The organism is Allorhizobium sp. Av2 (assembly GCF_021462805.2).
Lineage (GTDB): Bacteria > Pseudomonadota > Alphaproteobacteria > Rhizobiales > Rhizobiaceae > Allorhizobium > Allorhizobium vitis_G.
Map to the genome: position 1 here is coordinate 980,070 of NZ_CP192697.1, position 56,384 is coordinate 1,036,453.

The following is a 56,384-nucleotide window of genomic DNA, read 5'->3' on the forward strand; positions in this document are numbered from 1 at the left end:
GGTGGCGAAATTCTCGTCCATGGGGAACCACATGGCCGAGCCCAGCACCCGGTCTATAGGGTCGATGGCCGCGACGCCTTGGCCATTTGCCAGCAGAAAAGCCCAATCCTCGGTCCGGTGCGGCCAGCCGACGGCGACGGAAAGACCATGCAAGCGGTCGATGCCGACGTCGTGAATATCGGTCAACGTCAGTTCAAAGGATTCCACCTGGATCGACGTTTTCACCGTCACATTGTCTTCCTTGCATCGGGTCGGTTTGCAGCTGAGGCCGCCAATGCTTATCTAAAGCTGTCCAAGGCAATAGATTCGACTGAAACCGCATGAATTTCCAGCAGGTTTTATCGAAAAAACCGCCAAGAGCGACACTTAGCCTGATAAAAGCGCGTTACGTTCACATCCAATGCTCATTTTTGTCGCACCGACCTCGTCAATGACGCCGGATGGGACTATCCAGTTTTAGGGTAATCATGGCCTTTCTTTTCAATTCAGATCCGGCGCGTGGCGCGGTCTTCGCGCAGGCCTTCGCACGCGAGATGCCCGATTTGGATTTTCATGTTGCGCCATCGCCGGTCGAGCCTGAGGGTATCCGCTACCTGATGACCTGGGCGATGCCGGAGGAGATCGAGCGCTACACCAATCTCGAAGTGCTGTTTTGCATCGGCGCCGGTGTCGATCAGTTCGATCCCGCCCGGTTGCCCGATACCGTCAAGCTGGTGCGAATGGTCGAGGATGGAATCGTGCGGATGATGCAAGAATATATCACGCTTGCCGTGCTTTCCGTTCACCGCAAGCTGCCAGCCTATATTGGTCAGCAACAGCAAGGTGAGTGGCAGCCCCTGCCGATTACATCCCAGGCGCCTTCGCAACGGGTGACGGTGCTGGGCCTGGGCCTGCTGGGGCAGGCGGCGCTGGAGCGATTGAAGCCTTTTGGCTTTCAGCTGTCGGGTTGGAGCCGTTCGCCGCGCGAAATCGATGATGTCACCTGTCATGCCGGAATAGAGACCCTGCCAGATCTGCTGAAGCAGACGGATATTCTCGTCTGTCTTTTGCCGCTGACATCAGAGACCCGGCATTTCCTGAATGCCGACCTGTTTGCCCGCCTTCCGCGCGGCGCGTCCCTCGTTCACGCCGGGCGCGGTGCGCAACTGGATCAGGCAGCGTTGCTGGCAGCGCTCGATAGCGGCCATCTCGCCAGCGCCTTTCTCGATGTTACCGATCCGGAACCGCTGCCATCGGACCATCCGCTGTGGCGGCAGCCGAATGTGATCATCACGCCCCATATTGCCAGTGTCACCCAGCCGGAAACGGCGGCCATGGCAGTGATCGACAATATCCGTCGTCATCGATCCGGTAAACAGATGATTGGCCTTGTTGATCGCCAGCGCGGATATTAAAGATTTTCCAACTCCAACGGTGCCTGCGGCAGGACCGTTGTTTTGTTTCAACGGCAGGACGGACCTTTCGTCTCACTCTATCAAGGACTTCCTATGCATAATCTCAAAGACAAGACCTTGCTGCGTCAGCAGGGCCTGATTGGCGGCGAATGGGTTGATGCGGCATCCGCCAAGGTGATCGATGTCATCGATCCCGCCACGCAAGCGGTGATCGGCACGGTGCCGGATATGGGCAGCGATGACACAAGCGCCGCCATCAAGGCTGCGGAAAAGGCCTTCAAGCTCTGGAAGAAAAAGACCCATGCGGAGCGCGCTGGGTTGCTGGAAGCTTGGTACGGTCTGATGATCGACCATATCGAGGATCTGGCCCTGATCCTGACGATGGAACAGGGCAAGCCGCTGGATGAGGCGCGCGGCGAAATCCGCTACGGCGCCTCCTTCGTCAAGTGGTTTGCGGAAGAGGCTCGCCGCATCGGTGGCCACACCATTCCCTCGCCAACCACCGACCGCCGCATCGTTGTGCTGAAGGAGCCGGTTGGTGTCTGCGGCATCATCACGCCCTGGAATTTCCCCAATGCGATGATTACCCGCAAAGTGGCCCCAGCCTTGGCGGCGGGCTGCACTGTGGTCATCAAGCCCTCGGATTTCACGCCCTATTCCGCTCTGGCGCTGGGTGTGCTGGCCGAGCGTGCTGGTATTCCGGCTGGCGTCATCAATATCGTCACCGGCATGCCGACCGAGATCGGCAATGAAATCATGGCCAATGACGTCGTGCGCAAGATTTCCTTTACCGGCTCGACCCGGGTTGGGTCGCTGCTGATGCGCGGCGCCGCCGATACGATCAAGAAGCTCAGCCTGGAGCTTGGCGGCAATGCGCCGTTCATCGTGTTTGACGATGCCGATCTTGATCTGGCGGTCGAAGGTGCGATCCTCTGCAAATTCCGCAATGGCGGCCAGACCTGCGTCTGCGCCAACCGCATCCTGGTTCAATCAGGCGTCTACGATGCCTTTGCCGCCAAGCTGACCGCTCGCGTCAATGCCATGAAGGTTGGCCCTGGAACTGAGCAAGGCGTTTCCATTGGACCGATGATCAACGAGGCGGCGATTGGCAAGATCCGTCAGCATGTCGAGGATGCCGTTTCCAAGGGTGCGAAGATCATCACCGATGCGCACAGATTGCCGCAGGGTGCGCAGTTTACGGCGCCGGTGGTCTTGACCGGTGCGACAACCGACATGTTGCTGGCCAGCGAGGAGACTTTCGGCCCGGTCGCGCCGTTGTTCAAGTTCGAAACCGAGGAAGAAGCGCTGGAGATTGCCAATGGCACGCCATTTGGTCTGGCCGCCTATTTCTACACCGAAAGCCTGAAGCGCTCCTGGCGGGTGGCCGAGGCGCTGGAAGCGGGGATGATTGGTCTGAATACCGGGGCGATTTCCACGGAAGTGGCACCGTTTGGCGGCGTCAAGCAATCCGGCCTTGGCCGCGAGGGCGCGCAGATCGGCATTGAGGAATATCTGGAAATGAAGACCTTCCATATCGGCGGTCTGGCCTGATCTTTACCCATCATTCCGGGGCAGGGAAACCTACCCCGGAATATGAAAGGCCCGCCGGAAATAAGCGCGAAACGCCTCCATGGCCGGGCTGAAGTCCGCATTGCGCCGCCAGGCAAGGCCGACATCCATGGAGGGTACCGGGTCGGTCAGTGTGATTGTCTCGATCCGTCTGCCCTCCAGCGACCATGGCCGATGCACCATATCGGAGAGAATGGCGACGCCTTGGCCGTTGGCGACCAGCGAGCGCACGGCCTCAACCGAGGATGTCCGCAGCGTCACCTTCGGCTGGTAGGGTGTCGGGCTCCAGTATTTCAGCGTGGTATGCGACGCTTCGTCCACCGTCAGCATGATATAGTTTTCCTCTGCCACGTCCTTCAGGCCAACCGAGGGACGTGTCAGCAGCGGATGGCGGGCAGGGAGCCAAAGCCGCCGCTGCGAATTCAGCAGCGTTTCGGTGGTCAGTTCCGGGTTGAGAATGTTTGAGGTCAGCAGCACGGCGACGTCATAACGATTGGCAAGCAGGCCCTCTTCGACGCTTTCCCGGTTGAGTTCGAACAGCTGGATATTGACACCCGGAAACTGCCGTTTCAACCGCTCGATATGCAACGGCAGAAAATAACCGATCACCGTATAGCTGGCGGCGACGCTGAGCTTGCCCTGCACCTTGCCGGTGACGGGGTTGAGCGTGGTGATGTCATCAACCTTCCGCAGGATGTCATAGGCCTGGGACAGCAGCAGACGCCCGGCTTCGGTCAGGTCCATGCCATGCGGCGTACGCTCGAACAGCGGCGCACCGACAATGGTTTCAAGCTCCTTGATCGCCGTGGTCACCGCCGATTGCGAGATAGCGAGGTTGATGGCGGCCTGCGAGACCTGCCCGGATTCGGCGGTCGCCACGAAATAGCGGATCTGGCGAAGACTGAGCGACATGACACGAACTCCCATCGTAATTTCTGATAGTGCCATCTGAAAATCAGAATGATTAATCTTCTGATTGTGGAAGCCGAAATATTCACCTGCATTGTACGGTCTACAGAGCGAAAAACATTCAAACTTTTCTTTGGGTCTTCCAAGCTCAAGCCATCAATAAATCAGATAATGACTTTCTGAAAATACCATTTTTCAAATGATGATTTTCTGCCTAGCTTTTCCTGACGAAAATGATGGCAGTTAAGTTTTTTGCATAAAAATAAAGCATAGAGGTTCCCTGTGGCGCTTGAATCTGTCGATATCAATTGTGATCTGGGCGAAGCCTTTGGCCGCTGGCGGATCGGCGATACCGCCGATCAGGCTTTGATGGGGCTAATCAGTTCTGCCAATATCGCCACCGGCTTTCATGCTGGCGATCCAAACCTGATGGATGAGACCGTGCGGCTGGCGGCGGAGCATGGTGTCGGTATCGGCGCTCATCCCGGTTACGACGATCTTCAGGGGTTTGGACGGCGCAAGATCAATGGTACGCCGCGCGAATTGGTCAATGATATCGTCTACCAGGTCGGAGCGCTGAAGGAATTCGTGCGCCGCCATGGCTCCAGCCTGCAACATGTGAAGCCACACGGCGCGCTCTATATGGAAATGGCTGTTAACCCCGAACTCGCACAGCTTTTCGTGCATTATATGCGCACCGCCAACCCCAATGCCTATGTGCTGTGCATGGCGGGTTCGGCCACCGAAATCGCGGCGCGCGAGGCGGGCCAGCCGGTGGCGCGGGAATTCTACGCCGACCGTGATTACGACGAAAGCGGCTCTATCGTTTTTACCCGCGATGTCGGGCGTCCCGATCCCGCCGCCATTGCCCGCAAGGTGCTGCGCGCCTGCCTGGAAGGCAAGGTCACGGCGGTGACGGGCAAAGACATCGAAGTGCCATTCGAGACCATCTGCTTCCATTCCGACACGCTGGGCGCTTTCGATATCGTCCGCCATATGCGCGACGCGCTGGTCGCTGAAGGCATTCGCATTTCGCCTCTTTCAGACATTCTCAAGTAACCGGAGACAGCCATGAGCACCCACGAGATCAGATCGCCCCTGCCTGGCACATTCTACCGCAAGCCGTCTCCCGATGCCCCGAACTTCAAAAATGATGGAGATGCGGTGATGCAAGGCGATGTTATCGGCCTGATTGAGGTGATGAAGACCTTTCATGAAGTGCATGCGGACGCCGCTGGCAGCGGTCTTGTTTTCGTCGCGGAAGACAATGAACCGATCATGGCCGGTCAGGTGATCGCCGAGGTGCAGGCATGAGCATCTCGTCGCTGCTGGTGGCCAACAGGGGCGAGATTGCCGTTCGGATCATCCAGGCGGCCAAGGCGCTCGGCATTCGCACCGTGCAGGTTCATTCCGCCGCCGACCGGGATATGCTGGCGGTGAAACTGGCCGATCAGGCGGTGGAGATTGGCCCGCCCTCCGCCGCTAAATCCTACCTGAATATCGAGGCTGTGCTGAAAGCGGCGCTGGAAACCGGCGTCGATGCCGTGCATCCGGGCTACGGCTTCCTCTCCGAAAATGCTGCATTTGCCAAGGCCGTCACCGATGCCGGGCTGATTTTTATTGGTCCAAGCCATGAAGCGATCAGCCTGTTGGGTGACAAGGTCGAGGCCCGCAAGGCGGCGATGCAGGCCGGAGTGCCGACCGTGCCGGGATCGAATGGCCGGGTGGATGACCTGGATGCAGGGCGGGCCGTCGTCGAGACAATCGGCTTTCCTGTGATGATCAAGGCTGCTGCCGGTGGCGGTGGCCGGGGAATTCGCATTGCCGAGAGCATGGAGGATTTCGAGCGGCATTTTCCGCAGGCATCCTCCGAAGCGTTGGCTGCGTTTGGTGATGGCGGTCTTTACATCGAGAAGGTTATTACCCGTGCCCGCCATGTCGAAGTACAGATCCTCGGTGATGGGGAAAATGCCATTCACTGCTTCGAGCGTGAATGCTCGCTGCAACGCCGCCGCCAGAAGGTCTGGGAGGAAGGCCCATCGGTGCGTCTTCCTGCTGATGTGCGAAAAGCCCTGTGCGACAGCGCCGTGGCGCTGGCGCGGTCGGTTCACTATCGCGGCGCAGGCACGGTTGAATACCTCTATGACGAGCAGAGCGGTGAATTTTATTTCATCGAGGTCAATACCCGCATTCAGGTCGAGCATCCGGTGACAGAAATGATTACCGGCATCGATCTGGTGCAGGAAATGATCCGCATTGCCGGTGGCGCGTCTTTGTCGCTGCGCCAGGAGGATGTGGTGCTCTCCGGCCATGCTATCGAATGCCGGATCAATGCCGAGGACCCGGCACGTGGCTTTCTGCCCGGTCCCGGCACGGTCTCGACCCTGCTCATTCCCGAGGGTAACGGCATCCGCTTCGATACCATGCTCTATGAAGGCTACCAGGTGCCGCCGTTCTACGATTCCCTGCTCGGCAAGCTGATCGTCTGGGCGGAAACCCGTGAAGCCTGCCTGGAAAAGCTTGGCGCGGCGCTGGAGCATTTCGAGATTGGCGGTCTTGCCACCACCATTCCGCTGCACAAAAAGCTGGCGGTTGATCCCTGCGTGCGGAGCGCCGATGTCCATACCCGGTTTCTGGAGCCGTGGCTGGAAACGGCCTTTCCTGCTCCCTCCAAGGCACCCGCTTCAAAGGAGACTGTCTGATGGCAATGCGATATACATTCGGGGGTGATGAGCATCTGTTCGTGGAATGCAGCGAGGCGATGTCGCTGGAGGCCTTCTTCACCTCGCTGTCGATGACCAACGGCATTTCTCAAGCCCGGATCAAGGGCGTTACCGAGATCTGCCCGGCCAATGCCTCTTTCCAGGTCAAGTTCGATCCTGACATTATTCATCCCGATGATATTTTGAAGGAAGTCCAGGCCATCGAAGTGGCGGCGGCGAAAAGCGATCCGGTGATCGCCACGCGGATCGTTGAAATCCCGGTCTTCTACAACGATCCCTGGACCCATGAGACTCTGATGCGGTTTCGCGAACGCCATCAGGAGCCTGAGGGCACTGATCTCGACTATGCCGCCAAGATCAACAATTACTCTGGGGTCGAGGACTTTATTGCCGCCCATGCCGGTTCGCCCTGGTTTGTCTCCATGGTCGGCTTCGTGTCCGGCCTGCCTTTCATGTACCAGATGGTCGAGCAGCAGCGGCAGATCGAGGTACCGAAATATCTGCGGCCCCGCACCGATACGCCGAGGCTGACGGTCGGCCATGGTGGCTGTTTCGGCTGCATCTATTCGGTGCGCGGTGCCGGTGGCTACCAGATGTTCGGCATCACCCCGATGCCGATCTACGATCCGACCCAGACCACCTCTTACCTGCGTGACTTCATGGTGTTCTTCAAGCCGGGGGATATCGTCAAGTTCAAGCCGGTGGATAGAGACGGTTACGATCAGGCGGTGGAAGAGGTGGACAAGGGCATATTCGTACCGCCAATCCGCGAGGTGCGCTTTGATCTCTCGGAATTCCAGAAAGACATCACCGGCTACAACGCCAGGCTGGAGGGCCTTCTCCATGGTCATTAAGGTTTTGCATCAAGGGCTTGCCACCACGGTTCAGGATCTGGGCCGTCCCGGCTATTTTCACCTCGGCATTCCCCTGGGCGGGGCCATGGACCGGCTGGCGCTGAAGGCCGCCAATCTGCTCGTCGGCAATGACGAAGGGGCGGCGGGGCTGGAAGCGGTGTTCATCGGACCGAAGCTGGAATTTGCCGCCGACACCATGGTCGCTGTCACCGGAGCGGAGATGCCGATCCGCCTTGACGGTGAGGAACAGCCTGGCTGGACCGCCTTCAAGGTGCGGGCAGGTCAGGTGCTGAGTTTCGATTTCCTGAAAGCAGGGGCTCGGATCTATATCGCCGTCGCCGGTGGTATTGATGTGCCGCTGGCGCTCGGCTCACGCTCCACCTACGCCATCGGCGCGCTTGGCGGTTTTCAGGGCCGTGCTATTGCGGCTGGAGATGAATTGCCGGTGGGGCAGGCGAAGCCTGTACCGGAAGGCCGGACCATTCCGCAGGCGCTGCGCCGCCGTCCGGGCGCGCCTGCCGAACTGCGCGTGCTGCCCGGTCTCTATTGGGATCGGTTGACGGAAGAGGCGAAGGGCAATTTCTTTGAGGACGAATGGAAGGTAGCGCCGGAAGCTGACCGGATGGGCTACCGGTTTCGCGGCGGGCGCAAGCTCGATTTCGTACCCCGCACTCCGCCGTTTGGGGCAGGCTCCGATCCGTCCAATATTGTCGATAGCTGCTATCCCTATGGCTCGATCCAGGTGCCGGGTGGCACTGAGCCGATTGTCTTGCACCGCGACGCCGTTTCTGGCGGCGGCTATTTCATGGTCGGCACGGTGATATCAGCCGATATGGACCTGATCGGTCAATTGCAACCGCATACGCCGACCCGGTTCGTCAAGGTCGATATGGAGCAGGCATTGGCGGCACGCCGAGAGCGGCAGGCGATGATCCGCGACATCAGCGCCGCGTTGTCAACGGTCTAGGAGCGCAGATCATGGCAGGGTCGGCACCACACTCATTCCTGAACACGGGTCAGATAGGCCGCCGTGGCGCCGGGATCGGGAATGATCGCGACGATCTTCATTTGGGCGATGGTCCGGTTCAGGGCTGCGTCCAGATGGGTGCCATGCATGGCCGCCGCTGCCGTGGTCGCCCCACGGGCCAGCAACTCGACGATCAGCCGGAATTCGGTAATCGTCGTCAGGTCGCCGGGAAGACCCAGGCGGGCCAGAAGGCTGGTCGCGGCTGTCACCGGCAGAAGATTGTTGCGGATCAATTCCCGCAGCTTCTCATTGGGCGTGGCGAGAATGCAGATCTCTATGAAGCCTTGCTGCATCTCCACGACATCTCTGAGGCCATCCCCGGTATGATCTCTCTCCAGTTGCCGAAGCCGGTCCAGCAGGCAAAGCAGCGCCTCACTGTCGATATGGGGGGCAGCCGTCGTCAATGCCTGCGGCTCCAGCATGGCGCGCAACCCGAAATGATCCTTGATGGTCTGTGCGGTCAACGGACCGGCGATCCAATGGGAGCTTTGGTTCTTGCGCACCAGTCCCCGTTCGCTCAGCCGCGCCAGCACATCGCGCACCACCGTGCGGCTGACATTGAAATGGCTGGCAAGTTCGGTCTCGATGATCCGGTAGCGGCCAAACACCACGCATCCGGCCACATCGCGCTCGACGGTGTCGTAGATCCGCTCCCAGGAGGACCGGTTCTGCAAGGCGTCGTCGGCATGTTTGGGGACGGTCAGGCCAATGCTGCGGATATCGGTTCTCAGCGGCTCGATGCCAAACCCTGTCGGGCCGACGAGATAGCCGCGTCCCTTAAACCGATGCACCAGCCCGTCCGCCTCCAGCGCCTGCAAAGCCCGCTGTACCGGCGCACGGGACGTTTGCAGGATCTCGGCAATATGGCCTTCCAGCAGCACAAGCCCTTGAGGCAACAGGCCTTCGGCGATGTTGGAACGCAGCACCGCCTCGGCAATTTCATAGCGGCGTTGGCCGGTTTGTGTCGTCATGGCGCAGACTGTTCCCGTTGGTCTGTCTTCTCTGTAAGGCGAAAACCGCTTTCGAGACTAGAGGCATAAAAAGCAATATCCGCATGCAGCATTTAATTTTTGGATATAGTGTGCAATAGTCATTTTTTAGATCGTATTCGGATTGGTTTAAAGCGTAGGCATTCCGAAGGCGATTACAGGCATTCAATCTAAAAATCCTCGGGAAAATTGGCAGGTATTGCCGATTTTTATGGGTCCCTTTGTGCTTGTCTGTCGGAATGCGCAATGTATCGCGTTGGCGGGAACTTGATGGACTACCCTAAAAATCAACTGAATTTAAAAATCATAAAAAAGTATATTGAATACAAAAATCATCCGTGCAATGCTTCGACTGTATCGTGCCAATAGAAGCGCGGACAAGCGGAACGAATAGAAAAATGCCCGATTGCCGATTCCTGTGATGCACCTTTGCTAAAAGGTGCAAGCGCTCTTCCTGTGTTTGCGGGGAGGGTGTTCGGGTTAGGCTGGATGGGCGCAACTGGCGAGAACCGACGTGACATCCGTGCTCGAGCTACACAATCTGGTCAAGACCTATGGGGACACACGCGCCCTTGATGGCTTGAGCCTTTCGCTGCCCGACGATCATTACATCTCACTGCTTGGCCCAAGCGGGTCGGGAAAGACAACCCTGCTCAGGGTGATCGCCGGGTTTGAGCGCTGCGAGGGTGGTTCTATCCGCTTTGCCGGACAGTCCATGCAGGACGTGGCGCCGCATCGGCGTGGCATCGGCTTCGTCTTTCAGAATTTCGCGCTGTTTCCGCATCTGAGTGTGCGAGAAAACATTGCCTTCGGCCTTGCCAATCGTGAGGTAGCACCGGTGACCAATGCTGGCGAAGTGGCCGACAGGGTGCGTGACATCATCGCGCTTGTCGGCTTGCAGGGCTTGGAAGCCCGCGCGGTCACCCAGATTTCCGGTGGCCAGAAACAGCGTGTCGCGCTGGCCCGCACCCTGGTCACCGAGCCGAAAATGGTGCTGCTGGACGAACCGCTTGGCGCGCTGGACGCCAATCTGCGCGCTCGGATGCGCAATGAGTTGCGTGACATCCGCGAGCGCTGCGGCGTCACATTCCTCCATGTTACCGGCAGCGAGAGCGAGGCGCTGGCCATGGGAGACATGGTTCTGGTGCTGGATCGTGGGCGGATTGCCCAGACCGGCAGTTCAGACACGATCTATAACCGCCCCGTTTCCGCCGATGTGGCGCGTTTTCTGAATTGCTACAATCTGTTTTCCGGTTCTGTTGACGGCAACAGTTTCGTGGCTCCGGCAGGCCGCCTGCCACTTGGCGGTTTCAGGCAATCCGCTTCGACCCCCGCCTATGCCATTCGCCATGATCGGATTTCCATCCGTCCTGTTATCGCCGAGCGCGGCAGTGATGAAGTGGCAATCGAAGCGATCTTTCTGGCTGAGGAATATACCGGCTCGGCGGTCTATTCGTTTTTCTCGGCGGATGATGGCTCTGTCTTCGAAGTGGAAACCCATTTGAGCAAGGACGTCCGCCCGATCCTCGAACCGCAGACCCGCTACGCGCTGGTCTGGAACAAGGAGCACGCCCTTGTCTATGCATAATCAAGCCCTGACCGACGGCATCGCCACGAACGCAGAACCTGCCGCCAAGCCGTCGCGCATCTCCTTCTGGCTGGTGCTGCCGGGTGTCATCTGGATGCTGCTGTTCCTGGTGCTGCCGATGTTGATGATGGTCTATGTGTCCTTCTGGACGCAGACCACTTTCACCATCAAGCCGGTGTTGACGCTGCAAAGCTGGATCACCTTCTTTTCCAGCGATACGTATCTGGGCGCGCTGTGGACCACGGTCCGGATCTGGCTGCTGGTGCTGGTTGCGACCTTGGCTGTCGGCTATCCGGCGGCGCTGTTTGTTGGGTTGTTCGTCAAAAACAAGACGCTGCAAACCGTGCTTCTGGTGCTCTGCGTCATTCCGTTCTGGACCTCCTTCCTGATCCGCGTCCTCGCCTGGCGGCCAATGCTTGGCAAGGAAGGGGCGATCAACATGATCCTGATGAAGCTTGGCATCGTCAGCCATCCCATCGAAGTCCTGCTGTTTTCCGAACTGTCCGTGATCATCGGCATGACGCAGATCTATTGCGTATTCATGGTCGGCCCTATCGCCTTCATGCTGGGGCGGATCGAGCCGGCCATCATCGAGGCGGCGCAGGATCTCGGGGCCGGTTTCTGGCGGATTTTCCGCACCATCATCCTGCCGATGTCGATGCCGGGCGTGGTGGTTGGGGCGATCTTTGTCTCGGTCATGGTTCTCGGCGAATTCGCCACCTCGGCGGCACTGTCGGGCCGCAAGGTCAATCTACTCGGCAATATCATCGTCACCCAGGTCGGGTCGCTGAAATGGGCCTTTGCGGCGGTGGCGGGCGTGGTGCTGACCCTGCTGATGGGGCTGGTTGTTGCGGCGCTGCTGCGGGTCGTCGATCTCAGGAAGGAGTTGTAGGATGAATTCCGGAGCGGTCAAACTGGCACTTGGCGTCTATACCACGCTGTTTCTGGTGTTTCTCTATGGGCCTTTGGTGGTTCTCGCCATCCTGTCCTTCCAGACGGGACCGGAAGGCGGCCCGCAATTTCCGATCATCGAATGGTCGGTCTATTGGTACAAGCATCTGTTCGGCCTGACGCCGCCGTCGCGCATTGCGCCACTGCCGATCAACGATGCCCTGGTGCGATCCATGGGGCTTGCTGTGATGACGATGATCGTCTCCACCGTGCTGGGGGTGATTTCGGCGCAGGCCTTTCGCAGCCGGTTCAAAGGTTCCGGCCTGGTCTTCTACCTGATCGTGCTGGGCATGATGGTGCCGGGTGTGCTGGTCGGGCTTGGCATGGCGCTGGTTGCCAATACTCTTGGCATCGACCGGCACTGGTGGGGTACGGCCTTTGTGCTGCATGTGGTCTATACCTTTCCCTTTGCCTTCCTGGTGATGCTGGCGATCTTCAACCGCTTCGACCCAAGCGTCGAAGAGGCGGCCTGGTCGCTTGGCGTCAGCCCGATGCGGACCTTTCGCAAGATCACCTTTCCATTGATCTTTCCAGGTGTGCTGTCGGCCATGCTGTTTGCCTTCACGCTGTCTTATGACGAGTTTTCCCGCACGCTGTTTGCCTCTGGCCGTGACCTCACACTGCCGCTGGCGATCTACGGGACGTTTTCGGTGGAAGTGCATCCGAATGTCTTTGCCTTCGGCGTGCTGACCACGCTGTTTTCCTTCGCTCTGCTTGGCACGTATGCCGTGCTGATGGGGCTTTCGGTGCGCCGCGCCCGGCGCATCGCCGTGCAGGAGGATGCATGATGAACAAATCCGCTTTCCCTTCCGCCATTGTCACCGGCGCTGGTTCCGGCATTGGTCGCGCCATTGCACTTCGACTTGCAAAAGACGGGTATGGCGTGTTGGTCAACGATCTTGCCCTGGAAAGAGCGAAAGCCGTCGCCGAAGAGATCACGGCGTCTGGTGGCAAGGCCTCGGCCTATGCCGGGGACGTCTCCCACGAGACGGAAGCGGCGGCGATCTGCGCTGCCGCCGTTGTCGCCCATGGACCGGTGGCACTGCTGGTCAATAATGCCGGTATCGTCCATCAATCGCTGTTTGAACATCTTGAAGTCGCTGATTTCGACCGGATGTTTGCAGTGCATGTGCGCGGAAATTTCCTGATGACCCGCGCTGTGTTGCCACCGATGCTGGAACGGGGAGACGGTGTGATCGTTAATATCGCCTCGCAGCTTGGCCAGATCGGCGGCGTCGAACTGGTGCATTATTCCGGCGCCAAGGCGGCGATCATCGGCATGACCAAGGCCTTGGCCCGCGAAGTTTCCGCCAGAGGTGTGCGCGTCAATGCGGTCGCTCCCGGCCCGATCAATACGCCGCTGGTCATGGGTCTGTCGGAAGACTGGCGAGCCGCAAAAAAGGCGCAGCTGCCGCTTGGCCGGTTCGGTGAACCAGAGGAAGTGGCCGCCGCCGTCTCCTTTCTTGCCTCCCCGGATGCGGCCCTGTTCGTCGGCCAGACCCTGGGGCCGAATTCCGGCGATGTGATGCTTTGAACCGTGAAGGAAGAGACAGATGAGCAACCAGAACCAGCGGATCGTCATCATCACCGGAGCCGGGATTGGCATCGGCGCTGCCGCCGCCAAAGCCTTCGGCGCGCTTGGTGACCATGTCGTCGTTACCGATATTTTGGACGATGAAGGCGAGGCGGTGGCGCAGGCTATTCGCGCTGCCGGTGGCTCGGCGGAGTTTCATCATTATGACGTGCGCTCGACACCGGCAGCCGATGCGCTGGTCGCCGATATCGAGGCACGGCTTGGCCGGATCGATGTGGTGGTCGCCAATGCGGGCATTGCGCATCGCGTCCCGCTTCAAGACCTGACCGATGAAAAATGGGACTTGACCTTCGATATCGACCTCAAGGGCATTTTCCGGCTCGTGCGGGCCGCTACTCCTGGGATGCGCGCTCGCAAAAGCGGGGCGATTGTCGCGCTGTCGTCGATCATGGGCATTGCCTATGGCTGGGATGAACATGTGCATTATTCCGCCGCAAAATCCGGGGTGATCGGGCTGGTGCGCGGTCTGGCCGTCGAGCTTGCCCGTGATGGTGTGCGGGTCAATGGCATTGCGCCGGGCTATATCCGCACCGCGCAATTGCTGTCGGAGGAAAATTCGCTCGGGCCGGTGGGGGCCGAAAAAGCCGCCGAAATCATTCCCATGGGACGGCTCGGAACACCCGAGGATATTGCCGATGTCATCACCTTCCTTGCCTCCAATGCAGCTCGTTACATGACCGGTCAGGTGCTGGTCGTCGATGGTGGCCTGCTCGTTGGGCGTTACTAAAAGAAACAATCAACAACAACAAAAACCGGCAAAGCCGGATCGGGAACTCAAAAACTGGAGAACTGCCATGTCATTACTGGAATTGAACCGCAGATCACTTCTCAAACGCTCCACCGGCATGATGGCGTTGGCCATGGGGGCAGGTACGCCCTTCCTGTCGTCGCGGGCTGCCTATGCTAAGGCCACCAGCCTTGCCAGCCAGCAATTGCGCACCATCGGCCTGTCGGTGACGGTGCAGGAACGCATTCTCAATGACTTCAAGAAGGCCTCCGGTGTCGGCGGCACATCCGGCACGGCGGCAACCTTCCCGGATGCGCAGACCAAGATCTTGTCCGGCTCGAAGGATTACGATTGCTGGGAAATCATCGCCGAGCGCCTGCCTGCCATCGTCATGACCAACAATGTCGAGCCGGTGCCTGCCTCTGGCTTGAAAAACTGGGCGAATATCCGCGACACCTTCACCAAACCATCAGACAAATGGGACTTGAAGGCGCAGATCGTCGGGCAGATCTGGGCCGATGAAGGCCAGACAACGCTGAACATGGTGCCCGCCGTCTATAACTACGATTCCATCGGCTATAACCCGGATGTGGTCTCCGCCGAGGAAGCCAATAGCTGGGCGGCGATTTTCGACAAGAAGTGGAAGGGCAAGTCCGGCCTCAACACCGATCCGCTGATTGCCTTCGGTCAGGCGATCATGGCGATGAACACGCTTGGCCTGCTCAACGTCAAGAACCCTGGCAATCCGAGTGCCAAGGAAATTGACGAGGCGGCGGCCTTCCTGGTGTCGAAGAAGAAGGAAGGCCAGTTCCGGGCGCTATGGGGCGATTTCGGCGAATTGGTCAACCTGATGGCCTCAGGCGAAATGGTGGTTTGCGACGCCTGGCAGCCTGCGGTCATGGCGGTGAAGGCGCAGGGCAAGTCTTGCAAATACGCGGTGCCGAAGGAAGGCTACCGCGCCTGGGCCATCGGTCCGTCGATGATTGCAGGCACCACCAACAAGGAAGCCGTCACCGCCTATGCTAATTACTGGCTGTCGGGTGAGCCGGGCATCGCTGTGTCGGAGCAAGGGTATTACTCGCCCTCCACCAATATTAAAAGCGTCATGGCACCGGAAAAATATGCCTTCTGGTATGAGGGCAAGCCTTGGACCGGCGCGCCGGAGCGCGGCATCAAGGAAGGCGACCTGCGTGATGGCGGCTCGCTGGAAGAGCGCGCCAAGAACGTCGCTTATTGGCATCAGTGGCCGGATGAATACGACCATCTGGTGCAGAAGTGGGACGAGTTCCTGAACGCCTGACGAGACGCGGGAAGACCGGCTGGCTCCGGTCTTCCCTTTTGATACTGCACCGGAGAAAGCCGATGATTTACGACCTGGAACTGATTGATGTGGGCAAGGTCTATGACAATGGCACCACGGCTGTCAGTGCCTTCAGCCTGGCGGTGAAGAAAGGTGAGTTCATCGCTTTTCTCGGCCCATCCGGCTGCGGCAAGACCACGACGCTGAGGATGATTGCCGGGTTCGAGGGTATTTCCTCCGGCGATATGATGATCAAGGGCATGCGGATGAACGACGTGCCGCCGCAAATGCGCCCAACCGCGACGATCTTTCAGAACTACGCGCTGTTTCCCCATATGAGCGTGCGCCGCAATGTCGCTTACGGTCTTGAGGTCAAAGGCATGGCCAAGGCCGAGCGCGACCGGAAGGTAGAGCGGATCATCGCAACGCTTGGGCTTGAAGACATCGCCGAACGCAAGCCGGAAAAGCTTTCCGGCGGCCAGCGTCAGCGGGTGGCCTTGGCGCGTGGGCTGGTGATCGAGCCGGACATTCTGCTTCTGGATGAGCCGCTTGGGGCGCTTGACGCCAATTTGCGCAAGGCGATCCAGAACGAGCTGAAAATCCTGCAAAGGACGCTGGGCGTCACCTTCATTTTCGTCACCCACGCTCAATCGGAGGCGCTGGCGCTCTCCGACCGGGTGGTGGTGATGAACCAGGGCCGCGTTGAGCAGGTCAGTCCGCCGCACCAGCTCTATACCCGACCCGCCACACCGTTTGTGGCGCAATTCATTGGCCGAAATGCGATTTTCAAGGGGCATGCCCGTGCCGATGGCGCAGGCGACTTGCGGGTCGAGACCCCGGAAGGATTGCTCGCAGGCCTGGTCAATGGCCCGGTATCTGAAGGTGGCCTCGCCAATCTCGTCGTTCCCGCCGAGGCTATTCAGGTTCATCATGGAAGCGCCGAACAGCTTGATCGGGTGGCTGTGGCCCATGGTGGCAACGCGGTGCATGCCCGCATTCAACGCGCCGATGTCGTTGGTCACGTCTCGCATATCTCAGCGGTGCTGGCGGATGGTCGGTCGCTGTCTCTCGAGGCCCATGTCGACAAATATCGGCCTGATGAGTTTCCGGTCGGCTCAGATGTGTTCCTGTCGTGGAAGCCTTCGGATGCCTCCATTATCGCCGCGCACTGACAGTCGCGTACCTGATCAAAAAGTCTTTATCAAAAGGAGAAAACACCATGGCAAAGGAAATCTTTTGCAGCTTCGGCATCGACGTGGATGCGGTGGCCGGCTGGCTCGGCTCTTACGGCGGCGAGGACTCGCCCGACGATATTTCCCGTGGCCTGTTTGCCGGTGAAGTCGGTGCGCCGCGCCTGCTGAAACTGTTCGAACGTTTCGGCATCAAGACCACATGGTTTATTCCCGGCCATTCCATCGAGACCTTCCCGGAACAGATGCAGGCGGTGGCCGATGCTGGCCATGAAATCGGCATTCACGGCTATACCCATGAAAACCCGATTGCCATGACCCGCGAGCAGGAAACCGAGGTGCTGGACAAGTGCATCGAGCTGGTCACCAAGCTGTCTGGCAAACGTCCGACCGGTTATGTCGCGCCGTGGTGGGAGTTTTCCAATGTCACCAATGAATTGCTGCTGGAGCGGGGCATCAAATACGACCACTCTCTGATGCATAATGATTTCACGCCCTATTATGTGCGGGTCGGCGATAGCTGGACCAAGATCGACTATTCCAAGAAGCCCTCCGACTGGATGGTGCCATTGAAGCGTGGCCACGAGACTGACCTGATCGAAATCCCGGCCTCCTGGTATCTCGACGACCTGCCGCCGATGATGTTCATCAAGAAATCACCCAATAGCCACGGTTTCGTCAATCCGCATGATATCGAGCAGATCTGGCGCGACCAGTTCGATTGGGTCTATCGTGAAATGGATTATGCGGTTTTCCCGATCACCATTCACCCTGACGTTGCCGGGCGCCCGCAGGTGTTGATGATGCTGGAGCGGTTGTTTGCCCATATGAGCAAGCATCCGGGGGTGAAATTCGTGACCATGAACGAGATCGCCGACGATTTCGCCAAGCGCTTTCCGCGCAAGAAGTAACAGTAAGGCAAGGGGCGGCGCTATGCCGTCCCTTGGCTGTGAAAGGAGATCGTCATGTGTTCACTCTGCGGTGTGATTGGCGGCAATGAGCATTGGGCTGACGCCGTGGCCCGCCCCGGTGTCTACACCCGCAATGGCGAGCGGGTGGACCGCCGCCGTGAACGGATGAACCGGGTGAGCACCGCCAACCGGGTGCTGAAAGCGTTCGGCCTGTCGCTATCCGACTGGCAGGGCTCATCCTATATCTTGTCCAGCCTGACAGGAAAGACCGAGATTATCGAGGATCTCGGTCATCTCTGGTCGGTCGCTGAAAAAATGTCCGGTCGGGCCTGTGATCCGCTTGATCCGGTGCTGATTGCGCGGATGGAAACGGCCCATAATGGCTGATGCAAGGGGTGCTATTCCCCAGTTCACGCCCGTCAATCTGCTGACCGGCTTCCTCGGCTCCGGCAAGACGACGCTGCTCAAGCGCTTGCTGTCGGACCCGGCGCTTGCCGATACGGCGGTGCTGATCAATGAATTCGGAGAAATCGGCCTCGATCACGACCTGGTGGAAACGGTTGATGGGGATACGGTGCTTTTGCAATCCGGCTGCGTCTGCTGCACCATTCGCGGCGATCTGGCAGAAGCCGTACGTACCTTGCATGAGCGGCGCGAGCGCGGCGAGATCGCACCCTTTCGCCGGGTGATGATCGAAAGCACCGGCCTTGCCGATCCGTTTCCGATCTTATCGACGCTGAAAGCCGATCCGGTCCTGCGCCATCATTTTCGCCACGGCAATGTTATCACCACGGTCGATGCCATTAATGGGTTAGGGCAGCTCGACGCTTACGGCGAATCGGCCCGGCAAGTGGCGATTGCCGACCGGCTGGTGATCACCAAGACCGATATGACTGAAGCCCTCGAACATCAGGAATTGGCCACCCGGCTGAAGGGACGGCTTGTGGCGATCAATCCGGATGCGGCCATTCTGACCGCGGCAGATGCAGATTTTTCAGTCGCCACCTTGCTGGAAGACGATGCCAGCCTGCACAGTTCCACCCTGCAATCGGCCAGCGGTTTTTACTGCGAAGCGCCGGTAGATGCTGGCCATAGCGGTGACTTCCGCTCCTTCGTGGTCACGGTTGACGAGCCGATTGACTGGACCGCGTTCGGCATCTGGTTGACCATGCTGCTCAACCGGCATGGCGCTAGGGTTATCCGGGTGAAGGGCATTTTGAACATCGCGGGTGAAGACCGGCCCGTCGCCATTCACGGCGTCCAGCATCTGGTGCATCCGCCCGTCCATATGGGCGGCTGGCCATCGGCGGATCGGCGCTCCAGACTGGTCTTCATTGTTGATGGATTGGAGACGGCGCTGATTAGGCGGTCTTTCGAGGCCTTTGCGATAAAGTGACGGGCATGGATGGTGGTGGAGGCTCTCTGGTTTTACAGTGGCTTTATAAGTGAGTGAGGAATGTCAAACCCGAATGAACACCCATAACCCACCGGCTGCCTTTCCTGCGCCCGCCCTTCATACCGAAGGCAAGCCGCGTCTGCGGGTGCTCGGCACGGCGATTTCGTTGCTGGAGCCGCTGCGTCTGCAGGCGCAGCAGGATCTCGGCATCGAGGTCGTGTTCGACAATAACGACTTCCTGACCACCCAGCACAAGGCGGCGCAGGCACCGGACAGTTACGACATTTACGATCAGTGCTTTCATAACCTGGATATCGTCTGGTACTGGCGCGCCATTCAGCCGATAGAATTGAAGCGGATCGACCTCTGGACCGAGATTTCCGATCTCACCAAGACAGGCCGTCTGGAGCCGAGTGCCCAACTGGGCAAGGGTGACGCTCCGGTCAAGAAGCTTTTCGTCCAGCCGGATCTGTCACTGGGAGAAAATCCGACCGGCCATATTTCCATGCTGCCCACCACCCATAATTTCGATAGTTTTGCCTATCGCAGCGACCTGGTGAAAAGCCCCAGGTCCGTGTGCAGTTGGGCAAGTCTGTTGGACGAGGCCTGGGCGGGCCGGGTGGCGCTGGTGGACGAGCCGGCCATCGGTATCTTTGATGCAGCTCTTGCTGCTGAGGCGGCGGGCCTGATGCGGTTTGACAATATCGGCAATATGACCGTGGCCGAGATCGATCGGCTGATCGCCATTCTCACCGAGAAGAAAAAATCCGGATTTTTCAGGGCCTTCTGGCGCACCGCCGAGGATGCCGCAGCCCTGATGGTCAAAGGCCGTACCGATATCCAGAGCATGTGGTCAACAGGCATTACCATCTTGAGCGGTCAGGGCATGGCCGTCGAACAGGCGGTGCCGGTGGAAGGCTACCGCGCCTGGCATGGCGGGCTTTGCCTGTCGCGTGGCCTCGAAGGCCGGATGCTGGACGTGGCCTATGACTATCTCAACTGGTGGATATCAGGCTTGCCAGGCGCTGTCGTTGCACGGCAAGGCTATTATATTTCCACGCCGCAGCGCTCAAAAGCGTATCTGAGCACGGCGGAATGGGATTATTGGTATGGCGGCTTGCCCGCTACGCAGGACTTGCCCGGACCGGATGGCGCCATCCGGATCAAGGCTGGCGAAAGCCGCAGCGGTGGGTCTTACTGGCAGCGTGCCAACCGCATCGCGGTGTGGAATACCACCATGGACGAACATAATTACCTGGTGCGTCGCTGGCTTCAGCTGATGGCAGCATAATATTCTATTGATTGAAGGAGTAACCGATGACCCCAATCATGTCAGGCAAAAGCATTGCCCAGCTTGCGGTGTTGATCCAGTCCGGCGGGCTCGATCCGCAGGATCTGGCTCATCAGACGTTGGCAGCCATCCGGGATCATGCGGATCAAACAATTTTCACCCGGCTAACGCCGGAGCGGGCGATGCAGGAGGCCCAGGCTTCGGCATCGCGCATCCGGGCCGGTTGCTCGCTTGGCCCTTTGGACGGGATACCGATTGCCTGGAAGGACCTTTTCGATCTTAAGGGAATAACCACCACCGCAGGCTCCGTGGTGCTGGGTGATCACCCCCCCGCAGTGCGCGATGCGGATGTCGTCCAGGCTCTGGCAAGTGCCGGGATGGTGTCCATCGGTCATGTCAATATGAGCGAATTTGCCTTTTCCGGCCTTGGGGTTAATCCGCATTACGGCACGCCGCGCAATCCGCACAGCATGGGTGACGTACGGGTTCCCGGCGGATCGTCCTCAGGCTCTGGTGTTGCCGTTGCCTCCGCGCTGGTGCCGGTGTCGATCGGGACGGATACGGGCGGATCTGTCCGCATTCCCTCCGCCTTCAATGGTATTGTCGGCTATAAGGCGACCCGTGGCCGCTATTCCATGCGTGGCGTCTTTCCGCTCTCGAAAAGTCTCGATTCCCTTGGGCCGCTCTGCCGCACCGTGCAGGATGCGGTTTGGGTGGATGCTGCCATGCGCGGGCTGACGCAGCCGCAGGTGACCCGCACCGCCTTGGCCGGACGCCGGTTCGTTGTGCCGGAAACAGTGTTTTTCGACGGTGCCGAGGATGGTGTGGTTCAAGCATTTGAGGCTGCGATACGCCGCCTGGAGCAGGCGGGTGCCGTGGTGCGCCGCCAGGCCTTCCCGATCATGCAGCAGATCCTCGATATTCTCGCCAAGCATGGTCCGCTGGTAACAGCGGAAGCCTATGTGCTGCATCGCCACCGTCTGCATGGACCGGAGGCGGCCCGCATGGACCACCGCGTCGCCACACGGGCGCTGCTGGGCGAAAACATCAGCCTTTCCAGCTATGTCGAGCTTATCGACCGGCGTGACCAATTGATTGCGGAATTTACCGGCCAGATCGGCACGGATGAATTCATCCTGACGCCAACCGTCGCGCATGTCGCACCGCTGACCGCGCCGCTTGTGGCTGACGATGACCTGTTCGTGGCAACCAACGGCAAGACATTGCGCAACACGATGCTCGGCAATTTCCTCGACTGGTGCGCGGTTTCGCTGCCATGCGGAACGGGTGAAGCCAATATGCCTGTTGGCCTGCAAGTCTCCGGGCCTGCAGGGTCCGATGAGGCCCTGCTTGGTCTGGCGCTTTCGGTGGAAGCGGTGGTTTGCGGCTAAATAAGCCTACATCGGAAACAGGCTGGTCAGAGGCATATGCGATTTGACGATCGGTGATTTCAGCACCACGAAGCTGAAATATTTGTCGATGCCGATATCCATGTCGGTCAGCCTTTCCATGATCGACTGATATTCGCCAATCCCTGATGTGACGAATTTCAGCATGTAATCATAGCCGCCGGAGACCAGGTGACATTCGATCACCTGGTCAACTTTTTCGACGGCTGCCAGAAAGCGGGCAAAATCGATCTGCCTGTGGTTCTTCAAGGTGATTTCGGTAAACACAGTTAGCGTCTGGCCAAGCTTGCTGACATTGATCTGGGCGGAATAGCCTTCGATATAGCCATCTGCCTGAAGCTTCTTCACCCGCATCAGGCAGGGGCTGGGCGACAGATTGACCAATTCGGCCAGTTCCACATTGGTGATCCGGCCGTTCTTTTGCAATTCATAGAGAATCTTGATGTCGATCCTGTCGAGCTTCACGCTGCTGTTTCCCCTGATGCCCGTTTTTCCTGAAGCCTGTGTGCCAGCATATTATGCTTCGAAAGCCAAAGTGCAAGCCGTCATCATCAGGAAAGCAAGCTGGAAGGCTTTGAAAAACCTTATGCAACACAGGGATTGTTTGCGTTTCCAAAAACGGAAGGAAATGCTGAATTTGGGGCAATCGCGGTGCTTTTCACTGATGGAAATGCTTATGATGATCGGCAATCAAGGAGCTTTTCATGCGTGTACCCCTGTTGCGAATCGAGACCCACACCACTTTGCCTGAGGCGGCTGATGTCGTGGTGATTGGCGGCGGTATCGTCGGGACATGTACCGCCTATTTTCTGGCAAAGCGCGGCGTCAAGGTCGTGCTGTTGGAAAAGGGGCTGATCGGGGCGGAGCAGTCCAGCCGCAATTGGGGCTGGTGCCGCCAGCAGAACCGCGATGCCCGCGAATTGCCGATCGCGACCAAAAGCCTCGATCTGTGGGAAAGTTTTGCCAGTGACATTGGCGAGGATGTCGGGTTTCGCCGTTGCGGCCTGCTTTACCTGAGCAATAGCGAGGCGGAAATCGCCACCTGGGCCAAATGGCGTGACTTTGCCAAAACGGTCGGCGTCACGACCCATGTGCTTTCGGCAAAAGAAGCCGCCGAAAAAGGTAGCGCGACGCACAAGCCCTGGCTCGGCGGGGTCTTTTCGCCCAGCGATGGCATCGCTGTCCCGGAGCGGGCTGCACCGGTCATTGCCCGTGGCGTGATGAAATTTGGCGGAACCGTCATGCAGCATTGCGCGGCCCGTGGGTTGGAAACCGAGGCTGGCCGCGTCAGTGCGGTGGTGACGGAAAAGGGGACGATCCGCACGGGAACGGTGGTGATGGCGGGCGGCGCCTGGGCGTCGTCCTTCTGCAATCAGTTGAATATTCGCTTTCCGCAGGCCTCCATCCGATCCTCCATTCTGTCTGTCGGTCCTCTTGAGGGACTAGGAGCCGGAACTCTGCCGGACGCCCTGCATACGGCACGGGTGTCGGTGACCCGACGGGGCGATGGCGGCTATACCATGGCGATCAGCGGTCGTGCCAGCGTCGATCTGACCCCCCAGCAGATCCGCTATGGCAAGGCCTTTCTGCCGATGTTCCAGCGGCGGTGGAGAAGCCTGAAGCCGGGGACGATCGAAGGTCTGCGCAATGGCCATGAGACGCTGGCGAAATGGGCGCTGGACAAGATCACCCCCATGGAGCGCAACCGTATTCTCGATCCGATACCGGATCGCAAACTGATCGCCGAAACCTATCGCCGGGCTGGTGAATTGCTGCCTGCTTTGGCTGGTGCAAAGATTTCGGCCAGTTGGGCTGGCTATATCGACAGTACCCCGGATGGCGTGCCCGCCATCGGCGAGATTCCATCCCTGCCGGGCTTTATTCTGGCTGCCGGCTTCAGTGGCCATGGTTTTGGCATTGGGCCGGGGGCAGGGCATTTGATCGCCGATATCATCACCGGTTCCGAACCGATTGTCGATCCCAAAGACTATCGGCCCGAGCGGCTGGCTCACTCCGCCTGGGGCAAGGTTGCGAGTTTCTAACCTCTCCGTCTTTCAAACCAAGGCGGGTACGGGATTGCAAAACCGCTGCTTTCTGCCTATAGAAAGGCCATTAACCCCGGACCCGGTGAAATTCCGGGTGGCTATTCTGGCCGCCGATCCGCCAGACAACGCACGACATTTCTGAAACGTGATGATCCGTTTATTCGGTTAGCTCTGAGCGTTTTTGAAAATCTTCCCCGTTGCGAAACAATTTCCATGAAAAAACTTGAACGATACCAGCGAGACTGGTTCTCGAATATCCGTGGCGATGTCCTGTCGGGCATTGTTGTGGCCCTTGCGCTTATTCCTGAAGCCATCGGCTTCTCGGTGATTGCCGGGGTCGATCCGAAGATCGGGCTGTTTGCCTCGGTTATCATCGCCTGTGTATCCGCCATCTGCGGTGGGCGCCCCGGCATGATTTCCGCTGCCACTGCCGCAACCGCAGTGTTGATCGGTGGATTGGTCAAGGACCACGGTATTCAATATCTGTTTGCCGCAACCGTGCTGATGGGCCTGTTGCAAATTCTGGCGGGCTTCCTGAAGCTCGGGCGTTTGATGCGCTTCGTGTCGCGTTCGGTGATGACGGGCTTCGTCAATGCCCTGGCGATCCTGATCTTTATGGCGCAATTGCCGGAATTGCTTGGCCGCCCACCATCGACTTTCGCGATGATCGGTGTGGCGCTTGCCATCATCTATCTCTTCCCGCGTCTGACCAAGGCGGTGCCGTCGCCGCTGGTGGCAATCGCCGTGCTGACGGCTGCGACCTGGTGGTTCGGATGGGATGTCCGCAGCGTCAGCGATCTCGGCGAATTGCCGTCCAGCCTGCCATTGTTCGGATGGCCGCAGGTGCCGCTGACCTTCGAGACGTTGCAGATTATTTTTCCTTATTCCATCGCGCTTGCCGCCGTTGGATTGTTGGAATCGCTGCTGACGGCCCAGATCGTCGATGACATGACGGATACGCAAAGCAACAAGAGCCAGGAATGCATCGGCCAGGGAGCAAGCAATATCGCTTCCGGCCTGTTCGGCGGCATGGGTGGCTGCGCGATGATCGGCCAATCGGTGATCAATATTTCATCGGGTGGGCGAGGGCGTCTTTCGACCTTCATGGCCGGTGGCTTTCTTCTGGTGCTGCTGCTTGTGCTGGACGACATCCTGCGGGTGGTTCCCATGGCCGCCCTGGTGGCGATCATGATCATGGTGTCGATCGGCACGTTTTCCTGGCGGTCGATCATCGACCTGCGTACCAACCCTCCATCCTCGTCGCTGGTCATGCTGGCAACCGTCGTGACTGTTGTTGCCACCCATGACCTGTCGAAAGGCGTGCTGGTCGGCGTGCTGCTATCGGGCGTGTTCTTTGCCGGTAAAGTGGCGCGGATGGTGCATGTCAAAGCCGAAGATCATGTCGATGGCTCAAGGCTGTACCGCGTGGATGGGCAGATTTTCTTTGCGTCCTCCGAAGCCTTTATCGCCGCCTTCGATTTTGATGACGATGTGAAATCCATCACCATCGACGTTACCCAGGCGCATTTCTGGGACATTACCGCGGTTGGCGCCCTCGACAAGGTGGTGCTGAAGTTCCGCGCCAAGGGCGCTGTGGTGGATGTGAAGGGGCTGAATGTTGCCAGCGCCCATATGATGGACCGTTTTGCCTTGCATCGCGATCCGCAAGCCGTTCTCAGCGCGGGTGGGCATTGATACGAGTCGTGATTGACGAGGGAATTCAGATGAGGGACGGATGAGCAATTCGCTACGCGCATAGCGCATGGCTGGCGTGCGAAAAACTGCCTCGAAAATGTGCGAAAATCAGGTATAACTCTTTTCATCGAAGCGATGCATCCTCCTCCCGCAAAGCTTCGATATACCGGGCCAGCCTCTCCTCCTCCCAGAGCAGCCCGTGGGAATGACGGCACTCCTCCTCCCAGTCGTCATTCGGTTCTTTTCGAAAAGCCTGCTGCACCTCCTCCCGCGGCAGGCTTTTCGTTTTTGGAAGATATTTCTTTCAAGAAGCCGTCAATTGCTGTTCTGCCTGTTCGGGCAAAGCAGACTGCGTTGTTGTGCCTGACTGGGCAAAGGCCGCGCCGACGCCGATGAGAATTGGGTTGCTGACGCCAAGTGTGGTGACTGCATCGGCGAGATCCCCGACCGTTCCACGCCAGCTTGTCTGTTGCGCACGGCTGATTGAGGTCATCGCCACCGCTTGCGTGTCGGAAGCCATGCCCGCCGCCATGAGATTTTCGGCAATCCGGCCTGCCATCCGACCGCCCATATAGAAGATCGTTGTGACGGATGGATCGGCCATATCGCACCAGTTGAGGCTTTCCGGCAGGTCGCCGTGCCGGGAGTGGCCGGTCACCAGCCGCAGCGACTGAGCGTGATCGCGGTGGGTGAGTGAAATACCAAGTGCCGCCGCCATGGCGCTGGCCGAGGTAATGCCAGGTACGATATCCACGGCAATACCCTCATTTGCCAGCCGGGTGATTTCCTCGCCTGCCCGTCCGAAAATCATCGGATCGCCGGATTTCAGCCGCACCACCCGCTTTCCAGCCTTGGCAAACCGCACCATCATGTCGTTGATATCGTCCTGCTTGCAGCTTTCCCGCCCGCCACGCTTGCCAACCAGCATGCGTTTGGCTTCACGGCGGGCAAGTTCGAGAACGTCAGCGGAGACCAGATCGTCAAACAGAATGACATCGGCGGCTTGCAGTGCCCGCACGGCTTTCAAGGTCAATAATTCCGCATCGCCCGGCCCCGCGCCGACCAGTGTGACCCGCCCAAGTGCCGGGGCGTTTGCGAGCCTGCCCGCCTCGTTCAGCAGCAAGTCCGCCTCATTGTCCTGCGGCGGTGCATTGCCGGCAAAGGCGCGGTCCACGAACCGTTCCCAGAAGGTGCGGCGCGGTGCGCCCGGCGCCAGCTTTTCATTGATCCGGCCACGGATCGCTTGTGCCAGTTCTGCCCATGGTTTCAGCGCCGGTGGTAGCAGGGTTTCAATCCGCCGCCGGATAGCCTGCCCGAGGATTGGTGCTGCGCCATCGGTGGAAATCGCCACCACGACCGGCGAGCGGTTGACGATGGAGCCGAACTGGAATTGGCAATAGGCGGGCTTGTCGATGACATTGACCGGCACGCCCGCCGCTTTTGCCGCGCAATAGAATGCCTTGGCCTCGTCCTCCGTCTCGCAATCGGCAAGCGCCAAAGCGGCGTTTTCAAAAATGCCGATATGCCAGCAATGGGGATGAAGGACCATGCGGTCATGCTCTTCAAGGAGGGTGCGGAAGGTATCGGACAATTCGTCCTCGGCGCAGAACACCTCGACATCAGCGCCGCAGGCAGCCAGTAATTCCGCCTTCCAGGCTGCCCCTTCCGAACCACCGGCGACGATGACCCGCTTGCCCTCCAGCGCCCAGAAAACCGGCAGTTTGGAAAGCGGTGCGACCCGTTCCGGGCGGCGGGAGTTATTCTGCGGCAAGGATTTGAACGGCATCGATAATCCTCCTGATTTCGGCGCGGCAGGAGCCGCAATTGGTTCCAGCAGACAGGCTCTTACCGACGGCTTCGACCGTGCAGCAGCCGCCCCTGACAGCATTGGTGATCTGGTTGATCCCGATCGAGAAACACGAACAGACAATCGCCCCCGGATCGATCTGGCCGGCGCCGGGCCGCCCGGCAATCAGCGCCAGACGGGTACGGCGGTCGGTAAAGTCGTCGTCAAGCCGGGCGCTGGCCCAATTGCGCGACACCGCAACCGGTTGGCTCGCCATGAATAGCGCGGCGCAAAGCCTGCCTGCGTCAAAAAACGCAAGTCGGACATCGCCACTGGCATGGTCGCTATAGCCGATCATCTCTGCGGTGGTGGGTACGGCAAGCGTTGCTCGAGCCCAGCTTTCCCAATCGCAGCCATGCTCGAAAGCCAGTTCCAACCGCCAGCCATGCTCGGCCTTGGCTAAAGCCCAATAGGATGCGTCCAGCGCCTGCGGCTTATCAGCCGATACGGCAAAACCATAGGCCTTTGCCGCATAGGGTTTTGCCGCAACGGCGACATGTTTCAGCGCTGGCTGGCCCGAAACCGGGTCCACCAGGGAGGGGACGAGGCTATCGATGCGGGCCAGTGAGGCTGTTTCGCCGGTCCAGTGCATCGGCACGAAAATGGCGCCACGGCTTTGGCGGCTGGTCAAAAGCGCACGAACGATCACCCGGCTGCCGGTCTTGCTGGAAATCTCCACAAGGGCCGCATCGGCAATGCCGAGATTGGCGGCGTCCAGCGGGTGGATTTCCGCGAAGGGTTCGGCCAGATGCGCCGATAGCCTCGCGCTTTTTGCCGTCCGCGTCATCGTATGCCAATGATCGCGCACCCGCCCGGTATTGAGGGTGAGGGGGAAATCCTGACTTGCCCTATCCGGTATTGCGGTTTCGCAGGCAATGAAACGGGCCTTGCCATCGGGATGATAAAAGCCGCCATTGGCGAAAAACCGGCTTTCCCCCGCAGGCTCGCCCTGTCTCTGTGGCCATTGGAAGGGGGAAAGCGCCTGATAGTCTGCATCAGTGATCGCGCCGTAAGCGCTAATATCGAAATCGCGGGTGCCGTTGTTTTCAAAAGCCGATAGCGCGGCATGTTCGGCAAAGATCTCGGCGGGCGATTGATAGGCAAAGGCGCTGCCAAAGCCCATGCGGCGGCCAACCTCGGCCATCTGCCACCAGTCTGCCCTGGCCTCGCCAGGGGCTGGTTTGAAGGTTCGCTGGCGGGAAATTCGCCGTTCGGAATTGGTGACGGTGCCGGATTTTTCGCCCCAGCCAGCGGCTGGCAGCAGCACATGCGCCAGCTTTGCCGTATCGGTATCGGCCTGCATGTCGGAAACGACAACGAAGGGGCAGGCGGCAATCGCCGCCTTGACGGCATCGGCATCGGGCATGGAAACGACAGGATTGGTGGACATGATCCACAGCGCCTTGATCCGCCCATCAGCCACCGCCTTAAACATGTCCACGGCTTTCAGGCCGGGTTTTTCGGCCATGGTGGGCGCCGCCCAGAACCGCTGCACGCGATCCCGATCCGTGGGATTGCCCAGCTCCATATGGGCGGCCAGCATGTTGGCGAGGCCACCGACCTCGCGTCCGCCCATGGCATTCGGCTGACCGGTTAGCGAAAACGGTCCCATGCCAGGCCTGCCGATCCGTCCGGTCGCCAGATGGCAATTGATGATCGCATTGACTTTGTCCGTGCCAAGCGAGGACTGGTTGACGCCCTGGCTATAGCAGGTCACGGTTTTTTCCGTTGCGGCAAACAGCTGGAAAAACTGCCGCAACTGCATGGCGGGCAGGCCGGTCGCCTCCATCAGATCGCCAAGCGAGTGACCGGCCGCCGCGGCAAATGCTTCCGCAAAGCCATTCGTATGGGTTGCAATATAGGATTGGTCGATGCTGCCGTTTTCGACCAGATGCGCCAGCAAGCCGTTGAACAGCGCCACATCGCCATCCGGGCGGATCGACAGATGCAGATCGGCAATGTCGGAGGTCGCGGTCCGCCGCGGATCGATCACCACCACTTTCAGGCCGGGGCGCTTGGCCTTTTCCGCAGCAATCCGCTGATAGAGCACCGGATGGCACCAGCCCATATTGGAGCCGACAAGCACGATGAGATCGGCCAGTTCCAGGTCACGATAGGTGCCGGGAACGGTATCGGAGCCGAAGGCCCGCTTATGGCCAGCGACCGAAGAGGCCATGCAGAGACGCGAATTGGTATCGATATTGGCCGAGCCGATAAAACCTTTCATCAGCTTGTTGGCGACGTAATAATCCTCTGTCAGCAATTGGCCGGAGAGATAGAAGGCGACCGAATCCGGCCCATGCTCGGCAATGCTGCGGGAAAACCTCTCGGCAACGAGATCAAGCGCCATATCCCAGGTCTGGCGCTCGCCGTACACGGTCGGAGTGAGCGCCCGGCCCTCCAGATCGAGCGTTTCACCCAGCGCCGAGCCCTTGGAACAGAGCCTGCCAAGATTGGCTGGATGATCCGGGTCGCCCTTGATGCTGACGGCACCATTGTCCTCAACCTTGGTGTCCTCGACCTTGGCAATCACGCCGCAGCCGACGCCGCAATAGGGACAGGTGGTTTTCGTCTCGCCGGACATGATGCTCACTCCGCTGCCTGCAACAGGCTTTCCATGGCAATGGAGAGCACGCCGTCGATATTGCGAACCGCAATCGTGCGCACGGCTCCCTCATCGGCACCCAGCGCCTTGCCGCTTTCTAGCGAAATTACCCAATTGTGCAGCGGGCAGGTGACTGCTTTGCCGTGGACGATGCCCTGGCTGAGCGGGCCACCCTTGTGCGGGCAATGGTCCTCGATGGCGAAGACCTCGTTTTCGGCGGTGCGAAACACCGCGATCTTGCCTTGCGGGGTTTTTACGCAGCGCGCGCCACGCAGCGGAATGTCATCGATATGGCCGATAGAGGTCCAGTTCTGATCCATGATCTCACTCCGCTGCCTGGGTGTAACCGATGGTGGCCATCGGCTTGAACTCATGCTTGTCCTTGCCGGAAACGCGCTCCGACCAGGGATCGACCTGGGCGAATTTTTGGCTGAAAACGAAGCGTTCGAAATAAGCCTTGCGCTTGGTTTCATCCTCCATGATCTGGCGGCGTACCTCATCATGGCCAATGCGTTTTGCCCATTTGTAGATCCGCTCCAGATAGCGGCCCTGTTCGCGGTACATCTGGGTCAGCGCAACGATATGCTCCAGGGCTTCTTCCTCGGTTTTGACCAGACCCAGAACATCGGTGCCCTTGATGTCGAGACCGGCTGCTCCGGCAAAATGGATTTCAAATCCTGAATCGACGCAGATGACGCCGATATCCTTGCAGGTCGCTTCAGCGCAGTTGCGAGGACAGCCGGAAACGGCCAGTTTCAACTTGGCGGGTGTCCAGGAGCCCCACATGAATTTTTCAAGCTTGATACCAAACCCGGTGGAATCCTGCGTGCCGAACCGGCACCAGTCGGAGCCGACGCAGGTCTTTACGGTGCGCAGACCCTTGGCATAGGCCTGGCCGGAGACGAAGCCTGCCTTGCCAAGATCGGCCCAAACGGCGGGCAAGTCTTCCTTTTCGATGCCCAGCAGGTCGATGCGCTGGCCGCCGGTGACCTTGACCATGGGAATTTCGAACTTGTCGACCACATCGGCAATGGCGCGCAGTTCGGCGGCATTGGTGACGCCGCCCCACATGCGCGGTACGACCGAATAGGTGCCGTCCTTCTGAATATTGGCGTGGACACGCTCATTGATGAACCTCGACTGGTAGTCATCGGCATATTCATCTGGCCAATCGCAGACGAGGTAATAGTTGAGTGCCGGGCGGCATTTGGCGCAGCCGCAGGAGCTCTTCCATTCCAGTTCCTGCATGACGGCGGGGATGGTCTTCAAGCCCTTGGCCTTGATCAACCGGCGCACGTCGTCATGGCCAAGGTCGGTGCAGGCGCAGATCGGCGTGACGGCCTTTGGGTTATAAGCATCACCCAGCGTCAGCGCCATGACCTGCTCGACAAGACCGGTGCAATTGCCGCAGGAGGCGGAAGCTTTCGTATGGGCGCGCACCTCATCCAGTGAGGTCAGGCCTTTGCCGGTAATGGTCGAGACGATCTTGCCCTTGCAGACGCCGTTGCAGCCGCAGATTTCCGCATCATCCGGCAAGGCTGCAACGGCCGCCATAGGGTCCAGCGGTGTACCCCCCTGGTAGGACTGGCCGAAAATAAGCGTGTCGCGCATCTGCGAAATATCAGTGCCGCGCTTCATCAAATCGAAGAACCAAGAGCCATCACCGGTTTCGCCGTAAAGCACGGCGCCGATAATCCGGTTATCCTTCAGCACCAGCCGTTTGTAGATGCCGGACGAGGCATCGCGCAGCACGATTTCTTCGCGGTCCGGGGCTTCTGCAAAGTCACCAGCTGAAAACAGGTTGATGCCGGTGACCTTCAGCTTGGTATTGACGACGGAGCCGTGATATTCGGCATGACCGCCGGTCAGCCTATCGGCCAGCACCCGCGCGCTTTCATAGAGCGGCGCGACCAGACCGTAGCACATGCCGCGATGTTCAGCGCATTCGCCAAGTGCAAAGATCGAAGCGTCCGACGTCTGCATGCCGTCATCGACAACAATGCCACGATTAACGGCAAGACCGGCATCCTTGGCCAACTGTGAAGCCGGGCGGATACCAACCGCCATCACCACCATGTCGCCTGAAATCACCCGACCGTCTTCCAACTCAATGCCTTCGACTTTGTCTGTGCCGAGGATCGCCTTGGTATTGGCCTTGGTGATGATCTCGATGCCCCGTTCGCTCAACGCCTTTTCCAGAAGATAGGCGGCAGCAGGGTCGAGCTGGCGCTCCATGATGGTCGGCATTAGGTGAATGACGGTGACTTCCATGCCCTGGCGCTTCAAGCCATAGGCGGCTTCAAGCCCCAGCAACCCCGCGCCGATGATGATGGCCCGGCCCTGGCCCTTGCTGATCTCCAGCATTTTTTCGACATCATCGAGATCGCGATAGGCGAGCACGCCGGGCAGTTGATGGCCGGGGACCGGAATGATGAAGGGCAGGGAACCGGTGGCGATCACCAGCTTGTCATAGGCGGCGGTGATGCCGTTTTCCGAGGTCACGGTTTTTGCCTGCCGGTCGATGCCGGAGACTTTCGCACCGCGATGCAGGGTCACACCATGGGTTTCATACCATTGATCGTTATGGATGATGATGTCTTCATAGGCCTTTTCGCCCGACAGCACCGGCGAGAGCATGATGCGGTCGTAATTGACGCGCGGCTCGGCATTGAAAACGGTGAGGTCATAAAGGCCGGGTGCTTTTTCAAACAGCTCTTCCAGCATCCGGCCCGGCGCCATGCCATTGCCGATAATAACCAGTTTTTCCGCCATAATGACTTACTCCGCGGCTTCGACGAAGCGGTGACGTTCGTAGAGGAACTTCAACACGGCTTCGCGGGATTTGAGATAGGTCCGGTCTCCGGCCAATGCGATACGGTCGCGGACACGGGGGATCGGCACGTCAAGCACTTCACCGATCTTTGCGGCGGGGCCGTTGGTCATCATCACGATCCGGTCGGAGAGCAGCACGGCCTCATCGACATCGTGGGTAATCATGATCATCGTATTGCCGAGGCGCGCATGGATTTCCATCACGGCGTCCTGCAAATGAGCGCGGGTCAGCGCGTCCAGTGCTCCGAAAGGCTCGTCCAGCAGCAGGATTTTCGGCTCCATGGCCAGCGCCCGGGCAATGCCGACCCGCTGTTTCATGCCGCCTGAGATCTCCGAGGGACGCTTGTCTTTTGCATGACCCATCTGCACGAGATCGAGATTGCGCATCACCCAGTCATGCTTTTCGGCCTTGGTCTTGCGGCCCGCAAACACCTTGGAGACGGCGAGATTGACATTTTCATACACCGTCAGCCACGGCAGCAGGGAATGGTTCTGAAACACCACGGCCCGTTCCGGCCCCGGCGCGTTGACCTCGGTGTTTTCCAGTAGGATCGCGCCTGCGGTCACGCGGGTCAGCCCGGCAATCAGGTTCAGCAGCGTAGACTTGCCGCAGCCGGAATGGCCGATGATCGACACGAACTCGCCCTTACCGATGGAAAGGGAGACATCCTTCAATACCTCGGTCTTTGTGCCTGATCGTTCGAAGCTTTTGTCGATATGGTCGATTTTGAGATAAGCGTTCATCACGATTTCCCCTTAGTTTTTCGTGGTGCCACGGGTGATGACACTGCCAAGGAGAGCGACGAGCTTGTCGAGGACAAAGCCGGTCACGCCGATATAGGCAAGCGCCACGATGATGTCGGAGAGCCGCGAGGAGTTCCACGCATCCCAGATGAAGAAGCCGATGCCGACGCCGCCAGTCAGCATTTCAGCGGCAACGATGGCCAGCCACGACAGGCCGACGCCGATGCGAAGCCCGGTAAAGATGTAAGGGGCAGCGGCAGGCACCATGATGCGGATGAAGAATTCCAGCGGGTTGAGCCGCAGCACGCGGGCCACATTGCGGTAATCGTCGGGAATATTGCGCACGCCAACGGCAGTGTTGATGATCACTGGCCAGATCGAGGTGATGAAGATCACGAAAATCGCCGAGGGATTGGAGTTCTGGAAGGCCGCGAGTGACAGAGGCAACCAGGCAAGCGGCGGCACGGTACGCAAGATCTGGAAGATCGGGTCAAGGCCGCGCATGGCCCAGATGCTCTGGCCGACCACCGCACCGAGAAAGACGCCGACAATGGCGGCCAGCCCGAAGCCGATTGCCACCCGCTCCAGCGACACCAGAACGCGCAGGCCAAGACCGATATCCTGCGGCCCATTGTTGAAGAACGGGGCGGTGATCAGGTCATGGGCTTCTTCCCAGACCTGGCTTGGCGGCGGCAAGGTTGCGCCTGCATGAGAACAGGCGATCTGCCAGATGCCGAGCAGGATGGCGAGAACCACGAAGGGTGGCACGACATTGCGCAACACATTTGCGCCGATGCGCTGACTGTTGAACCTGCGGGTGGGACGGCGCGCCATGGTGACAACAGTGCCAACCGATTGTGGAGTAGAAAGGGCTGCGGGTTCTGCTTTGCGAAGACTTGCGGACATGAGCTTTCTCCTGTTGCGCGCGGTCACGCCGTAGCCTTGATGGTCAGGCTGTCGAGATAGGCTTTGGGGTTTTCAGGGTCGAAGACCTTGCCGTCAAAGAAGGTTTCCTTGCCGCGTGAGGTGGATGCCGGAATATCGGCGCTGGCCACCGACAGATCCTTGGCGGCAGCGCGCCAGATGTCTTCCCGGTTGACCTTGTCCACCAGCGCTTTCATGTCGAGATCGGCGGCAAACTTGCCCCAGCGGATATTTTCGGTGAGGAACCACAGGTCATGGCTCTTGAACGGGTAGGAGGCATGGTCCTGCCAGAATTTCATCTGCAAGCCGGTGTTTTCCACCATGCGGCCATTGCCGTAATTGATATTGCCCTTCAGCCTGCCAAGCACATCCTTCGGTGGCACGTTGAACCATTGGCGCTTGCCGAGAATATCGGCCATTTCGGCCTTGTTCTCCATGCTATCGCACCAGATCTGCGCTTCCATGATCGCCATCATCAGCGCCTTGGTGGCATTGGGGTTCTTTTCCACCCAGTCGGTGCGCATCGAGAAGGCTTTTTCAGGATGGCCCTTCCAAAGCTCGCCGGTGCTACAGGCGGTAAAGCCGATGCCCTGGTTGACCAATTGCTCGTTCCAGGGTTCACCGACGCAGAAGGCGTCCATGGAGCCGACTTTCATATTGGCGACCATCTGCGGTGGCGGCACGACGATGGTCGAGACGTCCTTGTCGGGATTGATGCCGCCAGCGGCAAGCCAGTAGCGAATCCACAGATCATGGGTGCCACCCGGAAAGGTCATCGCCACCTTGACTTCGCCGGTCTTGGCTTTCTTGGCGGCAAAGGCGTCCTTCAACTTGGCGGCGTCAAGAGCGACGCCGGTTTCTGCATATTCCTTGGCGACTGAAATGCCCTGGCTGTCGAGATTAAGGCGGGCAAGGATCGACATCGGCACCGGCACATTGTTTTGCGTGACTTTGCCGGTTTGCATCAGATACGGCATCGGAGTGAGGATATGAGCGCCGTCAATGCCATTGGATGCGCCGCCCAACACGAGGTTATCGCGGGTCGCACCCCAGGAGGCCTGCTTCGACACTTCCACACCGGTCATGCCATATTTTGCAAACAGGCCTTTTTCCTGCGCGATGATCAAGGGGGCGGCATCTGTCAGGGCGATGAAGCCAAGTTTGGCGCCACTGACTTCCGGCGTGGCGGTGGCTGCCAGCGCGCCTGTTGGCAAAAGGATGCGGGCGGCGGCAAGCGTGGCGGCCGCACCTGTTGCCTTGAGAATGGAACGGCGATTGATAGCGTGATGGGCGATGCGGGTCATGACTGGCTCCTGTCGGGCGGGCAAAAGGGCAAAACGCAAAAAAAACGCCGCGAAGATTCCTGCGCGAACCGGGAGGTGTCCGCTCAAAAACCTTGCGACGTCGATGTCTCAGGGAAAGCGCAGTGTCTGCGCTATTTCGCGTCGGTCGCCGTTGACCACGCAAATATACAGAAGCAAAGCCTGTGCCAGTTTTATAAAAATCTAGCGAGAAGAACGGCATTGCTCGGGTGAGATGCGAAATAAGAGATTAATCTATTGAAATTTAATAGATAAAAAATTCAGGCGAAAGGCATGGATTTTTGGACGTCGATGGAACCTTAACGGAGGCTAATCGAAAATCCGTCGTGGTTCTCGTCTAATTATTGCGCAGTGCTTATTTACTTGGCGAAAAAACTGCCCGAAATCCGTTCAAATTTCGTCTGGTCTCGCAGATGCTGCAAGAGGGGCGTGCACCGGAAACTGCTTTGGATAGGAGGCAAGTTTGGCGGGATCGAAGACGAAACCATCGATGAAGCGGTCTCCATCGCGCAGTCCTTCTATCCGCAAATCGTCTAGTGCCAACTGATTGGGCAGGCCAAGGGCGGCGCGGTAGATATCCGGGCGAAAGGCGCTGGCTGCTTTTTCCACATCAGCTTCGTCGTAGCGCGTCTGCCCCCAGCGGATCATCTGGCTATAGATCCACAAGGCCTGGCTTGGGCGGGGATAGTTTGCCTGCTCGGCATGGAAGCGGAAATAGTGGTCGATGACCCGGCGATTGCCTTTTGCATCCAGATGGAAGACGCCGCCCAGCACATGGCGGATGATGTCGCCTGGCGCGCCGATATAGCGTGGTGCTGAGAGCATTTCGGCCAGCGCATCGCGGTTGTCTGGCGCGTCACACCAGCGGGCAGCCTCATCGAGAGCGGTGATCAACCTGTTAACAGTATCCTGGTTTTCCGCCGCCCAATCCGGGCGCATGCCCAGCACTTTTTCAGGGGCCGATGGCCAGATATCCTGCTTGGCGGCGACGATCCGGCCAACGCCGCGCTCGGAGGCTACCATGTTCCAGGGCGCGCCAACGCAAAAGCCATCGATGGCGCCTGCGGCCAAGGCATCGGAGGTGAGCGGTGGTGGCACCACGACCAGCTTCACGTCGCGGTCTGGATCGATGCCTCCAGCGGCCAGCCAATAGCGAAATTCGTAATTATGCGAGGAAAACGGATAGGTCATGCCCAAGGTTGGCATCGGCTCGCCGCGTTCGCGCATGATCTCCAGCACACGGGCCAGCGCCCGGACATTGTCCAGCGCGCTCGCTTGCGCCGCAACAAAACCGGTTTCCTCCATCCGCTGAAACAGCCGGATCGACAGAGTGATCGCATTGCCACCCTGTCCCAGCGAAAACGCAGTAATGGTCGGGGAGGGGTTGGAGCCGAGGCCGAGCATGGAGGCGACCGGCATCGGCGATAGCATATGGGCGACATCGAATTGCTGGAAGGCCAGCCGGTCACGGAGATTGGCCCAGGAGACGTCTTTCACCAGTTCCAAGGTCAGGCCATGGCGCGCTGCAAAGCCGAATTCAACGGCTGCAATCAGCACCGAGGCATCGACTAGCGGAATGAAGCCGACGCGCAGGTGACGGGTTTCCGTCCGGCCTGCGACCGGTGCGGAACGAATGGTCGTCTGTGTGGCGGCCTCGGTCATGTCTGGCGTCCTCACATCAAAAGGCTGGCGGCGGTGACAACGCTTTGAGCGATCTCCACCATTTTCTTTTTCTCGTTCATGGCGCTTTGCCGCAGCAGGGCGAAAGCCTCTTCTTCCGAAAGGCCGCGCATTTTCATCAAGATACCCTTGGCCCGCTCGATCACCTTGCGCTCTTCCAGCGCCGTGCGGGCTTGCGTCAATTCGCGCTGCAACCGCTCAAAGGCCCGGAACCGGATGACGGCCATATCGAGGATCGGCTTGACGCGCTCCTTGCGCAAGCCATCAACGATATAGGCGGAAACCCCGGCATCGACGGCAGCGGCAATCGATTCCGTATCGGCGCGGTCAACGAACATCGCAATCGGCCGGCTGACACTGCGGCTCAGTTGAAACAGATGTTCAAGCATATCGCGATTTGGGTTTTCCAGGTCGATGATGATCACGTCTGGCGCCAGCGTTTCTATGCTGCGGGCAATACCCTGGACCTCATTGATAACAGTGACATGCAGATGCCCTGCCTCCCGCAGCCCTTCCTCAATAATCGAGGCGCGGATGGCATTTTCATCGATGACAAGAATGGTCAGGTCGCTATGGGTCACGCATCACGCTTACCGCACGGCGAAATACTTGACAATTGCATTGCACACCAATCACCCTGTCAAAGAGTCCGTGAGGACCATCGCCCAGCATGATTTTCTCGAAGAAGCAGGGTTTTCGGAGAGTGACAAACGTCTTTTGGAGAAAAATCGCGCTCTTATCGCCAGATTTTAAGCAGACACTCCTTGGGTAACCAAGGAAGGTCTGTTTAGATAGGTCAATAGCAGGCTTGACGCCTCTCCCGTTTCCATATGTGAATGGGTGGAGGAGATAGGTAAAAACAAAGGGCTATGGCACGTGAAATTGCTGCATAAATTTCTTCTTACATCAGTTGGGATTTAAGGAATTATGCAGTGGGGGAATGCATGGTGATCGTGCGGTGGATTGCTGTGCATGGCCAAAAGGTGAGGTTGGACGAGATCTATGCAATTTGCTTTGTTCCAGGATGTCAAAACTGCTGCCAGGCTGGCGTCTTGCCTGTTCTCTCTCGTTGTCGTCTCTATGCTGGGAACGAGCATTGCTCAGGCCGCCGATTGCCGAAGCGGGGCAGCCAGCAAGGTCGACTGGTCAGAATGCCGCAAACGGCAGTTAATGCTGGGTGGCAGCGACCTCCGTGGTGCCAATCTCTATGATGCGGACTTGAGTTTTACCGATTTGAGCAATTCCAGTTTGCAGGCCGCCGATCTGGAAAAGGCGACATTGATCCGCGCCTCTTTCGCTGGCGCCAATGCTGACGGTGCGAAGTTCGACCGTATCGAATCCTATCGCGCCGAGATGTCGGCAATGTCTGGAGTAGACGCCAGTTTTGTCTCGGCGGAAATGCAGCGCGTCAATTTGGCTGGCGCCAATCTGGCCGGTGCTGATTTTACCAAGGCAGAGTTGAGCCGGGTGAATTTTGAAAAGGCCATCCTGATGGGAGCCAAATTCACATTGGCAAATCTGTCCCGCGCCAGTTTCAATTTGGCGCGGCTGGATGGTGGCGTCGATTTTGAAGACGCATTCCTGTTTCGAACCCGCATTGAGGGGGTGGACCTATCGACAGCCAAGGGGCTGAAACAGGACCAGGTCAACCTTGCCTGTGGCGATGCAAAGACCAAGCTTCCCGCAGGCCTGACCAATCCGTCCGATTGGCCTTGTCCTGCGGATTAATCATTGTTCAGCGCAGGATCGGTTCGCCGTGGAAACGGCGCTTTGACGGTTTGGAAACGCCGAAGCCGACTTCCATCATCAAGCGTGGCTTAGCCGTTGGCACCGTGCCCATATGGAAACCGAACGGGTCTTCAACAAAGCCCGAACCTGCTGGTCCAGTGAGCGTGACAGCGCTGTCCTTGCCATAATAGTCAAGAACTTCTTCTGCCGGATGGCCGACCAGCAGGGTCAGCTGGTGTTTCAGCCGACGGCGGCGGTGGCTACCCTTGACGAAGATATGCGGCCCTGTGCCCTCATCGACGCTATTGATATTGAAGAAGAATTTCAACATGCGCCAATCGTCGAGGTCGAAATGAAACTTGTCGAGCGAGGCCATGCTGCGGTCTTTCTCAGTGGCGGCAGTGGGAAAGCTCCACCAGAGACGCGTGGTGATCAATTGTGCCTGGCCGCCGAGATAGTTTTTGGCGATGTCGATCAGCAACGGATCTCTTTGAATGGCGACAGCCGCTTCGCAATTCAATGTCCGCTCGAACAGGTGACCGCTCAGGATTGGGCGTCCGAATGTCTTCTCGGCTTCGGCATGATCGCCTGCCTTGAATTCCAGTCGCCGGTCGAAGTTGCCGAAGCAGGGCGTTTTCAGCGCATGATCATGAATGGATTCATGGATGTCGGCGGGCAATTGCAGTCCGGTGAAAATTCCGTCCTTCCGCAAGGCAAGCGTTGCGGATCCGCTGTCTGCCTTGAACATGCTGGGTTGGGTATTGGAGCCTGGTTTGTGCTTGCGCGCTGTCAGCCAGTGCAATTGTCGACCCGGCATGGTTCTGGCCAGCATAAACATTGGCAGCCAGGCAGGGTTTTCCTTCACGTCGGCAATATATGTCGGAATTCGCACAGCCATGCGTCGAAAGGCACTACCTTTGCGAGCGATGGATTCGAGGTCTTGCGGGTTCGATTCAATTGTCTGCATCACTGAAGTCTCCTGGCGAATGCTGCCAAACAGCACGATTCGATGGATAGGAGTTATGCGTCACCCACACCTAATACAGAACATTACATTGTGGCGAAATCGTGACATTTCTTTTATTTCAATGAGTTAGAGTATTTTTTCACAAAAAACCACTTGCTTTGCCGGGTGTGTTTGAGGCAGGAAAATAAACCTTACTATTGTTTGAGTAACGAGCCCTTGTCACAGGATCATGAACAACCATGCTTGATCGCTTTTTTGGCAGTAACAACCTATCGGGTGTATTTCGCTCGAGAAAAATGGCTATTGGCGTTATGGCATGGCTGTTTTTAAATGTCGCAAATCCAACATTTGCAGACTGGCAAACGGTCGAGCAGATTGCGACTTACCCCGTTTCAGGTCAAAGCGGGCTGCAACTCTATCAATCCATCGGAGAAAAAGGCCCGGTTATCGGCACTGACAAGCGGATACATGTCATTGCTCATACCACATTCAAGCTGACATGGACACGCAAATATGTACCGCATGGCAGCACTTGCGTGCTGGAGACGGCTATTCCCAAATTGACTGTTATCTATACGCTGCCTCGTCCGTCCCAGTCGCTTACAAGTCCGGTTCGGGAAAACTGGACGAAATTTATCGCCGGGATTGAGGCGCACGAGCGTGTCCACGGTCAAAACATCAAGGACATGGTCAAGGCGATCGAGGCGGCAAGCATCGGTCTGACCGTGCCGGATGATCCCGACTGCAAGAAGATCCGCACGGACCTGACAAAGCGCCTGGGAGAAATTTCCGACCGGAAGCGTGAGCGTGACCGGATCTTCGAGCAATCCGAAATGGCGCCGGGCGGACCCATTCAGCAGCTCATCCTGGCGCTGGTCAATGGCGGATGAAAAGCAGAGTTTTTCGTTAAGCGGGTTCTGCGTCCGTGAAGGCCTTTACCTCGTGCAGAAGCCAATGCGTAAATGCCGCCAGTGGTTTTGATGCGGGACGATTATCCGGGGACACGAGATAATAATTGCTCTGGCTGTCGACCCTGTGCTGCGATGCCAGGACAAGCTGACCGCTTTCCAATTCCGGCCCGATCAGAAATAGCGGCATCAGCGCAACGCCAAGCCCGGCAATGCAGGCTTGGGCCACATTCATGAATTGCTCGAAACTCATGGCGGCGCACGGCGTGGCGGTGATGTCGAGGCTGTCGAACCAGTGATCCCAGGCCAGCGGTCTCGACTTCATCTGGATCAGCGGCAGGTCGGCCAGATCGCCGTTCGATTTGATGCGGTGACTGCTAAGAAAAGCCGGGCTGCACACCGGGGCAACTGTCTCGTCCATCAGGAAGGTACAGGTGGCACGTGGCCAGTTCGGCTTGCCGATATGGATGGCCGCGTCCAATTGTTCGGCATCGAAATCAAATATGCCGATGCGGGTGGCGAAATTCAGGTTGATATGCGGATGGGTGGCGACAAAGCTGGAAATGCGCGGCAAAAGCCAGCGTGTGCCAAAGGTCGGGAGAATGGCGATGTTCAGCGAATTGCCTTGCGAACCGGTCATCGCTTCCAGCGAAGCATCCTGGATCAGAGACAGTGCTGCCTGGATGGCGCGGTGAAAATTTTCGCCACGCGGCGTCGGGACCACGCCCCGACCGTTGCGCAGGAAAAGTTGCGTCCCCAATTGCTCTTCAAGCGTCTGGATCTGCCGGCTGATCGCGCCCTGCGTCAGGTTCAATTCACTGGCGGCAGCGGAAAAACTGCCCAGCCTCGCCACGGAATCCATGGTGACCAGGGCGCTGGTGGACGGCAGCAGGCGGCGTTGAATGAGTTTCATTAGGTATGATTATAACTCATATCCCGTTTCGTAAACATTGTTTTGCGAATCCGGTTTGATCTGCGAGATTGAGTGAGAGCGCATTTCCGGACGCAAAACCGCTACACACTTTTGCTGGAAATGCTCTAAGAATTTTTGATGCGAGGATGCCATGAGCTTTGTGTGGGACGATCCCTTTCTGCTGGAAGACCAGTTGAGCGAAGAAGAGCGGATGATCCGCGATGCGGCGGCGGCGTTTGCCAAGGCGGAACTGAGCCCTCGCGTCGAGGACATGTATCTCAACGAAACGACGGACCGTGGACTGTTTCCGCTGATGGGCAAGGCGGGCCTGCTGGGCGTAACCTTGCCGGAAAAATATGGCGCGGCGGGTGCCAATTACGTCAGCTATGGGCTGGTGGCCCGCGAAGTGGAGCGGGTGGATTCCGGCTTCCGGTCGATGATGAGCGTGCAATCCTCGCTGGTGATCCATCCGATCTTTGCCTATGGCTCGGAAGAGCAAAAAGACAAATATCTGCCGGGTCTGGTGTCCGGTGAGTTGATCGGCTGCTTCGGCCTGACCGAACCGGATGCGGGCTCCGATCCGGGCGGCATGAAAACCAGAGCCGAAAAGATCGAGGGCGGTTATCGCCTGCGCGGCTCGAAAATGTGGATTTCCAACGCGCCGATCGCCGATGTGTTCGTGGTCTGGGCGAAATCCGAGGCTCATGATGGTGCCATTCGCGGCTTCGTGCTGGAGAAGGGCATGAAGGGCCTGTCCGCCCCGAAAATCGGCGGCAAGCTGTCGCTGCGCGCTTCAATTACCGGCGAGATCGTCATGGACGGCGTTGAGGTTGGTGAGGATGCCTTGCTGCCTGGCGTCAGTGGGTTGAAAGGCCCATTCGGCTGCCTGAACCGGGCGCGCTATGGTATTTCCTGGGGCGTCATGGGGGCTGCCGAAGATTGCTGGGTGCGCTCGCGTCAATATGGTCTCGACCGCCATCAGTTCGGCAAGCCGCTGGCCGGGATGCAGCTCTACCAAAAGAAGCTCGCCGACATGCAGACCGAAATCGCGCTAGGCTTGCAGGCATCCTTGCGCGTCGGTCGGCTGATGGATGAGCATAAGCATGCGCCGGAAATGATTTCCCTTATCAAGCGCAACAATTGCGGCAAGGCGCTGGACATTGCCCGCATGGCCCGCGACATGCACGGCGGCAATGGTATCCAGATCGAATATCATGTCATGCGGCATTCGCAGAACCTGGAAACGGTCAATACCTATGAAGGCACCCATGATGTGCATGCGCTGATCCTGGGCCGCGCTCAGACCGGCATCCAGGCATTTTTCTGAGGGCGGATCGATGTCGAATGCGCCACTGTCTGGATTGAAGGTCATTGAACTGGCCCGGATTCTGGCCGGTCCCTGGATCGGCCAGACGCTGGCCGACCTCGGCGCCGATGTGATCAAGGTGGAAAGCCCGCAGGGCGACGATACCCGCAGCTGGGGACCGCCTTTCATCGATGACGGCGTGGAAAAGGCTGCTGCCTATTTCCACGCCTGCAATCGCGGCAAACGGTCGATCACGGCGGATTTTACCAGAGCTGAAGACATCCAAACCCTGCGCGATCTGATTGCATCTGCCGATGTGGTGATCGAGAATTTCAAGGTGGGCGGTCTGGCCAAATACGGCCTTGATTACGACAGCCTGAAAGAGCTCAATCCGAAGCTGGTCTATTGCTCCGTCACCGGTTTTGGCCAGGATGGGCCTTATGCGCAACGGGCCGGATATGACTTCATGATCCAGGGCATGAGCGGCATCATGGACCTGACCGGAGAGCCTGATGGTGCGCCGCAGAAGATCGGCGTTGCCTTTGCCGATATCTTCACCGGGCTTTATGGCGTGATCGCCATCCAGGCGGCGCTGGCCCAACGTCTTCAGACCGGGCGCGGTCAGTTCATCGACATGGCACTGTTCGATTGCATGTCGGCGGTATTGGCCAATCAGGCGATGAATTACGCTGCGTCAGGCATCGTGCCGAAACGCATGGGCAATAATCATCCCAATATTGCGCCCTACCAGACCTTTCCGGTTGCCGACGGCCATATCATCATCGCCTGCGGCAACGATGGCCAATTTGTCCGGCTGTGTGGTGTGCTGGGCCTTTCTGAGCTGGCGACAACGCCTGAATTTTCCACCAATGCCGCCCGTGTCGCCCATCGCGATCAATTGACCACGGTGATGGAAGACAAGACGAGGCAATTCGAGCGCGACGAGCTTTTGGCGCAGCTGGAGGCGGCGACGGTTCCAGCCGGGCCGATCAACACGGTGGCGGACCTGTTTGCCGATCCGCAATTTGCCTTCCGGCAGATGAAGATCACCCCAGATGGCGTGCCGGGCATTCGAACGCCCATTGTGTTTTCGCAGGCAGTGCTGGAGACAGCACGCCGCGCACCGCGCCTGGGAGAACATACGGCAGAAATCCTGGCGGAGATACGGCACGGCAAGGATTGAAAGGGCTGGTTTCCTTTTGGTTTCTATGGGTCGAAAAACTGCCGTCTTGCATGGGGCGCAGGGGTGTGCTCTCAAAGCGTCCATCATTCACTGACGGGATCGGCCATGAAAATCTTTCTTTCCATCGTTGCGCTGTCACTCAGCCTCGCCTCAGGTGTTTTTGCACAAGAGCCGGTTCGTGGCGTTGACAATGCCGAAGCGCTGTTTACCAGCCCCGATCCGGTGCTGAACCGCAACAAACAGGCGACCTATAAGATCCTGAAGGAACTGCTGGAGGCCAATCACTGGGACCGTGCTGAACTCTATCTGACTGAGCGCTACATCCAGCACAATCCCAATGCCGCATCGGGCCGCCAGGGCGTGATCGATTATTTCACCAAGGTGCGAAAAGTCACGCCGTCACCGATCCCGGAAAAGATGCAGACCAAAGTGGTCTCGGTGGTGGCTGAAGGGGACATCGTCACCGTCGCCTTCCCCCGGGAACTGAAGGACCCCAAAGACCCGACCAAGACCTATACCACGACCTGGTTCGACAGCTGGCGTTTCGTGGATGGCAAGGCGGACGAACATTGGGATTCGGCGACCAAGCCGTGAACGATCAGTCATTGAAGATGACTGATCGTTTTCCTTTTGCAAATCCCTCAAGCCTCAGCTGCATTTGAGGTATTTGCAATGTCTTCAAGGCGAGGATGCGTCAGCATCTTCGAGCCTTTCGACAACATCGTGGATATCCCTAGATTTGCCGTGATATTTGTCAGGGCCGGGCGTAGTGTGCCGCCGATTTGACGGTTGGCGGAGCAGGATGTGACGGAAAATTCGCGTGCGCGGTTCAGGGAGCTTGGTGGCCCCATAGGCCATTATCCCGCCGGACCGCTCAATGCCATCACCGATGTCACAGGCGTTTCCGTTGGTCATATGACCTTGATAGACGGGGAGCGAACGCGCACCGGCGCCACCGCGATCCTTCCGCATGGCGGCAATCTGTTTCAGGACAAGGTGCCTGCCGGTTTTACTGTTTTGAATGGTTACGGCAAATTTGCCGGTAGCACCCAGATCGTTGAGCTTGGCGAGATCGAGACCCCGATTGTGCTCACCAACACGCTTGCGGTCGGGCGCGCCATTGAGGCGATCAATCTTTATACGCTGGCCCAGAAGGGTAACGAGCGTGTCACCTCGCTCAACGCCGTGGCCGGTGAAACCAATGACAGCCGCCTCAATGATATCCGCGCTGCCCGTCCTGATGTCACGGACATTGGCGCGGCGATTGCGGCGGCAAAGCCTGGTCCGGTAGAGGAGGGGGCTGTCGGTGCTGGCACGGGAACCGTGGCTTTTGGGCTGAAAGGCGGCATCGGCATCAGCTCGCGGCTAGTTGAGATCGGCAATGCGCGATATACACTCGGCGTTCTCGTGCAGTCCAACTATGGCGGCCATCTCATCGTTGCGGGCAAGCCCTATCAGTCCGATGCGGTTCACGACAAGGATGGCTCCATCGTTATGATCGTGGCAACCGATGCGCCGCTTTGCGCGCGCAATCTGACCCGGTTGGCGGAGCGCTGCTTTGGTGGCCTTGCCCGCACCGGTGCTGCGCTCAGCAATGGTTCAGGCGATTACGCACTGGCATTCTCGACGGCAGACTCGGTTCGGCGCACGCCAGCGCGCCGAAAGGCGATGATGAGCGTCGAACAGCTCTCCAATGACGTTGTTTCGCCGCTTTTCGAGGCTGTGATCGAGGCAACCGAGGAAGCGATCCTCAATTCACTGACCATGGCTGTTTCCATGGCCGGCGTTAATGCCGCAACGGGAAAGCCGACCGTTGTTTCCTCCATTTCTCTCGACACGATCCGTCGTCTCTGACGGTCTTCCGCATGACAGGAGTTTGCATGTCCAATCCCGCCCTTCGCACCGTCTATCTCAATGGCGCCTTCCTGGCCGAAAACGAAGCGCATATCTCGATTTTCGACCGTGGTTTCCTGTTCGGTGACGGCATCTATGAAGTGACCGCAGTGCTGGACGGCAAGCTGGTTGACAGCGCCCTGCACATGGCCCGGCTGGAGCGCAGCGTCGGCGAGATCGGCGGGCATCTGCCGGTTTCGACCGATGAGATCGTCGAGATCGAGCGGCGGCTGATAGCCGAGAACGGCTTGAAGGAAGGGATGATCTATCTGCAATATACAAGAGGTGCCGAGGACCGTAATTTCCTCTATTCCGAGGACCTCGCTCCGACCTTGCTGTTGTTTACCCAGTCAAAATCGCTCGACGTTGCCAGCGTCATGGAAAAAGGCCTGAAGGTCAAGACCGTGACGGACCAGCGCTGGGCGCGACGCGATATCAAAAGCGTTTGCCTCCTGCCACAGGTTCTGGCCAAGCGCGCCGCCAAGGCCGAAGGATGTGACGAAGCCTGGATGGTGGAAGACGGTTTCGTGACCGAGGGCGCGTCTTCGACGGCCTATATCGTCACCGCCGATGACAAGATCATTACCCGCGCCAATAGCAATGCGACATTGCCCGGCTGCACCCGGCTGGCGCTGTTGCAATTGGCAAAGGAACATGGGCTTGTTATCGAAGAGCGCCCATTCAGCGTCGAGGAAGCAATGGCGGCTAGCGAAGCGGCATTGACCAGCGCCTCGAATTTCATCGTACCGATCACCACCATCGACGGCAAGCCGGTCGGTGATGGCAAGCCCGGCCCGGTGGTGACGCGCTTGCGGGCGCTGTACATGGAAAACGCCCGCAGGACGGCAATTTAATCGACCTTAGATGTTTGATGCCGACATTGGCTGGGTAGATTAATAATGAAACGATTGGGCTGCAAAGCCCATCGTTTGCAGATGAACTTGTAGGGCGTGGGGCCTTTTACATCGCCATGCGCCATATATGGCGCATGGCGATGTCGCTCTTTATCTCTGTTGCATAGTTTTCTTTTTAAAGCCGATTCCGGTTTAAAGAATTATGCAATAGTGGCTTGTGCCTTCGCTGGACGTCAGCGCCACACACCGACGAGTTCGACGTAACCGAACCCTCGAACCGGCTTGCCGCGCCACGTACCGGCCATGGTGCTCGCACCTTCGTATTTGTTCAGCGCCGGTACCTGAGACACGAACTCCTGCTCACGGGGAGACGGAACCACCTCCAATTCCGCGTCCATGGCGGGGATGCGCACCGTCCACCGCGTGGGGTAGCGGCAACCACTTTTCTCGCTGTGCCAGACGTCTCGCGCCACAAGACCCGGCTCGGCGGCGGCAACCGTCTGCGATCCGTCTGCATGGAGAATGGTCGCCCATGCGCGCTCCTCGCCGCCAAGCTTGGCCGGGCCGGACCAGAGACTGATGGCGTCGCCATTGTCGAGATTGATGTCCATCCAGCTCCATTTGAATGCTGCGTCGACAGCGGCAACGCCCTCTTGGTTCTGCCATTGTCGATCGAACCAGACGACACCTTCGACGGAGCGCTTATTGCCATCGACAGTGATTGCGCCGCGGGCTGCGAGCCGGGGAACCGAATATTGATGGATCATCATGCCGATGAGTGGGAAAACGCCGGTGCCTCCGTTCATGATGACCGGGCCCGTCGCGTGGGCCTCTATGTCTACTTCGCCTTTACCGCCGCCGAGAGTGGCCTTTATGCGGAAGTTGTCCAGGGTTCCCCACATGCGACCATTTGGCATTTCGATGTCGAAGCCACTGTCAGCAATGGTTGCCTGATCAACCGGGATCACGACATCTTCAGCGCGGTACCAGCCCGTCGTCTCGTTCGTGATCGCAACGCAAGCCTGGATGGCACTGCCAGTATCCGGCATTGGCGAGATCATGATGTGGTACAGAAAATTCAGGGTCTCGCCATCGACGTCGAAATGACCGATGGCGAACCAGGAGTTGACGTCAAACTCCTTCTTCAGTGCAAGGTCGGCGACGGGATCGACAAACGCGCCGAGGCCCTTTGGCACCGAGAGAATTGAAACGTCGGTTGCAGCTTGGGTCATGTCGAGATCCTGTCTCGTATGGGTGACTGGAGGTGAAAAGTGTTTAGGGGTGAGAGCCTTGGCTGGTGAGGGCGACCGGCCCCGCAGCGGCAAGCAAAGCTGGAAGCATGATCGTGTCGACGAGTTCTGCGATCACGTCGCTATCGCGATCGTTGACATGAAGCAGCACAAAATGGATGGCAATTGCCCCGGGCAATTTGCCGATTAGTTGCGGAATTTCACTTTGCCTGAGTTCGCCTCTCTGCGTGGCGCGCTGGATGATCGACGACCATTGACGCAAGCCGAACTGGTAAATGGTCTCGGAGAGCAACGCGAGTGGCTCAGGGTCCGTCCTCGCCTGGAAAACCAGGCTGGACAGAATTCGCGTACGACGGGGTGAGAGCGCTTCGAAGACCGACCGGACCCACCATTGAAGGTCTTCGCGTAGGCCGCCATGGTCGATATCCGTATCAGGGATTGTCAGCAAGTCCTGCTCCAGCGCCGCCAACACCAACTTGGTCTTGGTGGCGAAACGTCGGTAGATTGCAGGAGGGGTGGTTTGCGCCCGCCGCGACACATCGGAGATCGATAGCGCTTCAAAACCCACCTCAGAGAGGGCTTCCAGCGCCGCATCCAGGATCGCCCGGTCGAGATCCTCGCTATACGGACGCCCAGGCAGACGTATCTTATCCGTACGCGCGTCAATTGTTTTCTCAACAGGCGGCATAATCAAAAGGTCTCCTCTTCTGCGGACCATCTCGTCAAAAGGCGCGGTCCATTGGCTTTTAAGCCCGCAAACAAGACATCACTCGAGCCAACCAAACTCAACAGCCTCAAGACAACGCAATAACAATACGATGTCAATCCATATTGTTATTGCGTTGTCTTGGGGTTCTGGTAATACTGCGGACGTTAATCGGTTTCCCGGTCAGCGGCGCACCGCGACCAGGCAATCAAGGAGGAGGTTGCAAGGCTTGCGTTGAGCGCCCCTAAATAAGTCGAGGAAGTCGAAGGTCTTCATCGACACCCATGTTGGATGTCTGGCGGATCGGAGTGTTGCTGGATTGATCGAGTATCGTGTGGACTATCGGCTCCTCCCCAAACTCCTCTGAGGAAACGAACGTTAAGCTTAGCTGTTCTCGAACCGAATTGGAAAAAGCGATGAAAATCTATGAAATGCGTATCTACACCCTGAAATCCGCCGAAGCCGCTACTGCCTACCGGAAAATCTGGATCAAGCATATCGAGAGTCTGAAAGCGGTCGGGATTACCACTCATGGCGTGTTTACTGTTGACGGCGATCCAAACAAAATTGTCGCACTCGTGAACTATCCCGAAGGTGCCGATCCGAAAGAGGTATCAGATCGTTATATGACCAGCGATCTGTTCAAGGAGGATATGACGGGTTTCGATCCAGCGTGGTTCTCCTCGGTGGAGGCGATACCTCTCGCCCCCGAAGCATGTTCACCTCTCCAGTAACAGGCCTACTGCATAATTCCTTAAATCGGACTCGATTTAACGAGAAAAATATGCAGCAGATATAAAGAGCTACAGCGAACCTTTGTGCGCCATAAATGGCGCACGCGCTGTTGACGAAAAAGCCTGTCCGGTTCGCGGCCATAGCACATGGGCCCAATAACCATACGGTCGATTAGCTCGTGATACTGCAACGCAATAGGGAGGGCAGCCGAATGTCTTCGGCAGTCGGCTTTCGCAATATTGGCCATTTTGTTCCCAAGAACCATATGCAACGGTATGGTTCTGGATTGTTAACCGTGGTCCAATGCGACCCTGAAAAAGGTTATCCCACCCGTTGATACTCAATCATCCGGGCGCGGGACAGAACCAGTTCCAGGCGGTTTTCACTGAGCAGGTTCAGGCAGATCCGTTTGGTCCAGGGGCCATCGTGAAGCGCGAACAGGTAGCGACCGGCACCCAGCGTTTGCAACGGCATGGACTGGCGGGTTGGGCCGACGCCCATCACCAGCATGGAACCGTGGATTTCAAATCGGGCGCCTTCCGGCGAAAGCCAGATGCCGGAAAGCGACGGCGAAACACCATTGTCTTTGGCGGGTCGGTAATGACGCGGTCCATGGCCGACGTCGCCGATAATGTCGTCTCCCTGCATTTTCAGCCGCAACGGCGAGGTGGAAGAGCGCGAGGAAATCCAGCCATCGCCGTCATCATAGGCCGCATCTTCGGCATCGAGCGCAATAATGCTGCTTGCCTTCACCTCGATCCAGTTCGGGCCGCTGTCTTCCACGTAAAGCCCGTCACGAAGTGCCCTCGACAAGCGTGGCAGGGGCAGGCCGAACAGCGCGATCATTGCCGATTGGGCAATTTTGGCGCCATTGGTGTCTTCCCTGTTGGAAACGACGACGAATCCAGCCCCGGTTTCACGATCGAGCAGAAAATAGGTCTTGTAGCCCGGATGCGAGCCGCCATGCCCGATGAAGTCCTTTTCGCCCAGCATTGTGTGGGCCAATCCCAGCCCGTAACCGCTTGGCCTGCCATCGGCGAGCGGGCGCGGAGCGGCCATGGCTTCGAGCCGCCCGGCCAGCGCGCCTTCTCCCTTCAGCAGGGCTTCCAGCCATAGGGCAAGCGAGCGGGCGCTGCCTGTCATGCTGCCGGAGGCGGAAATATGCAGGCCAGCGGCGGAAAGCTGCCATTTCTGGCCATCATGCCAATAACCGGGAGCAAGCCCGGCAACGACATCATTCCAACCATCCGGCGCATCGAAAACCGCACCGGTTTCTGCGCCGGCACGCTGGATATAATCGCGGAAATAAATGCCCTTGCGCTCAAGCGCTGCTTCCACCAGCCGGTAGCCGGTATTGGAATAGGAAACTTCACTGCCTGCGGCAAAGTTCAGCCGGGTCTGTCGGCTGAGAAAGTCCAGCAGTGGCCCGCTTCGAGTTTCCGAATAAACCGACAATCCAAGTAGGCTCAACGCTTCACGGGTATCCGGCAAGCCGCCGCTCATATCCAGAGCGCGGCCGACGGTGACACTGGCGAGCGGTTCTTGCAGTTGCGGCAGATGCGCACCCAACCGGTCATCAAGGCGGATGAGGTCTGGATGAGACAGAACCAGCGTACAAAAGGCATGTTTGGTGACCGAGGCATAGCGAATGACACTATCCGGGGTAAAGGACGCACCCGTGCTCAGGTTTTCAACGCCGCCGCTTAACCCAAATCGGATGCCATCAAGGTCAAAACCGATCACCGCCCCGCCGGGGCCGTCCTTTGTCCAAGGTTCAAGAGCGGCGTTGACGGCCCGTTCGGCGTCTTTCCAGTTTAACATCTGTTCCATTCAATCTTTTACCGCCGAAATATCCGCGACAATGATAGCGTTGTCATTTAGCAAATCCGTAGAGGTGGGATGGCAACGCGCTTTGTTGCCCGCGCGTGATGACAATAGCGTCTGACATCGGTCTCAATGGGTGGCATTTGGGAGCCAAATATGTCAAGTCTTTGATGCATTTGGATATTCACGAATCTTCAATGCAAGGCTGCATCGGCGTGGCAGATGCGTGCGTATGATGTGCAAGGATAGAGCAATGACACAGACCGTTCCCGTTTTCGATGGCCATAACGATGTGCTGCTGCGGCTGCGCCGCTCTGGTCGTCCCCAACCCTACCGGGATTTTTTGCAGGGCGGCGAAGCCGGGCATATTGATTTGCCCAAGGCGCGCCAGGGTGGGTTGGCCGGTGGACTTTGTGCCGTGTTCATTCCCTCACCAAGCTTCAAACCCAATGACGCCGGGGATTTCGTGGCTCCGGCCCAGCCGGAAGCGTTGAATGAGACGCTGGCCATGGCCCGGCTGCTGTTTGAAATCGAGGCGAATTCGGCTGGTCGCGTCAAGGTCTGCCGCAGTGCCGCCGATATCCAGCATTGCCTGGAAAATGAAATCTTCGCGGCGGTTTTTCACATTGAAGGCGTAGAGGCTATCGCTGCCGATCTTGACGCACTCTATGTGCTGCATCAGGCGGGGTTACGCTCGCTCGGTCCCGTCTGGAGCCGACCGAATATCTTTGCCCATGGCATTCCCTTCCGCTTTCCATCCTCCCCGGATATCGGCCCCGGCCTGACTGATGCCGGCAAGGACTTGATCCGGGCCTGTAATGAGCTGAAGATCATGGTCGATCTCTCTCATATGAATGAACAGGGGTTTTGGGATATCGCCGGTCTTTCCAAGGCGCCGCTTGTCGCATCTCATTCCAACGCCCACGCGCTATGCCCTCATAGCCGCAACCTTACAGACAAGCAGCTGGACGCCATCCGTGACAGTGGCGGACTTGTCGGCATCAATTTCGGGGTGATTTTCCTGCGCGAAGACGGTCAACGCAATCTCGATACACCGCTGGATGTGCTCATCGACCATATCGATTATATGGTGACGCGCATGGGCATCGATCATGTGGCGCTCGGCTCAGACTTCGATGGCACCACCGTTCCAGACGCTCTGAAGGATGCAACCGGCCTGCCCTTGATCGTCAAGGGACTGGAAGCGCGTGGTTATGATGCGACCTCGATTGCCAAGATCTGCCATGGCAACTGGATTTCAGTGCTGGAACGGACCTGGGGTGGTTGACCGTGTAAGAAATTCACTTTTTAAAGCTGTAAAATTCATATAATTATCTATGACGCTAAATTGTTGATCTATTAATATGGGTGGCTGGAGATAATATGGACAAGATTGAAAAACGGGCCCGGGAATGGTTTAAAGAGGACTTTCCCAATCGGACTTGGGATTTAGTTTCTTCTAAGCGTGTGCTCGGCGAAGACTTGGAAGTCATTCATGCGACTGAGGAGGAAAAAGAAAAGTATCGTGAGCTCGCACGAAGGCAGCTTGAAGAGTTGGGCAATCATTAAAACCTCCGGCTTGATTTTTATCTCCTAGCTTGACCGAGAGGTAAGCTTAGTTCTATCGTTAAACGTATTCACCAGGGGTGTCCCGCAAGGGGCTGAGATTCCGCTACGCATAACAGCAGCGCGGTGACCCGTTGAACCTGATCCAGTTCATACTGGCGTAGGGACGGTGCAAGCGCTGCAAAACCACGGCCCGTATTGGGTTGGCCCGTTATGGGCGGGTAAAGCGTCTTTCCATCATTCCGGCTATCATGACTGGGTCTCCAACCTGAACACTTGGAGCCTCAAAAATGAATATCGCCCCACAGTTTCCGACCCCCGAAGTCACCACCGGGACGCTTCCCGCCTCCGCCAAGGTGCATATTGCCGGAGAGATCCACCCGCAGATCCGCGTGCCGATGCGCCAGATCACGCTGCACCCCACCTCGGGCGAGCCGCCGGTGAATGTTTATGACAGTTCCGGCCCCTATACCGATCCGAACGCCACCATTGCCATTGATGCAGGCTTGCCGCGCATTCGCGCCGAATGGGTGGTCGCACGCGGTGATGTCGAGACCTATGCTGGACGGCACGTCAAGCCGGAAGATAATGGCTTTGCGACAGGCGAAAAGCTGACACCGGAATTTCCGGTGCGCAATGCGCCCTTGAGGGCAAAACCCGGCAAAGCCGTCACTCAGCTTGCCTATGCCCGCGCTGGCATCATCACCCCGGAGATGGAGTTCATTGCCATCCGCGAGAATGTTGGCCGCAAAGCCGCCAAGGACGCTTTGATCCGCGATGGCGAGAGCTTTGGCGCATCCATCCCGGATTACGTCACCCCAGAATTTGTCCGTCAGGAAGTGGCCATGGGCCGCGCCATCATCCCGGCCAATATCAACCACCCGGAAGCCGAGCCGATGATCATTGGTCGGAATTTTCTGGTGAAGATCAATGCCAATATCGGCAATTCCGCCGTCACATCCTCCATGGCCGAAGAAGTGGAAAAGATGGTCTGGGCGATCCGCTGGGGCGCGGATACGGTGATGGACCTCTCCACCGGACGCAATATTCACAATATCCGCGACTGGATCATCCGCAATTCCCCGGTGCCGATTGGCACGGTGCCGCTCTATCAGGCGCTGGAAAAGGTGCATGGCATTGCCGAAAATCTCACATGGGACGTGTTCCGCGATACGCTGATCGAACAAGCCGAGCAGGGGGTGGATTATTTCACCATCCATGCCGGTGTGCGCCTCTCCTATATTCATCTGACCGTCAACCGGGTTACCGGCATTGTCTCGCGCGGCGGCTCGATCATGGCCAAGTGGTGTCTGCATCACCACAAGGAGAGCTTCCTCTACGAACATTTCGACGAGATCTCCGATATCTGCCGGGCTTATGACGTGTCGTTTTCGCTGGGTGACGGCCTTCGCCCCGGCTCGATTGCCGATGCCAATGACGCCGCGCAATTCGCCGAACTGGAAACGCTGGGCGAACTGACCAAAATCGCCTGGGCGAAGGATTGCCAGGTGATGATTGAAGGCCCCGGCCATGTGCCGATGCATAAGATCAAGGAGAATATGGACAAGCAGTTGAAGACCTGCGGCGAGGCGCCCTTCTACACGCTCGGTCCGCTAACCACAGACATCGCTCCCGGTTACGACCACATCACGTCTGGCATTGGGGCGGCGATGATCGGCTGGTACGGCACGGCAATGCTCTGCTACGTCACACCCAAGGAGCATCTGGGCCTGCCGGATCGCAATGACGTCAAGACCGGGGTGATCACCTATAAGATCGCTGCTCATGCAGCCGATCTAGCCAAGGGGCATCCGGCAGCCCAGGTCCGCGACGATGCACTGTCGCGCGCCCGTTTCGAATTCCGCTGGGAAGACCAGTTCAACCTGTCGCTCGATCCCGACACGGCCCGGTCCTTTCACGACGAAACCCTGCCGAAGGAAGCCCATAAGGTTGCGCATTTCTGCTCGATGTGCGGCCCGAAATTCTGTTCGATGCGGATTTCCCACGATATTCGCGCCGAGGCCCAGAAAGAGGGGCTGGAAGCCATGGCGGCCAAATATCGCGATGGCGGCGATCTCTACATGCCGGTCTCCGATGGGGAGAACCAACCGGCGGGAGAATGACATGTCCATTCTGATCAAGGGGGCCGGCGTTGCCGGCCTCACATTGGCGTTTGAACTTGTTCAACGCGGTATCAATGTCGCGGTGCGCGATATCAAAACCTGCGTGGGGCAGGGGGCCTCTCACTATGCAGGCGGCATGCTGGCGCCCTATTGTGAGCGGGAAGCCGCAGAAGAGCAGGTTCTGACGCTTGGCCTGGCAGCGGCGGATTGGTGGGAACAGGCTTTGCCCGGTGCAGTCACGCGCAAGGGGACGCTGGTGCTGACCCCGAACCGCGATATCCAGGACCTGAACCGCTTTGCCAGCCGCACAAGTGGCCATCAATGGCTGGACGCCGATGGTATCGCCGCGTTGGAACCGGATTTGGCTGGACGGTTTCGCAAGGGCCTGTTTTTCGCAGAGGAAGCCCATCTCGATCCACGCCTGGCACTGGACGGTCTTTATCAGGCGTTGGTGCAGCAGGGCGTCTCATTCTATCTCGGGCCAGATGCCGAGCCTGATACCAACGGCTTTGACAGCATCATCGACTGTACCGGTGCTGCTGCCATCGACACGATCGAAAACCTGCGCGGGGTGCGCGGCGAAATGATCTATCTGCAAACACCGGATATAAGCCTGAGCCGCCCCATCCGCTTGCTGCATCCGCGCCATCCGATCTACATCGTGCCACGCGACAACAATTGCTTCATGGTCGGCGCCACCATGATAGAGGCGCGGGATGACGGGCCGATCAGCGCGCGGTCTCTCATGGAATTCCTGAATTCGGCCTATACGTTGAACCCGGCTTTTGGCGAGGCCCGGCTGATCGAGGCTGGCGTCGGCATTCGCCCGGCCTTTGCCGATAATCTGCCGCGCATTATCGAGACATTAGATGGTTTGGCGATTGCCGGAATGCACCGTCATGGCTTCCTGCTG

53 protein-coding genes, 1 riboswitch and 1 other annotated feature (2 of these 55 cut by a window edge) are annotated in these 56,384 nt (G+C 58.2%); of the genes, 35 read left to right on the top strand and 18 right to left on the bottom strand.

Features of this window, described 5'->3' with window-relative positions; all coding sequences use genetic code 11:
- A protein-coding gene (locus tag FS819_RS22140) for a GNAT family N-acetyltransferase (RefSeq protein ID WP_180641075.1) crosses the window boundary here: on the bottom strand, nt 1-231 show its start. 693 nt of this gene lie to the left of the window's left edge; 231 of the gene's 924 nt are visible here — the first part of the coding sequence; the start codon lies at nt 229-231; its stop codon lies off the left edge, out of view.
- A 236-nt stretch (nt 232-467) separates the two neighbouring features.
- On the opposite strand from FS819_RS22140, the gene FS819_RS22145 reads away from it, so the two are divergent.
- Nucleotides 468-1,394 (top strand): 2-hydroxyacid dehydrogenase, encoded by a 927-nt coding sequence (locus FS819_RS22145; RefSeq protein WP_156550292.1) that lies wholly within the window; start codon nt 468-470, stop codon nt 1,392-1,394.
- A 93-nt stretch (nt 1,395-1,487) separates the two neighbouring features.
- A complete protein-coding gene (locus FS819_RS22150; RefSeq protein ID WP_156550291.1) occupies nt 1,488-2,945 on the top strand; it encodes an NAD-dependent succinate-semialdehyde dehydrogenase in 1,458 nt (485 codons plus the stop codon).
- Between the two features lie 30 nt (nt 2,946-2,975).
- Here FS819_RS22150 and FS819_RS22155 read toward each other — a convergent pair whose 3' ends face one another.
- Entirely contained in the window at nt 2,976-3,875 is a 900-nt protein-coding gene (locus FS819_RS22155) for a LysR family transcriptional regulator (protein ID WP_156550290.1), read from the bottom strand.
- Between the two features lie 279 nt (nt 3,876-4,154).
- Here FS819_RS22155 and FS819_RS22160 point away from each other — a divergent pair, with 279 nt between their 5' ends.
- Genes FS819_RS22160 through FS819_RS22180 form a run of 5 tightly spaced genes read left to right on the top strand, consistent with a single transcriptional unit; the run spans nt 4,155 to nt 8,416 of the window.
- Nucleotides 4,155-4,931 carry a 5-oxoprolinase subunit PxpA gene (locus FS819_RS22160; protein ID WP_234624834.1) on the top strand — a complete coding sequence of 259 codons (777 nt, stop codon included), beginning with the start codon at nt 4,155-4,157 and terminating at the stop codon, nt 4,929-4,931.
- Nucleotides 4,932-4,943: 12 nt separating this feature from the next.
- Nucleotides 4,944-5,186 carry an acetyl-CoA carboxylase gene (locus FS819_RS22165; protein ID WP_156550289.1) on the top strand — a complete coding sequence of 81 codons (243 nt, stop codon included), beginning with the start codon at nt 4,944-4,946 and terminating at the stop codon, nt 5,184-5,186.
- Nucleotides 5,183-6,574 (top strand): acetyl-CoA carboxylase biotin carboxylase subunit, encoded by a 1,392-nt coding sequence (locus FS819_RS22170; protein WP_156550288.1) that lies wholly within the window; start codon nt 5,183-5,185, stop codon nt 6,572-6,574. The genes FS819_RS22165 and FS819_RS22170 overlap by 4 nt, the downstream gene beginning before the upstream one ends.
- The gene (locus FS819_RS22175; RefSeq protein WP_156550287.1) at nt 6,574-7,449 is read left to right on the top strand and encodes a 5-oxoprolinase subunit B family protein; all 876 of its coding nucleotides are present in this window, start codon (nt 6,574-6,576) and stop codon (nt 7,447-7,449) included. The genes FS819_RS22170 and FS819_RS22175 overlap by 1 nt, the downstream gene beginning before the upstream one ends.
- The gene (locus FS819_RS22180) at nt 7,439-8,416 is read left to right on the top strand and encodes a 5-oxoprolinase subunit C family protein (RefSeq protein ID WP_156550286.1); all 978 of its coding nucleotides are present in this window, start codon (nt 7,439-7,441) and stop codon (nt 8,414-8,416) included. The genes FS819_RS22175 and FS819_RS22180 overlap by 11 nt, the downstream gene beginning before the upstream one ends.
- 32 nt (nt 8,417-8,448) lie before the next feature.
- Here the strand turns inward: FS819_RS22180 and FS819_RS22185 are convergent, their stop codons facing one another.
- Nucleotides 8,449-9,447 (bottom strand): GntR family transcriptional regulator, encoded by a 999-nt coding sequence (locus FS819_RS22185; RefSeq protein WP_156550285.1) that lies wholly within the window; start codon nt 9,445-9,447, stop codon nt 8,449-8,451.
- 532 nt (nt 9,448-9,979) lie between these two features.
- On the opposite strand from FS819_RS22185, the gene FS819_RS22190 reads away from it, so the two are divergent.
- The 12 genes from FS819_RS22190 (at nt 9,980) to FS819_RS22245 (ending at nt 21,804) form a co-directional block, all read left to right on the top strand.
- Nucleotides 9,980-11,053, top strand: a complete 1,074-nt coding sequence (locus FS819_RS22190) for an ABC transporter ATP-binding protein (RefSeq protein ID WP_234624833.1) — start codon at nt 9,980-9,982, stop codon at nt 11,051-11,053.
- A complete protein-coding gene (locus FS819_RS22195; protein WP_156550433.1) occupies nt 11,046-11,945 on the top strand; it encodes an ABC transporter permease in 900 nt (299 codons plus the stop codon). The genes FS819_RS22190 and FS819_RS22195 overlap by 8 nt, the downstream gene beginning before the upstream one ends.
- A gap of 1 nt (nt 11,946) precedes the next feature.
- Nucleotides 11,947-12,792 carry an ABC transporter permease gene (locus tag FS819_RS22200; protein ID WP_156550283.1) on the top strand — a complete coding sequence of 282 codons (846 nt, stop codon included), beginning with the start codon at nt 11,947-11,949 and terminating at the stop codon, nt 12,790-12,792.
- Nucleotides 12,789-13,538, top strand: coding sequence for an SDR family NAD(P)-dependent oxidoreductase (locus tag FS819_RS22205; RefSeq protein ID WP_156550282.1), 750 nt, complete (start codon nt 12,789-12,791; stop codon nt 13,536-13,538). Before FS819_RS22200 ends, FS819_RS22205 begins: the two co-directional genes overlap by 4 nt.
- Before the next feature lie 19 nt (nt 13,539-13,557).
- Entirely contained in the window at nt 13,558-14,325 is a 768-nt protein-coding gene (locus FS819_RS22210; protein ID WP_156550281.1) for an SDR family NAD(P)-dependent oxidoreductase, read from the top strand.
- Between the two features lie 67 nt (nt 14,326-14,392).
- Entirely contained in the window at nt 14,393-15,625 is a 1,233-nt protein-coding gene (locus FS819_RS22215) for an ABC transporter substrate-binding protein (protein ID WP_156550280.1), read from the top strand.
- Between the two features lie 62 nt (nt 15,626-15,687).
- Nucleotides 15,688-16,797, top strand: coding sequence for an ABC transporter ATP-binding protein (locus FS819_RS22220; RefSeq protein WP_156550279.1), 1,110 nt, complete (start codon nt 15,688-15,690; stop codon nt 16,795-16,797).
- Nucleotides 16,798-16,844: 47 nt separating this feature from the next.
- Nucleotides 16,845-17,726 (top strand): polysaccharide deacetylase family protein, encoded by an 882-nt coding sequence (locus FS819_RS22225; protein WP_070150143.1) that lies wholly within the window; start codon nt 16,845-16,847, stop codon nt 17,724-17,726.
- Nucleotides 17,727-17,780: 54 nt separating this feature from the next.
- Nucleotides 17,781-18,113 carry a hypothetical protein gene (locus FS819_RS22230; RefSeq protein WP_156550278.1) on the top strand — a complete coding sequence of 111 codons (333 nt, stop codon included), beginning with the start codon at nt 17,781-17,783 and terminating at the stop codon, nt 18,111-18,113.
- On the top strand, nt 18,106-19,122 hold the full coding sequence (locus FS819_RS22235; RefSeq protein ID WP_156550277.1) for a CobW family GTP-binding protein: 1,017 nt from the start codon (nt 18,106-18,108) through the stop codon (nt 19,120-19,122). The genes FS819_RS22230 and FS819_RS22235 overlap by 8 nt, the downstream gene beginning before the upstream one ends.
- 73 nt (nt 19,123-19,195) lie before the next feature.
- A complete protein-coding gene (locus tag FS819_RS22240; RefSeq protein WP_156550276.1) occupies nt 19,196-20,413 on the top strand; it encodes an ABC transporter substrate-binding protein in 1,218 nt (405 codons plus the stop codon).
- A 26-nt stretch (nt 20,414-20,439) separates the two neighbouring features.
- The gene (locus FS819_RS22245; protein ID WP_156550275.1) at nt 20,440-21,804 is read left to right on the top strand and encodes an amidase; all 1,365 of its coding nucleotides are present in this window, start codon (nt 20,440-20,442) and stop codon (nt 21,802-21,804) included.
- A 6-nt stretch (nt 21,805-21,810) separates the two neighbouring features.
- Here FS819_RS22245 and FS819_RS22250 read toward each other — a convergent pair whose 3' ends face one another.
- Complete coding sequence (locus FS819_RS22250; protein ID WP_070164493.1) at nt 21,811-22,287, bottom strand: Lrp/AsnC family transcriptional regulator; 477 nt, start codon at nt 22,285-22,287, stop codon at nt 21,811-21,813.
- On the opposite strand from FS819_RS22250, the gene FS819_RS22255 reads away from it, so the two are divergent.
- From FS819_RS22255 to FS819_RS22265, 3 genes are all read left to right on the top strand, one after another.
- On the top strand, nt 22,265-22,573 hold the full coding sequence (locus FS819_RS22255) for a hypothetical protein (protein WP_156629826.1): 309 nt from the start codon (nt 22,265-22,267) through the stop codon (nt 22,571-22,573). The two genes, FS819_RS22250 and FS819_RS22255, sit on opposite strands and share 23 nt — an antisense overlap.
- Entirely contained in the window at nt 22,527-23,864 is a 1,338-nt protein-coding gene (locus FS819_RS22260) for an NAD(P)/FAD-dependent oxidoreductase (protein WP_156550274.1), read from the top strand. Before FS819_RS22255 ends, FS819_RS22260 begins: the two co-directional genes overlap by 47 nt.
- A gap of 75 nt (nt 23,865-23,939) precedes the next feature.
- Nucleotides 23,940-23,995, top strand: a sequence feature (sul1 is cis-regulatory element that is thought to sense ions involved in sulfur or methionine metabolism; They are found in Alphaproteobacteria).
- 85 nt (nt 23,996-24,080) lie between these two features.
- A complete protein-coding gene (locus FS819_RS22265; RefSeq protein ID WP_156550273.1) occupies nt 24,081-25,562 on the top strand; it encodes a SulP family inorganic anion transporter in 1,482 nt (493 codons plus the stop codon).
- A 304-nt stretch (nt 25,563-25,866) separates the two neighbouring features.
- On the opposite strand, the gene cysG is transcribed toward FS819_RS22265, so the two are convergent.
- From cysG to FS819_RS22300, 7 genes are read right to left on the bottom strand one after another with little or no spacing between them, the layout of a single operon-like run.
- Entirely contained in the window at nt 25,867-27,348 is a 1,482-nt protein-coding gene (cysG, locus tag FS819_RS22270; RefSeq protein ID WP_156550272.1) for a siroheme synthase CysG, read from the bottom strand.
- Nucleotides 27,320-29,992, bottom strand: coding sequence for a nitrate reductase (locus FS819_RS22275; protein ID WP_156550271.1), 2,673 nt, complete (start codon nt 29,990-29,992; stop codon nt 27,320-27,322). Before FS819_RS22275 ends, cysG begins: the two co-directional genes overlap by 29 nt.
- A gap of 5 nt (nt 29,993-29,997) precedes the next feature.
- A complete protein-coding gene (nirD, locus tag FS819_RS22280; protein ID WP_070150135.1) occupies nt 29,998-30,333 on the bottom strand; it encodes a nitrite reductase small subunit NirD in 336 nt (111 codons plus the stop codon).
- A gap of 4 nt (nt 30,334-30,337) precedes the next feature.
- Nucleotides 30,338-32,785, bottom strand: a complete 2,448-nt coding sequence (gene nirB, locus FS819_RS22285; RefSeq protein ID WP_156550270.1) for a nitrite reductase large subunit NirB — start codon at nt 32,783-32,785, stop codon at nt 30,338-30,340.
- A gap of 6 nt (nt 32,786-32,791) precedes the next feature.
- Entirely contained in the window at nt 32,792-33,589 is a 798-nt protein-coding gene (locus FS819_RS22290; RefSeq protein WP_156550269.1) for an ABC transporter ATP-binding protein, read from the bottom strand.
- 12 nt (nt 33,590-33,601) lie between these two features.
- Nucleotides 33,602-34,495: a nitrate ABC transporter permease gene (gene ntrB, locus FS819_RS22295; RefSeq protein ID WP_156550268.1), complete on the bottom strand. Its 894-nt coding sequence runs from the start codon at nt 34,493-34,495 to the stop codon at nt 33,602-33,604.
- 23 nt (nt 34,496-34,518) lie between these two features.
- Entirely contained in the window at nt 34,519-35,817 is a 1,299-nt protein-coding gene (locus tag FS819_RS22300) for a CmpA/NrtA family ABC transporter substrate-binding protein (protein ID WP_156550267.1), read from the bottom strand.
- On the opposite strand from FS819_RS22300, the gene FS819_RS22305 reads away from it, so the two are divergent.
- Nucleotides 35,800-36,048, top strand: a complete 249-nt coding sequence (locus tag FS819_RS22305) for a hypothetical protein (RefSeq protein WP_156550266.1) — start codon at nt 35,800-35,802, stop codon at nt 36,046-36,048. The genes FS819_RS22300 and FS819_RS22305 overlap by 18 nt on opposite strands.
- 177 nt (nt 36,049-36,225) lie before the next feature.
- Here FS819_RS22305 and FS819_RS22310 read toward each other — a convergent pair whose 3' ends face one another.
- Together FS819_RS22310 and FS819_RS22315 are read right to left on the bottom strand one after the other, a co-directional pair.
- Entirely contained in the window at nt 36,226-37,497 is a 1,272-nt protein-coding gene (locus FS819_RS22310; RefSeq protein WP_156550265.1) for a CmpA/NrtA family ABC transporter substrate-binding protein, read from the bottom strand.
- A gap of 11 nt (nt 37,498-37,508) precedes the next feature.
- Nucleotides 37,509-38,096, bottom strand: coding sequence for an ANTAR domain-containing response regulator (locus tag FS819_RS22315; protein WP_234624832.1), 588 nt, complete (start codon nt 38,094-38,096; stop codon nt 37,509-37,511).
- Between the two features lie 421 nt (nt 38,097-38,517).
- On the opposite strand from FS819_RS22315, the gene FS819_RS22320 reads away from it, so the two are divergent.
- On the top strand, nt 38,518-39,243 hold the full coding sequence (locus FS819_RS22320; protein ID WP_156550264.1) for a pentapeptide repeat-containing protein: 726 nt from the start codon (nt 38,518-38,520) through the stop codon (nt 39,241-39,243).
- A gap of 7 nt (nt 39,244-39,250) precedes the next feature.
- Here the strand turns inward: FS819_RS22320 and FS819_RS22325 are convergent, their stop codons facing one another.
- A complete protein-coding gene (locus FS819_RS22325; RefSeq protein ID WP_156550263.1) occupies nt 39,251-40,210 on the bottom strand; it encodes a phytanoyl-CoA dioxygenase family protein in 960 nt (319 codons plus the stop codon).
- A 296-nt stretch (nt 40,211-40,506) separates the two neighbouring features.
- On the opposite strand from FS819_RS22325, the gene FS819_RS22330 reads away from it, so the two are divergent.
- Nucleotides 40,507-41,100 carry a DUF922 domain-containing Zn-dependent protease gene (locus FS819_RS22330; protein ID WP_197434168.1) on the top strand — a complete coding sequence of 198 codons (594 nt, stop codon included), beginning with the start codon at nt 40,507-40,509 and terminating at the stop codon, nt 41,098-41,100.
- Nucleotides 41,101-41,116: 16 nt separating this feature from the next.
- Here the strand turns inward: FS819_RS22330 and FS819_RS22335 are convergent, their stop codons facing one another.
- The gene (locus FS819_RS22335; protein WP_156550262.1) at nt 41,117-42,031 is read right to left on the bottom strand and encodes a LysR family transcriptional regulator; all 915 of its coding nucleotides are present in this window, start codon (nt 42,029-42,031) and stop codon (nt 41,117-41,119) included.
- Nucleotides 42,032-42,182: 151 nt separating this feature from the next.
- On the opposite strand from FS819_RS22335, the gene FS819_RS22340 reads away from it, so the two are divergent.
- From FS819_RS22340 to FS819_RS22360, 5 genes are all read left to right on the top strand, one after another.
- Entirely contained in the window at nt 42,183-43,358 is a 1,176-nt protein-coding gene (locus FS819_RS22340; protein ID WP_156550261.1) for an acyl-CoA dehydrogenase, read from the top strand.
- A 10-nt stretch (nt 43,359-43,368) separates the two neighbouring features.
- Nucleotides 43,369-44,520, top strand: a complete 1,152-nt coding sequence (locus FS819_RS22345; protein WP_156550260.1) for a CaiB/BaiF CoA transferase family protein — start codon at nt 43,369-43,371, stop codon at nt 44,518-44,520.
- Nucleotides 44,521-44,625: 105 nt separating this feature from the next.
- Nucleotides 44,626-45,114 carry a nuclear transport factor 2 family protein gene (locus tag FS819_RS22350; RefSeq protein WP_156550259.1) on the top strand — a complete coding sequence of 163 codons (489 nt, stop codon included), beginning with the start codon at nt 44,626-44,628 and terminating at the stop codon, nt 45,112-45,114.
- A gap of 210 nt (nt 45,115-45,324) precedes the next feature.
- On the top strand, nt 45,325-46,374 hold the full coding sequence (locus tag FS819_RS22355) for a DmpA family aminopeptidase (RefSeq protein WP_234624831.1): 1,050 nt from the start codon (nt 45,325-45,327) through the stop codon (nt 46,372-46,374).
- A 26-nt stretch (nt 46,375-46,400) separates the two neighbouring features.
- Nucleotides 46,401-47,267 (top strand): D-amino-acid transaminase, encoded by an 867-nt coding sequence (locus tag FS819_RS22360; protein WP_156550257.1) that lies wholly within the window; start codon nt 46,401-46,403, stop codon nt 47,265-47,267.
- 233 nt (nt 47,268-47,500) lie between these two features.
- Here the strand turns inward: FS819_RS22360 and FS819_RS22365 are convergent, their stop codons facing one another.
- Both FS819_RS22365 and FS819_RS22370 read right to left on the bottom strand, forming a co-directional pair.
- Entirely contained in the window at nt 47,501-48,499 is a 999-nt protein-coding gene (locus tag FS819_RS22365) for a lipocalin-like domain-containing protein (protein ID WP_156550256.1), read from the bottom strand.
- Between the two features lie 43 nt (nt 48,500-48,542).
- A complete protein-coding gene (locus tag FS819_RS22370) occupies nt 48,543-49,205 on the bottom strand; it encodes a TetR/AcrR family transcriptional regulator (RefSeq protein WP_197434169.1) in 663 nt (220 codons plus the stop codon).
- A 434-nt stretch (nt 49,206-49,639) separates the two neighbouring features.
- Here FS819_RS22370 and FS819_RS22375 point away from each other — a divergent pair, with 434 nt between their 5' ends.
- The gene (locus tag FS819_RS22375; RefSeq protein WP_081344028.1) at nt 49,640-49,957 is read left to right on the top strand and encodes an NIPSNAP family protein; all 318 of its coding nucleotides are present in this window, start codon (nt 49,640-49,642) and stop codon (nt 49,955-49,957) included.
- Between the two features lie 322 nt (nt 49,958-50,279).
- On the opposite strand, the gene FS819_RS22380 is transcribed toward FS819_RS22375, so the two are convergent.
- Entirely contained in the window at nt 50,280-51,788 is a 1,509-nt protein-coding gene (locus FS819_RS22380; RefSeq protein WP_156550254.1) for a serine hydrolase domain-containing protein, read from the bottom strand.
- Between the two features lie 247 nt (nt 51,789-52,035).
- Here FS819_RS22380 and FS819_RS22385 point away from each other — a divergent pair, with 247 nt between their 5' ends.
- The 4 genes from FS819_RS22385 to thiO form a co-directional block, all read left to right on the top strand.
- The gene (locus tag FS819_RS22385) at nt 52,036-53,070 is read left to right on the top strand and encodes a dipeptidase (protein ID WP_156550253.1); all 1,035 of its coding nucleotides are present in this window, start codon (nt 52,036-52,038) and stop codon (nt 53,068-53,070) included.
- Nucleotides 53,071-53,165: 95 nt separating this feature from the next.
- Nucleotides 53,166-53,351, top strand: a complete 186-nt coding sequence (locus tag FS819_RS22390; RefSeq protein WP_156550252.1) for a hypothetical protein — start codon at nt 53,166-53,168, stop codon at nt 53,349-53,351.
- A 63-nt stretch (nt 53,352-53,414) separates the two neighbouring features.
- Nucleotides 53,415-53,533: riboswitch (TPP riboswitch) on the top strand.
- 105 nt (nt 53,534-53,638) lie between these two features.
- Nucleotides 53,639-55,471, top strand: a complete 1,833-nt coding sequence (gene thiC / locus FS819_RS22395; protein ID WP_156550251.1) for a phosphomethylpyrimidine synthase ThiC — start codon at nt 53,639-53,641, stop codon at nt 55,469-55,471.
- A gap of 1 nt (nt 55,472) precedes the next feature.
- Nucleotides 55,473-56,384, top strand: the 5' portion of a protein-coding gene (thiO, locus tag FS819_RS22400) for a glycine oxidase ThiO (protein ID WP_156550250.1). Its footprint extends 81 nt past the window's final position; 912 of the gene's 993 nt are visible here — the first part of the coding sequence; the start codon lies at nt 55,473-55,475; the stop codon falls past the right edge of the window.

Excerpts from the sequence above, each read along its gene's own strand:
- FS819_RS22145 (WP_156550292.1), top strand. The coding sequence starts at position 468 with ATGGCCTTTCTTTTCAATTCAGATCCGGCGCGTGGCGCGGTCTTCGCG.
- FS819_RS22150 (WP_156550291.1), top strand. The coding sequence starts at position 1,488 with ATGCATAATCTCAAAGACAAGACCTTGCTGCGTCAGCAGGGCCTGATT.
- FS819_RS22155 (WP_156550290.1), bottom strand. The coding sequence starts at position 3,875 with ATGTCGCTCAGTCTTCGCCAGATCCGCTATTTCGTGGCGACCGCCGAA.
- FS819_RS22165 (WP_156550289.1), top strand. The coding sequence starts at position 4,944 with ATGAGCACCCACGAGATCAGATCGCCCCTGCCTGGCACATTCTACCGC.
- FS819_RS22170 (WP_156550288.1), top strand. The coding sequence starts at position 5,183 with ATGAGCATCTCGTCGCTGCTGGTGGCCAACAGGGGCGAGATTGCCGTT.
- FS819_RS22175 (WP_156550287.1), top strand. The coding sequence starts at position 6,574 with ATGGCAATGCGATATACATTCGGGGGTGATGAGCATCTGTTCGTGGAA.
- FS819_RS22180 (WP_156550286.1), top strand. The coding sequence starts at position 7,439 with ATGGTCATTAAGGTTTTGCATCAAGGGCTTGCCACCACGGTTCAGGAT.
- FS819_RS22185 (WP_156550285.1), bottom strand. The coding sequence starts at position 9,447 with ATGACGACACAAACCGGCCAACGCCGCTATGAAATTGCCGAGGCGGTG.
- FS819_RS22195 (WP_156550433.1), top strand. The coding sequence starts at position 11,046 with ATGCATAATCAAGCCCTGACCGACGGCATCGCCACGAACGCAGAACCT.
- FS819_RS22200 (WP_156550283.1), top strand. The coding sequence starts at position 11,947 with ATGAATTCCGGAGCGGTCAAACTGGCACTTGGCGTCTATACCACGCTG.
- FS819_RS22205 (WP_156550282.1), top strand. The coding sequence starts at position 12,789 with ATGATGAACAAATCCGCTTTCCCTTCCGCCATTGTCACCGGCGCTGGT.
- FS819_RS22210 (WP_156550281.1), top strand. The coding sequence starts at position 13,558 with ATGAGCAACCAGAACCAGCGGATCGTCATCATCACCGGAGCCGGGATT.
- FS819_RS22215 (WP_156550280.1), top strand. The coding sequence starts at position 14,393 with ATGTCATTACTGGAATTGAACCGCAGATCACTTCTCAAACGCTCCACC.
- FS819_RS22220 (WP_156550279.1), top strand. The coding sequence starts at position 15,688 with ATGATTTACGACCTGGAACTGATTGATGTGGGCAAGGTCTATGACAAT.
- FS819_RS22225 (WP_070150143.1), top strand. The coding sequence starts at position 16,845 with ATGGCAAAGGAAATCTTTTGCAGCTTCGGCATCGACGTGGATGCGGTG.
- FS819_RS22230 (WP_156550278.1), top strand. The coding sequence starts at position 17,781 with ATGTGTTCACTCTGCGGTGTGATTGGCGGCAATGAGCATTGGGCTGAC.
- FS819_RS22235 (WP_156550277.1), top strand. The coding sequence starts at position 18,106 with ATGGCTGATGCAAGGGGTGCTATTCCCCAGTTCACGCCCGTCAATCTG.
- FS819_RS22240 (WP_156550276.1), top strand. The coding sequence starts at position 19,196 with ATGAACACCCATAACCCACCGGCTGCCTTTCCTGCGCCCGCCCTTCAT.
- FS819_RS22245 (WP_156550275.1), top strand. The coding sequence starts at position 20,440 with ATGACCCCAATCATGTCAGGCAAAAGCATTGCCCAGCTTGCGGTGTTG.
- FS819_RS22255 (WP_156629826.1), top strand. The coding sequence starts at position 22,265 with ATGTCGATCCTGTCGAGCTTCACGCTGCTGTTTCCCCTGATGCCCGTT.
- FS819_RS22260 (WP_156550274.1), top strand. The coding sequence starts at position 22,527 with ATGCGTGTACCCCTGTTGCGAATCGAGACCCACACCACTTTGCCTGAG.
- FS819_RS22265 (WP_156550273.1), top strand. The coding sequence starts at position 24,081 with ATGAAAAAACTTGAACGATACCAGCGAGACTGGTTCTCGAATATCCGT.
- cysG (WP_156550272.1), bottom strand. The coding sequence starts at position 27,348 with ATGCCGTTCAAATCCTTGCCGCAGAATAACTCCCGCCGCCCGGAACGG.
- FS819_RS22275 (WP_156550271.1), bottom strand. The coding sequence starts at position 29,992 with ATGTCCGGCGAGACGAAAACCACCTGTCCCTATTGCGGCGTCGGCTGC.
- nirD (WP_070150135.1), bottom strand. The coding sequence starts at position 30,333 with ATGGATCAGAACTGGACCTCTATCGGCCATATCGATGACATTCCGCTG.
- nirB (WP_156550270.1), bottom strand. The coding sequence starts at position 32,785 with ATGGCGGAAAAACTGGTTATTATCGGCAATGGCATGGCGCCGGGCCGG.
- FS819_RS22290 (WP_156550269.1), bottom strand. The coding sequence starts at position 33,589 with ATGAACGCTTATCTCAAAATCGACCATATCGACAAAAGCTTCGAACGA.
- ntrB (WP_156550268.1), bottom strand. The coding sequence starts at position 34,495 with ATGTCCGCAAGTCTTCGCAAAGCAGAACCCGCAGCCCTTTCTACTCCA.
- FS819_RS22305 (WP_156550266.1), top strand. The coding sequence starts at position 35,800 with ATGGGCGATGCGGGTCATGACTGGCTCCTGTCGGGCGGGCAAAAGGGC.
- FS819_RS22300 (WP_156550267.1), bottom strand. The coding sequence starts at position 35,817 with ATGACCCGCATCGCCCATCACGCTATCAATCGCCGTTCCATTCTCAAG.
- FS819_RS22310 (WP_156550265.1), bottom strand. The coding sequence starts at position 37,497 with ATGACCGAGGCCGCCACACAGACGACCATTCGTTCCGCACCGGTCGCA.
- FS819_RS22320 (WP_156550264.1), top strand. The coding sequence starts at position 38,518 with ATGCAATTTGCTTTGTTCCAGGATGTCAAAACTGCTGCCAGGCTGGCG.
- FS819_RS22325 (WP_156550263.1), bottom strand. The coding sequence starts at position 40,210 with ATGCAGACAATTGAATCGAACCCGCAAGACCTCGAATCCATCGCTCGC.
- FS819_RS22330 (WP_197434168.1), top strand. The coding sequence starts at position 40,507 with ATGGCTATTGGCGTTATGGCATGGCTGTTTTTAAATGTCGCAAATCCA.
- FS819_RS22335 (WP_156550262.1), bottom strand. The coding sequence starts at position 42,031 with ATGAAACTCATTCAACGCCGCCTGCTGCCGTCCACCAGCGCCCTGGTC.
- FS819_RS22340 (WP_156550261.1), top strand. The coding sequence starts at position 42,183 with ATGAGCTTTGTGTGGGACGATCCCTTTCTGCTGGAAGACCAGTTGAGC.
- FS819_RS22345 (WP_156550260.1), top strand. The coding sequence starts at position 43,369 with ATGTCGAATGCGCCACTGTCTGGATTGAAGGTCATTGAACTGGCCCGG.
- FS819_RS22350 (WP_156550259.1), top strand. The coding sequence starts at position 44,626 with ATGAAAATCTTTCTTTCCATCGTTGCGCTGTCACTCAGCCTCGCCTCA.
- FS819_RS22360 (WP_156550257.1), top strand. The coding sequence starts at position 46,401 with ATGTCCAATCCCGCCCTTCGCACCGTCTATCTCAATGGCGCCTTCCTG.
- FS819_RS22365 (WP_156550256.1), bottom strand. The coding sequence starts at position 48,499 with ATGACCCAAGCTGCAACCGACGTTTCAATTCTCTCGGTGCCAAAGGGC.
- FS819_RS22370 (WP_197434169.1), bottom strand. The coding sequence starts at position 49,205 with ATGCCGCCTGTTGAGAAAACAATTGACGCGCGTACGGATAAGATACGT.
- FS819_RS22375 (WP_081344028.1), top strand. The coding sequence starts at position 49,640 with ATGAAAATCTATGAAATGCGTATCTACACCCTGAAATCCGCCGAAGCC.
- FS819_RS22380 (WP_156550254.1), bottom strand. The coding sequence starts at position 51,788 with ATGGAACAGATGTTAAACTGGAAAGACGCCGAACGGGCCGTCAACGCC.
- FS819_RS22385 (WP_156550253.1), top strand. The coding sequence starts at position 52,036 with ATGACACAGACCGTTCCCGTTTTCGATGGCCATAACGATGTGCTGCTG.
- FS819_RS22390 (WP_156550252.1), top strand. The coding sequence starts at position 53,166 with ATGGACAAGATTGAAAAACGGGCCCGGGAATGGTTTAAAGAGGACTTT.
- thiC (WP_156550251.1), top strand. The coding sequence starts at position 53,639 with ATGAATATCGCCCCACAGTTTCCGACCCCCGAAGTCACCACCGGGACG.